Annotated in this window: 51 protein-coding genes (2 of these 51 only partly in view); 5 read left to right on the top strand and 46 right to left on the bottom strand. The window is 53.3% G+C overall.

Annotation, left to right across the window (positions count from 1 at the left end; all coding sequences use genetic code 11):
- The 4 genes from rfbA (JJQ76_RS14650) to JJQ76_RS14635 form a co-directional block, all read right to left on the bottom strand.
- Positions 1–858: the 5' portion of a glucose-1-phosphate thymidylyltransferase RfbA gene (gene rfbA / locus JJQ76_RS14650; RefSeq protein ID WP_210397623.1), read on the bottom strand. The gene continues 24 nt to the left of window position 1, outside the view; 858 of the gene's 882 nt are visible here — the first part of the coding sequence; its start codon is at positions 856–858; its stop codon lies beyond the left edge, outside the window.
- Positions 858–1,904, bottom strand: a complete 1,047-nt coding sequence (gene rfbB, locus JJQ76_RS14645) for a dTDP-glucose 4,6-dehydratase (RefSeq protein ID WP_210397622.1) — start codon at positions 1,902–1,904, stop codon at positions 858–860. The genes rfbA (JJQ76_RS14650) and rfbB (JJQ76_RS14645) overlap by 1 nt, the downstream gene beginning before the upstream one ends.
- 447 nt (positions 1,905–2,351) lie before the next feature.
- Entirely contained in the window at positions 2,352–3,776 is a 1,425-nt protein-coding gene (locus JJQ76_RS14640) for a mannose-1-phosphate guanylyltransferase/mannose-6-phosphate isomerase (RefSeq protein ID WP_246480870.1), read from the bottom strand.
- Positions 3,777–3,819: 43 nt separating this feature from the next.
- A complete protein-coding gene (locus tag JJQ76_RS14635) occupies positions 3,820–5,229 on the bottom strand; it encodes an undecaprenyl-phosphate glucose phosphotransferase (RefSeq protein WP_210397621.1) in 1,410 nt (469 codons plus the stop codon).
- Positions 5,230–5,627: 398 nt separating this feature from the next.
- Between JJQ76_RS14635 and JJQ76_RS14630 the strand changes: the two genes are divergently transcribed.
- Positions 5,628–6,878, top strand: coding sequence for an O-antigen ligase family protein (locus JJQ76_RS14630; RefSeq protein WP_210397620.1), 1,251 nt, complete (start codon positions 5,628–5,630; stop codon positions 6,876–6,878).
- A gap of 24 nt (positions 6,879–6,902) precedes the next feature.
- Here JJQ76_RS14630 and JJQ76_RS14625 read toward each other — a convergent pair whose 3' ends face one another.
- The 20 genes from JJQ76_RS14625 to JJQ76_RS14530 form a co-directional block, all read right to left on the bottom strand.
- Complete coding sequence (locus JJQ76_RS14625) at positions 6,903–7,601, bottom strand: WecB/TagA/CpsF family glycosyltransferase (protein WP_281412014.1); 699 nt, start codon at positions 7,599–7,601, stop codon at positions 6,903–6,905.
- A gap of 56 nt (positions 7,602–7,657) precedes the next feature.
- The gene (locus JJQ76_RS14620; protein ID WP_210397618.1) at positions 7,658–8,818 is read right to left on the bottom strand and encodes an aspartate-semialdehyde dehydrogenase; all 1,161 of its coding nucleotides are present in this window, start codon (positions 8,816–8,818) and stop codon (positions 7,658–7,660) included.
- A gap of 15 nt (positions 8,819–8,833) precedes the next feature.
- Complete coding sequence (locus tag JJQ76_RS14615) at positions 8,834–11,023, bottom strand: bi-domain-containing oxidoreductase (RefSeq protein ID WP_210397617.1); 2,190 nt, start codon at positions 11,021–11,023, stop codon at positions 8,834–8,836.
- A complete protein-coding gene (locus tag JJQ76_RS14610; RefSeq protein ID WP_210397616.1) occupies positions 11,020–12,015 on the bottom strand; it encodes a glycosyltransferase in 996 nt (331 codons plus the stop codon). The genes JJQ76_RS14615 and JJQ76_RS14610 overlap by 4 nt, the downstream gene beginning before the upstream one ends.
- On the bottom strand, positions 12,012–12,566 hold the full coding sequence (locus JJQ76_RS14605; protein ID WP_210397615.1) for an acyltransferase: 555 nt from the start codon (positions 12,564–12,566) through the stop codon (positions 12,012–12,014). The genes JJQ76_RS14610 and JJQ76_RS14605 overlap by 4 nt, the downstream gene beginning before the upstream one ends.
- The gene (locus tag JJQ76_RS14600; protein ID WP_210397614.1) at positions 12,529–13,689 is read right to left on the bottom strand and encodes a hypothetical protein; all 1,161 of its coding nucleotides are present in this window, start codon (positions 13,687–13,689) and stop codon (positions 12,529–12,531) included. The genes JJQ76_RS14605 and JJQ76_RS14600 overlap by 38 nt, the downstream gene beginning before the upstream one ends.
- 4 nt (positions 13,690–13,693) lie before the next feature.
- Entirely contained in the window at positions 13,694–14,506 is an 813-nt protein-coding gene (locus tag JJQ76_RS14595; RefSeq protein WP_210397613.1) for a glycosyltransferase family 2 protein, read from the bottom strand.
- Complete coding sequence (locus tag JJQ76_RS14590; RefSeq protein WP_210397612.1) at positions 14,503–15,333, bottom strand: glycosyltransferase family 2 protein; 831 nt, start codon at positions 15,331–15,333, stop codon at positions 14,503–14,505. The genes JJQ76_RS14595 and JJQ76_RS14590 overlap by 4 nt, the downstream gene beginning before the upstream one ends.
- Position 15,334: 1 nt before the next feature.
- A complete protein-coding gene (locus JJQ76_RS14585) occupies positions 15,335–16,159 on the bottom strand; it encodes a class I SAM-dependent methyltransferase (RefSeq protein ID WP_210397611.1) in 825 nt (274 codons plus the stop codon).
- A 7-nt stretch (positions 16,160–16,166) separates the two neighbouring features.
- A complete protein-coding gene (locus tag JJQ76_RS14580) occupies positions 16,167–17,162 on the bottom strand; it encodes a glycosyltransferase family 4 protein (RefSeq protein ID WP_210397610.1) in 996 nt (331 codons plus the stop codon).
- Positions 17,159–18,631 (bottom strand): MATE family efflux transporter, encoded by a 1,473-nt coding sequence (locus tag JJQ76_RS14575; protein WP_210397609.1) that lies wholly within the window; start codon positions 18,629–18,631, stop codon positions 17,159–17,161. The genes JJQ76_RS14580 and JJQ76_RS14575 overlap by 4 nt, the downstream gene beginning before the upstream one ends.
- Positions 18,632–18,724: 93 nt before the next feature.
- Positions 18,725–19,474, bottom strand: a complete 750-nt coding sequence (locus tag JJQ76_RS14570) for a dTDP-4-amino-4,6-dideoxyglucose formyltransferase (protein ID WP_210397608.1) — start codon at positions 19,472–19,474, stop codon at positions 18,725–18,727.
- Positions 19,475–19,476: 2 nt separating this feature from the next.
- On the bottom strand, positions 19,477–20,583 hold the full coding sequence (locus JJQ76_RS14565) for a DegT/DnrJ/EryC1/StrS family aminotransferase (RefSeq protein ID WP_210397607.1): 1,107 nt from the start codon (positions 20,581–20,583) through the stop codon (positions 19,477–19,479).
- A gap of 2 nt (positions 20,584–20,585) precedes the next feature.
- Positions 20,586–21,452, bottom strand: coding sequence for a glucose-1-phosphate thymidylyltransferase RfbA (rfbA, locus tag JJQ76_RS14560; protein WP_210397606.1), 867 nt, complete (start codon positions 21,450–21,452; stop codon positions 20,586–20,588).
- Positions 21,449–22,528, bottom strand: coding sequence for a dTDP-glucose 4,6-dehydratase (rfbB, locus tag JJQ76_RS14555; RefSeq protein WP_246480868.1), 1,080 nt, complete (start codon positions 22,526–22,528; stop codon positions 21,449–21,451). The genes rfbA (JJQ76_RS14560) and rfbB (JJQ76_RS14555) overlap by 4 nt, the downstream gene beginning before the upstream one ends.
- 247 nt (positions 22,529–22,775) lie before the next feature.
- Entirely contained in the window at positions 22,776–23,864 is a 1,089-nt protein-coding gene (locus tag JJQ76_RS14550; RefSeq protein ID WP_210397605.1) for an LPS O-antigen chain length determinant protein WzzB, read from the bottom strand.
- Between the two features lie 18 nt (positions 23,865–23,882).
- Positions 23,883–25,376, bottom strand: a complete 1,494-nt coding sequence (locus tag JJQ76_RS14545; protein ID WP_210397604.1) for a hypothetical protein — start codon at positions 25,374–25,376, stop codon at positions 23,883–23,885.
- A gap of 87 nt (positions 25,377–25,463) precedes the next feature.
- Positions 25,464–26,087, bottom strand: a complete 624-nt coding sequence (locus JJQ76_RS14540; protein ID WP_210397603.1) for an L-threonylcarbamoyladenylate synthase — start codon at positions 26,085–26,087, stop codon at positions 25,464–25,466.
- A gap of 367 nt (positions 26,088–26,454) precedes the next feature.
- The gene (galE, locus tag JJQ76_RS14535) at positions 26,455–27,471 is read right to left on the bottom strand and encodes a UDP-glucose 4-epimerase GalE (RefSeq protein WP_210397602.1); all 1,017 of its coding nucleotides are present in this window, start codon (positions 27,469–27,471) and stop codon (positions 26,455–26,457) included.
- Positions 27,472–27,496: 25 nt separating this feature from the next.
- Entirely contained in the window at positions 27,497–28,333 is an 837-nt protein-coding gene (locus JJQ76_RS14530; RefSeq protein ID WP_210397601.1) for a PHP domain-containing protein, read from the bottom strand.
- 77 nt (positions 28,334–28,410) lie between these two features.
- On the opposite strand from JJQ76_RS14530, the gene JJQ76_RS14525 reads away from it, so the two are divergent.
- Positions 28,411–28,968, top strand: coding sequence for a septation protein A (locus tag JJQ76_RS14525; protein WP_210397600.1), 558 nt, complete (start codon positions 28,411–28,413; stop codon positions 28,966–28,968).
- Between the two features lie 6 nt (positions 28,969–28,974).
- Positions 28,975–29,274: a YciI family protein gene (locus JJQ76_RS14520; RefSeq protein ID WP_210397599.1), complete on the top strand. Its 300-nt coding sequence runs from the start codon at positions 28,975–28,977 to the stop codon at positions 29,272–29,274.
- 67 nt (positions 29,275–29,341) lie between these two features.
- Here JJQ76_RS14520 and galU read toward each other — a convergent pair whose 3' ends face one another.
- From galU to purL, 4 genes are all read right to left on the bottom strand, one after another.
- Positions 29,342–30,169: a UTP--glucose-1-phosphate uridylyltransferase GalU gene (gene galU, locus JJQ76_RS14515; protein ID WP_210397598.1), complete on the bottom strand. Its 828-nt coding sequence runs from the start codon at positions 30,167–30,169 to the stop codon at positions 29,342–29,344.
- Between the two features lie 44 nt (positions 30,170–30,213).
- Positions 30,214–31,530: a UDP-glucose dehydrogenase family protein gene (locus tag JJQ76_RS14510; protein ID WP_210397597.1), complete on the bottom strand. Its 1,317-nt coding sequence runs from the start codon at positions 31,528–31,530 to the stop codon at positions 30,214–30,216.
- A 4-nt stretch (positions 31,531–31,534) separates the two neighbouring features.
- Complete coding sequence (gene pgi, locus JJQ76_RS14505) at positions 31,535–33,184, bottom strand: glucose-6-phosphate isomerase (protein ID WP_210397596.1); 1,650 nt, start codon at positions 33,182–33,184, stop codon at positions 31,535–31,537.
- A 196-nt stretch (positions 33,185–33,380) separates the two neighbouring features.
- Entirely contained in the window at positions 33,381–37,283 is a 3,903-nt protein-coding gene (purL, locus tag JJQ76_RS14500) for a phosphoribosylformylglycinamidine synthase (protein WP_210397595.1), read from the bottom strand.
- A 113-nt stretch (positions 37,284–37,396) separates the two neighbouring features.
- Between purL and mltF the strand changes: the two genes are divergently transcribed.
- Complete coding sequence (mltF, locus tag JJQ76_RS14495; RefSeq protein WP_210397594.1) at positions 37,397–38,845, top strand: membrane-bound lytic murein transglycosylase MltF; 1,449 nt, start codon at positions 37,397–37,399, stop codon at positions 38,843–38,845.
- A gap of 15 nt (positions 38,846–38,860) precedes the next feature.
- Here mltF and tadA read toward each other — a convergent pair whose 3' ends face one another.
- The 18 genes from tadA to trmJ form a co-directional block, all read right to left on the bottom strand.
- On the bottom strand, positions 38,861–39,358 hold the full coding sequence (tadA, locus tag JJQ76_RS14490; RefSeq protein ID WP_210397593.1) for a tRNA adenosine(34) deaminase TadA: 498 nt from the start codon (positions 39,356–39,358) through the stop codon (positions 38,861–38,863).
- An 8-nt stretch (positions 39,359–39,366) separates the two neighbouring features.
- Positions 39,367–40,269, bottom strand: coding sequence for an agmatinase (speB, locus tag JJQ76_RS14485; RefSeq protein ID WP_210397592.1), 903 nt, complete (start codon positions 40,267–40,269; stop codon positions 39,367–39,369).
- A 51-nt stretch (positions 40,270–40,320) separates the two neighbouring features.
- Positions 40,321–41,505, bottom strand: coding sequence for a carboxynorspermidine decarboxylase (gene nspC / locus JJQ76_RS14480; protein ID WP_343232543.1), 1,185 nt, complete (start codon positions 41,503–41,505; stop codon positions 40,321–40,323).
- Positions 41,506–41,580: 75 nt separating this feature from the next.
- Positions 41,581–42,780 carry a saccharopine dehydrogenase family protein gene (locus JJQ76_RS14475; RefSeq protein ID WP_210397590.1) on the bottom strand — a complete coding sequence of 400 codons (1,200 nt, stop codon included), beginning with the start codon at positions 42,778–42,780 and terminating at the stop codon, positions 41,581–41,583.
- Between the two features lie 76 nt (positions 42,781–42,856).
- Positions 42,857–44,773: a biosynthetic arginine decarboxylase gene (gene speA / locus JJQ76_RS14470; protein ID WP_210397589.1), complete on the bottom strand. Its 1,917-nt coding sequence runs from the start codon at positions 44,771–44,773 to the stop codon at positions 42,857–42,859.
- A 278-nt stretch (positions 44,774–45,051) separates the two neighbouring features.
- On the bottom strand, positions 45,052–45,570 hold the full coding sequence (locus JJQ76_RS14465) for a hypothetical protein (protein WP_210397588.1): 519 nt from the start codon (positions 45,568–45,570) through the stop codon (positions 45,052–45,054).
- 961 nt (positions 45,571–46,531) lie between these two features.
- Positions 46,532–48,109, bottom strand: coding sequence for a glutamine-hydrolyzing GMP synthase (gene guaA / locus JJQ76_RS14460; RefSeq protein WP_210397587.1), 1,578 nt, complete (start codon positions 48,107–48,109; stop codon positions 46,532–46,534).
- A gap of 111 nt (positions 48,110–48,220) precedes the next feature.
- On the bottom strand, positions 48,221–49,690 hold the full coding sequence (guaB, locus tag JJQ76_RS14455) for an IMP dehydrogenase (RefSeq protein WP_210397586.1): 1,470 nt from the start codon (positions 49,688–49,690) through the stop codon (positions 48,221–48,223).
- A 167-nt stretch (positions 49,691–49,857) separates the two neighbouring features.
- Positions 49,858–50,058 (bottom strand): Fe-S cluster assembly protein IscX, encoded by a 201-nt coding sequence (iscX, locus tag JJQ76_RS14450; RefSeq protein ID WP_210397585.1) that lies wholly within the window; start codon positions 50,056–50,058, stop codon positions 49,858–49,860.
- A 10-nt stretch (positions 50,059–50,068) separates the two neighbouring features.
- The gene (fdx, locus tag JJQ76_RS14445) at positions 50,069–50,407 is read right to left on the bottom strand and encodes an ISC system 2Fe-2S type ferredoxin (RefSeq protein ID WP_210397584.1); all 339 of its coding nucleotides are present in this window, start codon (positions 50,405–50,407) and stop codon (positions 50,069–50,071) included.
- A gap of 9 nt (positions 50,408–50,416) precedes the next feature.
- On the bottom strand, positions 50,417–52,282 hold the full coding sequence (gene hscA, locus JJQ76_RS14440) for a Fe-S protein assembly chaperone HscA (protein WP_210397583.1): 1,866 nt from the start codon (positions 52,280–52,282) through the stop codon (positions 50,417–50,419).
- Positions 52,283–52,287: 5 nt separating this feature from the next.
- Positions 52,288–52,827 carry a Fe-S protein assembly co-chaperone HscB gene (hscB, locus tag JJQ76_RS14435; protein WP_210397582.1) on the bottom strand — a complete coding sequence of 180 codons (540 nt, stop codon included), beginning with the start codon at positions 52,825–52,827 and terminating at the stop codon, positions 52,288–52,290.
- 5 nt (positions 52,828–52,832) lie between these two features.
- Positions 52,833–53,156, bottom strand: coding sequence for an iron-sulfur cluster assembly protein IscA (iscA, locus tag JJQ76_RS14430; RefSeq protein WP_210397581.1), 324 nt, complete (start codon positions 53,154–53,156; stop codon positions 52,833–52,835).
- 59 nt (positions 53,157–53,215) lie between these two features.
- On the bottom strand, positions 53,216–53,596 hold the full coding sequence (gene iscU, locus JJQ76_RS14425; protein ID WP_210397580.1) for a Fe-S cluster assembly scaffold IscU: 381 nt from the start codon (positions 53,594–53,596) through the stop codon (positions 53,216–53,218).
- Between the two features lie 21 nt (positions 53,597–53,617).
- A complete protein-coding gene (locus JJQ76_RS14420) occupies positions 53,618–54,832 on the bottom strand; it encodes an IscS subfamily cysteine desulfurase (RefSeq protein ID WP_210397579.1) in 1,215 nt (404 codons plus the stop codon).
- Between the two features lie 35 nt (positions 54,833–54,867).
- Positions 54,868–55,350, bottom strand: coding sequence for a Fe-S cluster assembly transcriptional regulator IscR (gene iscR, locus JJQ76_RS14415; RefSeq protein ID WP_210397578.1), 483 nt, complete (start codon positions 55,348–55,350; stop codon positions 54,868–54,870).
- A 169-nt stretch (positions 55,351–55,519) separates the two neighbouring features.
- Entirely contained in the window at positions 55,520–56,311 is a 792-nt protein-coding gene (cysE, locus tag JJQ76_RS14410; protein ID WP_210397577.1) for a serine O-acetyltransferase, read from the bottom strand.
- Positions 56,312–56,321: 10 nt separating this feature from the next.
- The gene (gene trmJ / locus JJQ76_RS14405; protein WP_210397576.1) at positions 56,322–57,068 is read right to left on the bottom strand and encodes a tRNA (cytosine(32)/uridine(32)-2'-O)-methyltransferase TrmJ; all 747 of its coding nucleotides are present in this window, start codon (positions 57,066–57,068) and stop codon (positions 56,322–56,324) included.
- A gap of 184 nt (positions 57,069–57,252) precedes the next feature.
- On the opposite strand from trmJ, the gene JJQ76_RS14400 reads away from it, so the two are divergent.
- Positions 57,253–57,671: the 5' portion of an inositol monophosphatase family protein gene (locus JJQ76_RS14400; RefSeq protein ID WP_210397575.1), read on the top strand. The gene runs 382 nt beyond the window's last position; the window shows 419 of its 801 coding nt (coding positions 1–419); the start codon lies at positions 57,253–57,255; the stop codon falls past the right edge of the window.

The following is a 57,671-nucleotide window of genomic DNA, read 5'->3' as shown; positions in this document are numbered from 1 at the left end:
CAGCAGGTATTGCCCATAACCAGTCTTGGATAGCGCTTGGGCCTGACTACGTAACTGCTCGCTACTGATCCAGCCTCGCTTGTAGGCGATACCTTCCAGACAGCCTATTTTGAGGCCCTGGCGGTTCTCAACCGTCGCCACAAACTGGCCGGCATCAATTAGCGAATCATGGGTGCCCGTATCCAGCCACGCAAATCCGCGCCCCAACATCTCCACCTGCAGGTCGCCGCGTTGCAGGTAGGCCATATTGACATCGGTGATCTCCAGCTCGCCGCGATCAGAAGGCTTAAGCGACTTGGCAATCTCAATCACATCGTTATCGTAAAAATAGAGACCGGTCACCGCATAGTTGGATTTCGGCTTGACCGGCTTCTCTTCGATGCTGATGGCGCGGCCGTCGCTGTCAAATTCGACCACCCCGAAGCGCTCCGGATCGCTGACATGATAACCAAACACCGTCGCACCGCGGGTGCGGCCGGTCGCAGCCATCAGCTTGTCAGTAAAATGCTGACCAAAAAAGATATTGTCGCCGAGAACCAGCGCCACCGGGCTGTCGCCAATAAAGTCCTCTCCAATAACAAAGGCCTGGGCCAGGCCATCGGGACTGGGCTGTTCGGCGTAGCTCAAGTTAACACCAAACTCGCTGCCATCACCCAGCAGGCGCTGAAAACTCGGCAGATCTTCCGGAGTTGAGATCACCAAAATATCGCGAATACCCGCCAGCATCAGCACCGACAAGGGGTAATAGATCATCGGTTTGTCATAGATGGGCAGTAGCTGCTTAGACACACCGCGGGTAATCGGGTGCAGCCGCGTACCGGAACCTCCGGCCAGAATAATCCCTTTGTAGCTATTCATTACGACTCCCCACCCATACGCTCCAATCGATAATCACCCGAAAGCACCCGCTGCCACCAGTTTCTATTGTCCAGATACCACTGCACCGTCTTGCGTAGGCCCGAATCGAAACTCTCTTGCGGCACCCAGCCCAGCTCATGCTCTATTTTACCCGCATCGATCGCATAACGCCGGTCATGCCCCGGCCGGTCGGGTACGAAGCTGATCAGCTCACGGTAAGGACCGCTCAAGCGCTCATCTGCCGGCGCCAACTCATCCAGCAGTTCACACAGGTTGGTCTTCTCGTTATGCCCACCTATATTGTAGGTTTCTCCAATCCGCCCCACGGTCACGACCCGATAAAGCGCCCGCACATGGTCTTCCACATACAACCAGTCCCTGACCTGCTGACCGTCGCCGTATACCGGCAGCGGCTTACCCGCCAGCGCGTTGAGAATCATGTGCGGTATAAGTTTCTCAGGGAAATGATACGGGCCGTAATTGTTGGAACAGTTGGTTATCACCACCGGCAACCCGTAGGTACGGTGCCACGCACGCACCAAGTGGTCGGAACTCGCCTTGCTGGCAGAGTACGGAGAGCTGGGAGCGTAAGGGGCAGACTCGACAAACAGCCCATCGGGACCAGATAGATCCCCATAGACCTCGTCGGTGGAAACATGGTGAAAGCGAAACTTATCCTGCTCATCAGGCTTCAACGTACGCCAGTAGCTAAGCGCTGCCTGCAACAAGGTGTAGGTGCCGATGATATTGGTGGTCATGAACGCAGCAGGACCGTCGATAGAGCGATCCACATGACTCTCTGCCGCCAGGTGCATCACCGCATCGGGCCGAAAATCGGTAAAAATTTGTGCTAACCCAGGCGCATCGCAGATATCAAGCTGTTGAAAACGGTAGCGCGGGTTGTCATCAACACCGGGCAGCGAATCGAGATTCCCTGCATAGGTCAACACATCGACATTGAATACAACATGCGGTGTTTCAGCCAACAAAAACCGGACCAGAGCCGAACCGATAAAGCCAGCCCCGCCGGTCACAAGAATACGCATAGACATTCTCCCCAGCCTTTGTCGGGGAACATTATCATAGAAGCTGCGCTATCACTGTGATTTCAAGCAATTCGTTGGCATCAATCGCTCGCTCCGCCCCATTGCCGCGTCAGCCACAAAAGGAAGAATTCACCGAGATTAGACGAGCTCCGTCGCCGCCGAACAACCACCCTCCCTCCAAGCCGAAGGGCCAAAAAAACAAGCCCCCGCACCATCCAGGTTTGGGGGCTCTCATAGAGGTCGCAACGTTCCAGTCACACCACGGCATCCGTGCCGCGCGCCGCTCCTTCGACACCTCGTGGATTCCAAGATTAGTCCAGCTAAGGACAAGAGCCATGCGAGTTTTTCCTATTTCGCTATCACGATGCGCGGGCATCGGTATACCACCGAAGTAGTAAAACTCTGGGCGACTCGCTAGCGGGCCAAATAGCGCGCTAGACCGCCCCGCTAGCGCCCATACACATCCTCCAAACGTTCAATGTCGTCCTCACCCAGATAGCTGCCGGTTTGCACTTCAATCAGATCAAGGGGAATCTTGCCGGGGTTTTCAAGCCGGTGAATCTCGCCGATGGAGATATAGGTGGAGTGATTCTCGCTGACCAGAAAGGTCTGCTCCCCTTTGGTCACCCGCGCAGTGCCACTGACCACGACCCAATGCTCGGCGCGGTGATGGTGTTTTTGCAGTGACAGCTGACCACCGGGATTCACGCGGATATGTTTAACCTGAAAGCGCTCCCCCGTATCAATGGAGCGGTAGCTGCCCCAGGGACGATAGACAGTGACCTGATCCTCCGCCTCCGGACGGGCGGACATCTTGAGCTGATTAACGATCTCCTTTACGTCCTGGACACGGCCTTTGCTGGCCACCAGCACCGCATCCGGCGTCTCGACCACCACCAAATCTTCCACACCGACGGCGCCCACCAGCCGCTCAGAACTGCTGATATAGGAGTTTTTCACCTCACTCAGCAGCACATCCCCTTTGACGACATTACCGCTCGCATCCTTGTCAGCGATATCCCAAAGCGCAGACCAGGCACCAACGTCACTCCACCCCGCATCCAGCGGGACTACACGCGCCTGATCGGTTTGCTCCATCACGGCGTAATCGATGGAATCATCCGGGCAACGGGCGAAAGCGAATTCGTCAAGGCGAATAAAGTCCAGATCGGGACGCTCGGTCGATAACGCAGCCTCACAAGCGCTCAGAATCTCTGGCTGATAACGCTTGAGCTCGCCAAGGTAACGGGATGCCCGAAACAGAAACATGCCGCTGTTCCAAAAATAGTCGCCGGAGTCGACATAACGCTGCGCGGTATCACGGTCCGGCTTCTCCACAAACGCAGATACAGGAAGACTAGGCTCACCGACCCGCTCAGGCTCGCCCGCGCAGATGTAGCCGTAGCCCGTTTCAGCGTGGGTAGGCACAATACCGAAAGTAACCAAAGCACCTTGCGTTGCAGCCTCTACCGCTACCCTTACAGCGTCATGAAACGTGCTCTGATCTTGAATCACGTGATCGGCCGCAAGCACCAGAAGCAACGGATCCTCACCATCCCGCATCGCGTGAAGGGCCGCCAGAGCCACCGCTGGTGCAGTATTACGCCCTACCGGCTCAAGCAAAATGCCGCTATGAGACTGATCGATGGCACGCAACTGTTCTGCCACCAAAAAACGGTGAGACTCGTTACAGATCACCAGCGGCGGGCAAAGGCCATCCAATCCGTCGAGGCGCTGCACTGTGTCCTGAATCATTGAGGTGCCGTTCACCAACGGCAAGAACTGCTTGGGGCAATGGGCGCGTGAGGCCGGCCACAAACGGGAGCCAGAGCCGCCCGACATAACCACCGGAACGATACATAGCTGAGACATAACCCTTCCTTAGAATCTTGGCGAAAACTGCACAGGAGCGCCCCTAGTAGGCATTCTTGTTCACAAAACCTTTGAATATAGTGAGGAAAATGATCTTCAAATCAAACCAGAGTGACCAGTTTTCGATGTAGTACAGATCGAACTCGACTCGTTTTTCCATCTTGTCGAGGGTATCGGTTTCCCCGCGCCAGCCGTTAATCTGCGCCCATCCGGTAATACCGGGCTTTACCAGATGGCGTTTCATGTAACCGCCGATAAGCCCCTTGTACTCCTCGTTATGGGCCACTGCATGAGGGCGCGGCCCCACGATAGACATCCGCCCCTGCAACACGTTAAAGAATTGCGGTAGCTCATCCAACGATGTGCGACGCAAAAACGCCCCCAGCGGAGTAATACGGGCATCGTTTTTCTGCGCCTGCTTCACTACCGCACCATTGTCTTGCACCGTCATCGAACGGAATTTGTAGACTTTAATCATCTCGCCATTAATCCCATACCGGCGCTGCTTAAAAATAACAGGTCCGGGCGACGTCGCCTTGATCGCCAGAGCTATCGCCGCCAGTACGGGGCTAATCAGCAGCAGAATGATCGCCGCCAGCACCCGATCTTCAATCGCTTTGAGCACACGATGGATACCATCCATAGGTGATGCGGACAAATCGATCACCGGCAATCCGGCAATCTCTGAAACCGAGTGGTTGATCAATTGAAAGCCAAAGATATCTGGAACAAAGCGCAGATCGACAGGAACATCATCCAACGATTGAAACAACGTTCGCATCCGTTTCTCTTCCTCGAGCGGAAGACAGATCCAAACCTGATCAATTTTCTCGCAACGCACGTACTCCGGGCAGGCTTGCAAGTCCCCCAAAATCGGAATGGGGCGCAAGAAGGTACTTAAAGAGGGTGATTCATCATCGGTAAAAAAGCCAGCCACCTGCAGTCCTATCCAGTTCTCGGTTAGCAGGGTCGTCGCTACACGCTGCCCCAGCTCATCGGCCCCAACAATGACAATGCGGCGGCTGTTGAGGCCGTTTTCCCGAATGAAGCCCAAGAAACCACGCATCAAAAAGCGGGAAAGCACCAGCCCAAGCAGCCCCGATACGTACCAATAGCCAAACCAAAGCCGCGAATACTCTTCTGATGTTTTAGTAAGCACAGCCAACAGCGCCAAAACGGCAAACAGAGAGGTCCAACCAATAAGCAGCGCCCGAGCTTCTTCCATCTTGGTAGCGCCACGCCAGGTCCGGTAAATGGAGAAAAACGGGTAGATCGTAAACGACGCAAACGAAGCGACCACCACGGCCACCATGTAGTTGTGATGAAACGAGCTGGCCCCAATCGACCACCCGATTGCCGCCCAGCAACTCAACACCAGCACGAGCCAATCCAGGCCGCGCAAAGTCCACATCAATGTATGCGAGTGTTCTTTGAGAAAACCGGAATACTTCATCAGCGCCCAGACGATCCTGTGTCACAACGAGAACGGCTATTATGTCCAAACGCTTGGCAAGGGTATAGTGCCCGATTACCACTAAGGCACTATCCAAGCAGAAACAGGTTCTTGTTGGCGAGAGCCCCCTGACAAGCCAGCGCAGGGTTCGGAGAGGCTTATGGGACCCAGACGCTGTGCACCTGACGCCTGGACTTCCCCTGCTGAGACTTCAGCTACCCTCGCACGCTGTATCAAGCCCTGAATTAACGAGCCGTTGGCGCTCGATATAGAGCTACAAAGTAGTGTCTCGATTCCAATACCACCCAGTTAGGCTAATTCGCAGCTCCCCGACTGGCGTAACCGCTTAATCGAAGATAAGATGCCCCCCCTTGAGCATCGCACGACACTTCAGCCCAATGATGACGATCAATCGCCGCCCCGACATAACCGAACGCAGTTTTAACGCCTTGCTAATGCTGCTACCGGCGATACTTCTCATTATCGATCGAGCCTATGGCTTTGTCGCACTCGCTCTTGTCCTCCTAAGCTCCCTCAATCTGACGCTTATGCGCAACCCTCCTTATCAACTCTCAGCACAGGACAAGCTCGTCGTCACTGGTTTGACCGCCTATCCGGCTGCGGTTGCCCTGGGAATGCTTGTTCACGGGAGTTGGCAATGGGATCACTTTGACAACCCCGCGCGATTACTACTTGTATTGCCGATATACTTCTTTGTGCGCCGCCACAAGATCTCTCAAACGTGCCTTTATCTCGGTTTGATAATCGGTGCCATTGGCGCTGGAACTTTCGGCTTTTTGCAGAAGTTTGTATTCGGCTGGGATTATGCCGCCGGCCATATCCAGAAAATACAGTTTGGCAACCTCTCACTCATGATGGGAATACTTTCGCTGACCTGCTGTATTGACAATCGCAGCCGAAAATACCGGACAATTTCCACCGCATTGGGTGTTATCGCCTTTATTTTTGGTCTCACTGGCTCCATCGCATCCGGTGCTCGCGGGGGCTGGATCGCGCTACCGATTGTTATTTGGCTTATCCTGAACAAAGCGCTACCGGAAAGACGCCTCCGATTTGGCCTCTACGCTCTGCTCCTCGTCTTCGCTGGCACGCTCTATGGCAACAATTCGTTCGTTCAGGAAAAGGTGAACAAAGCAGCACGGGATGTTGCCGTCTATTTCTCCGATGAGAAAGCAGTTGAGGGCTCCGCCGGTACCCGCTTAGAAATGTGGCGTGCAGCAGGGTACATGTTCACCGATGCGCCTTTTATCGGTGTCGGGCAGGGCAGCTACAGAGGGGAGCTTGTGGCTCTTGCTGATCGGGGGTTAATAGATCGTTTCGCGGCACGATATGGGCATGCCCACAACGATTTCTTTCATATAGCAGCGGAGCAGGGGCTACTTGGCCTCTCTGGATTCCTACTTTTTTTCAGCTGCTTTGGGTATCTGTTTTTTAAATATCAATCCAGAAACGGCAGATTATCAACCGCGGGGGTAGCACTCATTGTCGGTTTTACTATTTTTGGGCTAACCCAAGCGTTATTCAAGCACGCGATCAGCACGACTTTTGTTGCAATCTACGCCTCGATATTTAGCGGCATTATTCTATCCACATCAAACAACGATCGCGTTGCACAAAACAAAAACTAAGTCTGCACGCAGTTTACAGAAAGGCTACCGCTTAGTTTTACCTCTCACAATCTCTTTAACCAACAACCCCAAGAACAAAAAATTCGTTATAAGGTAGCGCTTCCACATCCTTCGGGGCTCTTGGTAAACGCGATAAAGCCACTCCAGTCCTGAGCGCTGCATCCAAGCAGGAGCCCGACGAACCTTTCCCGCGACCACATCAAAAGTCCCCCCAACGCCCATCACAAAGTCCACACCGATCTGGTTTTTCCACTGGTTAATGAAATTCTCTTTTTTAGGTGATGTTATCGCAACGAATAGCAATCGAGCCCCAGATTCTCGTATTTTATCCACCACAGCCTTTTCATCATCCCAAAAATAGCCGTGATGAAAACCGGCTATCTTAATATTGGGATACATCCTTTCAACCCTTCGCGTCGTCTCCTCAATGACCTCGGGCTTGGCCCCTAGCAAGAAAACAGGAAAGCCTCTCTCAGCACTCATTGCAACAAGCTTGTGAAACAGGTCGACGCCAGCCACCCGCTCAGGGACCTCATACCCCAATAAACGGGCTCCCCATACAACCCCCATACCATCTATATTGACGATATCGCATTCACGAACAGATTCATCCAAGCGGGAATCCTTCCGCATATTAACCAACTTGGCGACGTTAACAACTACGTGCTGGACAAACTCCCGTTCATCAATTTTATGAGCGATATACTCAACCGTCTCGCCCATTGTCCCCACATCCAAGGGGCAGCCCAAAAAACTTATCCGCTGAAGCATATTAAAAACTAGGCTCTATGGTTGTTAAAATATGACAAGGCATAATAAGACCACGCTTGAGTCCAGCGAGCGTAATTAATCTTGTTTGAATAATATTTTGACCTTTGATAAATAAAATGAGATTTATTTGAAATATACAATCTATCTATAGCTCGGTCTAAAACCTTAGTAGCAATTTTTTCGTCGCCCGGGGAATTGCCAACCCCAATCAGCGTCAATACAGCTTGGGAAACGCTGTGCATATCCAAAGGATAAACCTTGTTATCGTAATATTTAACCGTACCGTCAGGAAGAATAAAGGTATCACGGTAGTAGTTTAAGCCACTGCGAATACAATCATTAAACTCAGTAATGTCCGCGGTTTGACTGAGCATTGCTAACGCTTCCAGGTTGTAACCCGTATGAAAACCGTCGATAAACTGGTGATGAGAGCGAGTTCCATAGACCCATGAGCCATCGCCAAGCTGCTCTCGGGCACTTTGCCGGGCGACCTCAAGCGCAACCTCTAAGTAGCGGTAGTTGCCAACAGCCGTTCCAACATAGCCAACCCACGCCGCCCCCCATAAGCTCGCATTGTGAACAAACGCTGTTTCACCGGGAATGTATGCGAAGAAGGTGCGTTGATCCGTCTTTGTAAGCAAATGATTGTATATAAATGCAGCGGCATCGATAGCCGCTTCGGCATATCGATCCTTATGGGTAACCTCTGCTAGCGCTTGCAGTGCGCGCGCGACGTAAACCGTTGTAATGATATTTGGCTTTCCTGCCGGCACATAAAACGCCCTTGCCTGCCAGTCAAAGTGATATCCCCAACAAGAATGCTTCCATAACGACTTGTCACATTGCTGCCCAAGTAACCAATCACCCAGCGCCACAGCATCTTCCAAATAGACTGCGCTCCCGGTGCGTTCATAGTCATTCAACATGCCCAAAATGAACAACCCAACACCTTTAGGGTTTCTCATTTTGGGCACCAGCAGCAACGGTCTGAAGTTAAGTGGGGACCGCTTTCCTAACTGCAACCAGGCTAACCGGATCCAACTGCTTCGGTAAAAGGGCGTAGCCTTCAACAACGCGCTGTTAAGAGAATCAAACGGATCATAACCGGCAAAATCCTGCTGCTTAACTGCCGACAACAGGCGCTCTGATACATCAATATAATCTGCCAACGGTGCTAGCCCTTATTACTCGCAAAGCGCAACTTCATCGAGCAACAACACATCGTTGCTAACCGCCATGGGCTGGTTTATGCAAAGAGACTCAACAGCCATAATCGTCGCCATACTACTGGACATCAAGCACTCATAGTCAACACACGGACGCCCAATCTTAAGCGCATCAACCCACGCTGCGAGCATGGCCTTCTGCCCCTTATCCTGTGCGCCTAATTTCTTTGTTTGAGCAACGCCATCAGAGAACAGGGAGACCTCTCTGAAATCCGCTATCTGCGCAGATCGGCCGCCCCCAAAAACCTCAATGTATTCCTTCGGCATTTTCGGACAGCCATCCGCTGTATAGATAATATTGGCGATACTGCCGTCGCCAAAACTCAACGAAATGCAAACATTGTCATTCAGCAGCGCAGACTTCTCTGCTTTAGAGGTTCCCACTGCATAGACCGAGCGCACGTTCGCACCAACGATAGCGGAAGCCAGATCAACAAAGTGACACCCCTCGCCGATTATCCGCCCACCACCAACCAACGCATCCTGAATCCAATGGTTTTTCGGTATAGATCCGGCATTAACGCGAATGTTGACCACCAGCGGACTTTTAACCACAGAAAAGTGCTGGCGGACCATCTGCGTCGCGGGTGCAAACCGGCGATTAAAACCGACCATCAGCTGTGCGCCCGATTGATGGTAGGCGGCATCGATCTCTCGAAGTTCATCGATAGTCAGCGCTAACGGCTTTTCGACGTAAGCATGCTTACCTTGAGACAGCGCCTTGATAACCGCCGCTGCATGAGCGTCATGGCGGGTGGTTATCATCACAACATCAGTGTTGTCACCAAGTAGTGCGTCAAACGTCTCGGCGCAGAATCCAAAGTTGAATTGTTTGGCAACACCCTGCGCTGTCCGGCCACTCGCGGTCACCAAGCCGCGAAACTGCACATCTGCCATTTCTCTCAGAGATGGAAGCAGGCTAGCGGTAGCGTAATTGCCCGCCCCGTAGAATGAAAAGCCAAGCTTATCTTTTTCAATAGGCGCACTACTGACAGTGATGGGCTGGGCGACCTCTGACTCGTTAACAGCCCGGGAGTAACTCAGAAGGATACCCAGATAGGGCTCGCTTTTGGCACCCTCAATAAGCTTATAAGCTTCCGCCGCCTGATCTACATCGAAACGGTGACTGATCAGGCTGGCGACGTCGACCTTTCCCTGCTCGACCAGCGAGAGAAAAGTAGCCATGTTGCGCTGCTCGGTAAAACGCACATACCCCAGCGGATAATCATTGCCGTTCTCTTCATAAAACGGATCATAGCGGCCCGGACCATACGAACGGGAGATAACTACGTTAATCTCCTTTTTGAAGTACTGCTCCCGAGGAATATCCATTCGCACCGCGCCAACGACCACCACCCGGCCTTTCTCCCGAGTAACCTCACCGCATAGCTCGATCGGTTGGTTACTGTTGGTGCCGGCACAGACCAATACACCATCCACCCCATGGCCCGCGGTTAAGGAATTGCAAAGCCCTGGCAGCTCATCAGCACCGCAAGCCCCCATCGCCCCATACTTTTCCGCACGCTGAACCAACGTCGGGTCAAGATCCGTAGCGATCACGTTACAGCCATTAGCCCGGAGCAGCTGTACGGCGATCTGTCCCAACAGCCCCAGTCCCAACACCAAGAAGGTCTCACCCAACTGCGGTTGCGCTAACCTCACTCCCTGTAGTGCGATAGAGCCGACGGTAGCAAACGATGCCTCTTCATCACTAACCCCCTCTGGGATCTTGACAACAAGATTTTTGGGCACAGCGACAAACTCAGCATGATTGGCATAATCCGCACCGCCACAGGCCACGCGATCGCCCGCCATAATTCCCTCAACCATGCCACCGACCGCCACAACAGCCCCAGCGCAGCTGTAGCCAAGTGGAGATGGAGAATCCAAACGAGAATTTACCGTTTGAAGGGTCTTTTTTAGCCCCTCATTCCTAACTTTGTTGAAAACCTGTTTGACCAGGTCGGGGCGTGCTTTTGCTTTCTGGAGCAAACTCTTCTTGCCCATATCAATCTTGGTTTTTTCTGTGCCGGCGCTGATAACCGACTGCCGGTTACGAACCAGCACAAACTTGTCAGACAAACTGGGAACAGGCACATCGTTAACATCTATTTGCCCAGTACGAAGTGTTTGCGTAACTTGTTTCATTGTTTCCCCAATAGGACCTTGTAGAGCTCTATCAACTCAGTATGAAAATGGGTATCTACTTTATCCTTAAGCAGATCTTCCTTCTTCGCCGCAAGCGCACACTCAAACTTCTGCTTTAAGTCTTCATAACATCCGTTCTTGAACAACAGCGCACCGCGTGGCCGTTCACAAACATCAGACGCGATGGCAGGCACACCACAATCCATCGCCTCCTGTATGGAAACGCCATACGCATCATCCCTGTTTAAGCGCAAAAAAAGATCGGCTCTATGAAAATGATCGACAAGATTCTCGCCGATCCGTAAAACGCAATTATTAGCCGATTTTTTGGTAAGCATCGTTTCAATAAGCGCAATATTCTTTGACTGCGCGACGAAACATTCAAATTCTATTTCCGGGTAAGAAACAGCAAGATCAACAAGAAGATCTATACCATATTTTACAATCGAATCTTGGTCCTGAACTTTCCAAATATTAAAAAGAACGGTGGTAGAGGTATGATTATTGCGCCGCTGAAAATTGGTTTTAGGAGGCACATAAGCGGGCAGGTACCGGACATTCTTAACGCCGCATTGATCGAGCATACTCCCTACCGATCTCGAAACTACAATGACACTCTTACATCGAGTCATCTTAAGAAGTTTGACAGCAGCCTTTCTGACCCATACGGGACAATTAAGTAGCTTTTCATTATGAATAGATATAAGAAAGCAGTCACCATGTACCAAAGAAAAAAAGAACAAGTATAAAAAATGTAACCATGAAAACTGATGAAAATGAACAAGCCCACTCTTACTTGTAAAAAGAAATTTAACCCACCAAATATAGCTACCCTTAGTGGAACTAACATTGGCTAAAAGATCTTCATGCTCATACTGGTTGAAAACGGAAAAATCTATTTGAGAGTCTCTCAAATAAGGTAAGATTCTAAAAATATGGTTAGAAATACCACCATAGGGAGGAGGATAAGGACCAACAATAGAAATTTTCACCGATTCTTCCACTGTAAAATAAAGTCCGATACCTCTCGAACGCTATACTTTGAACCCACATTATTAAGTAAAGTTTTAAGTTCTTCTTCTGTTTTAAACCTTGGCCTTACTTTACCATCTGCATATACACAGTAAGGAGGAACGGTATCCCTAATAACCTCTCCGGCACCGATAACAGCCCCTTCAGACACCACCGCGCCGTCAAGGATGATAGCTCGAGCACCAACCCACACGCCATTTTCTATGACAATAGAGGACTTCTTTTCTACGGGAGAAGTTTTATGCCGTATATGCCCCAATGTATACTTATAGTCGTGACCGCCGCCCAAAATCATAACCTCGGGGCCAAACATAACATCATCTCCGATAAGAACAGGACAGTGCTGGTTTGTAGAAAAATAGCAAAACCTTCCACAAAAAAAATAGGAGCCAACATCAAAATACTGGTACCTGACAACCTTAGTTCCATACCCTATATCACTGAACTTACCAAAATTGAATCGAAAAGCATGTCTAGCTAAAAGCAGCACTTTCTTTAAAGTTTTTCTCATACAATAAAACCGTCAAAACGAAAAGTATCTCAAATGAACTTACTGCATAAATAACATGTCCACCAAAGGACATCAAGACTATCAAAATACTGAAGAAGAATATCTTATACTGGAAATGACGCAGCTCTACAGCGAACTTGCTCATTACAAATAAATACAGCAACGAAAAGGGAACTCCACAAAATAGTACCAAATCAAAAAAATCGAGCTCTGTTGTTAAATCATAGGAGACAACACCACCAACAAGGAGAGCCTGATACAGCCCGACATCGGTCGATGATAGAACTTCCATGAGCTGTATATCCCGTCCGCTTACAAGTGCACTAAACAAAGAGTTTGTCCTCTCTTGCTGATGAACCGTGTAGTCAATCATATTTGACAAGGTAAGATAAATCTCATCTGCAAACACAAACATGGACAAAGGAATTAAAAGTATCAAACAAGAAAGAAAAAATTTATTGTAAAAACTTTTCCAGACAAAAAGCAAACCAGACAAAACAAATACACCAGCAGCTGCTTTTGTACCACTAACTACAAGCCCAACCAAACACAGAAAAAACAGCACACTCTTTTGAATCGGTTGCTTAAGGCTAACGGCATACATAACAAGAAAAAGAAAGGTAATGGCTACCTCGTTCTGTGTTGCGATTACACCTTTATATCCGAATCTATAACTTGCGTCATAGGTTCTTGCGGATTCAACAACAAAAACAAGAGCGATGATTGACAACAATGGCAAAGCCCACACATATGCATTCAAAAAACGCATACCATGAATTTTATCGTTTATCCCCAGAAACCTATGAATATATGCGGAAACACCAAGAAAGCAAATTGGATATATAATCTTTGATATGAAATACAAATTACCGAGAAGTTTATGAACATCCTCTGCATCGCTGATAATAAAATTAACTAATGAAGCTGAAAGAGCAAGCAAAAACAGCATGACAACCCAAACAGCATCTTTAAAACATAGGCACAAAAAAATCAAAAGACAAAAAATCGCGGCTCGAGCATACAACGCATAATTTGTAATCGTTATTTCAAGCGCATACACCCCATTTAACAGCTGCGCAATAACAACCAAAAACAACAATAGATAAATCAAATAATGACGCATCAACTTATGCTCTAAGCTTTCTTATTGCGTCCAATCTTCGCTCGCCTACCATCCACCTGATCACCACATAGGGAATATATTGATATCTCCTACACTCACGAACTTTATTAATAGCTCCATTTAAATCATCATTACTCAAACAAACCTTCAACAAATTAAAAAAATAGGTACGATCATCCTTAATTCCAAGCCTGTTTAGAGTAACGGATCCTCTATTTATCCTTACCTGAGTAAGATACTCCTGCTGCATTCCCATACGTAAGCCGGCCGTCTTAATTCTTTTCCAAAGATCCCAGTCCTGACCTGTTATAAACGTTTCACTATACCCCCCCAATGATAAGACAGATTCACGGCGGAATATTGTACACACATGGGTTATCATATTTTTGCTATCAAGCATCTCTAATACATACTGTTGCCCCCAGTTCTTTTGCTTAGAAAAGCGATTGTTATGTTCATCTATAAATTCGGGCAAACACCATGACATATCATAATTATGCTGCCTAACGAAATCGACTTGGCGCTGAACTCTATCTTTCGTCATCAAATCATCGTCATCAATACGAATGATGTATTCACCCTTGGCCTGCTGCATAAGGAAGTTAAGATTTCTAGTTAGCCCCTGAGGCTGGCTGTTTTCGAAAACTCTAATCCAGGGTGAATCGACGCCATAAAGATATGCGGCCGTGTCGTCATCAGAACAATCATTAACTATTAATAGCTCAACATCGCAGGACAACTGCGGGATAATGGACGCAACAGTTTGTTTTAAGAAAAAGCATCTATTTCTTGTAGAAAGAATAACTGAAGCGATCATTCTGATACCTTTTTACTAACAGAAGCAGGATGATCACCAGTGAATACGTTTATACTCAAATCCGGATAAACCTCAGGATTTTTCCTATCTCCCAGCTCATATCCCATCGCCAGTCTTTCAACGTTTCTTCTAAACTTATAGTGGAAATAGTATCCGACATCTTCTGTGTCAAAGACATCCACTAAAAACTTAAGCTTTCCATTTACTGGTACCTTATAATGGCGGGTGGGATAAAAACTCCCGTTTTCCACTATCCTATGCGGCATGTTATTCCATGTTCTTTTTTCATGCCCTTGAATATAATGATTAAAATCTTCAAAAAAGGTCAGTTCTTTGGCGGTTATCAAGTGGCAAGAGGGACTTAGTTTCCAATTTTCTCTATTTGAAATCAATTCAATCATTCGATCATTATAAAACTGATCGGCGTCTATGGTCATAAACCAGTCACCTGGCTGGTTATGTTTAGCCATAGATAACATCTTGTTAAAAGTATAGGCTTGATTAAGACGATAGTTAGATTTAGTGACTGCATCAATTAATGTTCTTGCAACATGAGACAAAGAAAAAAAATTAATTAAAATGCTATCGATAAAATATTTTAAACGACCTATGCGAAAGGCCCGAATAATCCTGACATTTGAATTTTCTTCCGCAAACTTCCTTAAAACTTCAGATGTACCATCTTCACTGCCGTTATATTTATTTTCATCGAAACAGCCATCGCAAATAATAATTTCATCCGCATTTAACTTATGCATTTGGTCGAGAGAGGCCTCTATCCACTCCAATTCGTTCCAAAATGTTGCAAGCAGTGTTATTTTACGCATACTAAGTTAATTTCCAATGCAGGTTTTTAATCATAGATATTAAGTTGATTTTATTGGCTAGCCTGAATAAAAGTGACTCTTTGACGAGTATCGACCTATTAATATCATTTATATAATTGTCCAACATAGTTTCATCTATGTTATTATTTATCACACAAGACAACGTACCTGCATAGCTTCTCATTATCGTGTTATATCTTTTATATGGTGCGTACCCGTCAAAAAACTTATTAGTTTCTTGCCAGCAGACATCATCCAAATAACTAAATGCATCAACATATTCATAATCGTCTGATACCAAAAGGTGTCGGCCGAAGTAACGCTCTAATCTTGGTCTAGAATCATATGCATCTCGATGTGTATCGTGAAACAACACTGCTTTAACATTTTCTTTTTTCAACATTAGTAAACCAAGCTTTTGAGCCCAAACGCCCTTCGGGCCATCAATGATGATTAATGTATCTTTACCATCGAGAAGTTTTGGCATTAGTTCAAAGCCATCACCATAATGTAGCGTGCAAACATCTTTATAAGGCGCTAATCGCTTTTCTGCCACCGCAACGTCGGGTGATTTATCATCGTACTCAATACTATGAAACTCCAAGCCATCCTGTTGGCAAATTCTTGCTATGATCTCCGTTGATTGCCCACGAGCTCTTCCGCTCTCTATTACTTTTTCAACGCCAAGCTCTTTAATCAACGTATATGCCATCAACAACTCGCTATGAAAGATACCTTTTGGCTCAAACGTGGACGATAATGATTTAATCACTTCATAGCTATCGACGTAACTGCTAGCTTTATTATTCAACTCAGATTGCTTCATAGTAAACTCACTCGCCACCTAAAACATTTTCAAACATTTCATCCCAGAACATAGCTCTTCGGGAATAACCCCAGTTCTGATGTATATCACGAGAAATATTAACACTAAGCTTGTTTAATAGTTCTCGATCGTCATTTAGCTCGATTATTTTTTCAGCGATATTCTCAATTTCTCTTTCTACAAAGATGCCATTTTCGTAATCTCTTATTATTTCACTAGCAAATCCAACATTAGTAGAAATTGTAGGTATACCACAACCTCCGGCATCGATAATAAATCCTGGTCCAGCATCACCTATAGACGCGTTTGCCATCACATCAACATTACTGTAAAAATCTGGCAGCGTACTGAGCGGACCACTGAATCTAGTCACCAGTTTAATATTAGGTCTTTTCTTTCTGGCCAACTCAACAGCAGGCTTAACGAAATCATAGAAACCCTTAAAATTTCTATTTGGATTTCCTGTCCAGCAAACGATAAACTGGTCGTCATCTCTCTTCTTCTTGTTAAATATAAATTTTTCTGTATTAGTTGCTCCCGTCGCATAAAAAACGGGAAGATCGAAGCGGGAATAAAATCTTTCTATGTTTCTGTTTCCGGATATGATACCACTAGCTGGTTTTATATATAAATCGACAAATTCGCGTTCACTGCCGTTAAAATCTATAGTCTTACCAGGAGGGAACGACTCGGTAAATATACCTTTTAGTACATACTTATACTTAATATCTAAGTCTATTATTTGAGGCAAATGCCACCACATATAAACGACCAAATCATACTCAATGTTCTTTTTGAACCTTTCGAAGTAGATTCTCTTGAAAGCCCGAAATGGCTGCTTCAACTTATAATCTAATGTTTGACGTTCATTTTTTATATGGTACTGAGCCATAACCTTATAAAAGTCATATTTATCAGAAAGCTCAGACATGATGTAGTTAGCCATCTGATCGTAGGCCCAATTTGGCTTATCTATAACCATCAATATTTTGGGCTTTCTCATACAATACCCTTAATCTTACTAGGAAACATTTTCTTTATACTCTCCCTTTCATCAATATTAAAAAATTTAGATTTGATCACAAGGATAGCAATAACAGGAGAAACTAAAATAAAAACAACTGCATACAGCTTTACGCTTAAATTAAAAACAATTAGAGAAAAAATCGATATAGCAACTATGTACGATACTATCTCTTTACTAAAAAGGTGAAAGTTGATCCGATCAGAATATATCTTTCCTACTGTCAACCAGAATACAAAAACAGTTAAGATTGTGCTTGAAAGATTAGCTATGCCAATAGATATATTTCCCATTTCATGCAAAAATATAATAATTACAACATTTGAAACGGAAAGCATATTTATTTTTAGAACAAGATCAGATCGTTTTATAATATTGGCAAGTAACAAATTGAGATCCAAATACGACAACGCCAAAATATTTAAGAAAAGAAACGCGCCCAAATAAATAGAATTTTTGGCGTATTCAACCCCAAAAAGTGCCTCAATGACGGGATGAAACATCAAGAATGAATAAATCAAAGCTGGAATCAAGAACAATAAATTCAATTTACCCATAAAATTCAATCCATCAAAAACAACAGACTTGTCATCGTCCCGTGCATAAGATTTCACATATTCCGGCATTAGGAATCCGCTAAATATTTTACTTGGGCTAAAAGAACGTACTATATTAGGTATTATTAACGCCACAGAATAATAGGCTACTTCTGTAAACTCAAACAGGTAACTTACTAGAACAATAGTCGCCGCATTATCACGAAGGAAATTTGTCCAACTAAAACCATAGTTATTAGTTGCGTAACTAAAATGTTCTTTCAAACTAAAACTTTCTACTGACAATCCGGGAAGTATTCTTCTTAAAATAAGAAGCAAACCGAACGACAGGACAAGCACCTCAACTCCTGAAAATGCAACTATATAAATTAGGAATTCCTTTATATCGACGAAGTTGACTTTTATTGCAAAATAAACAATTGCGAACTGTATAAAATACAGCAATATCCTAAAATAAGTTAATCTCAATCTTTTCGATAACGCTACATATAGGCTTTCACAGAAGTATGACTTTATATAATAAAGCAAGCACAACACACTAAGCATTATGATACTTATTCTTTTGTCAAAACCAATGATTTCATTTTTGTGCAGCGTATAGACAACCGCCATAACTACAACAATAAGAACACATTGAATAATTGCAAATAATCCAACTTGGAAAAATATTTTTCCAAACTCTTTTCGCAGCAGGTATTCTGGTATATATCTTATATTAGCAAAATTAAAACCTAATAAAACAAGTATTAAAAACATAGAACCTAAACTAACTACATATTTATAAACTCCATAATCACTTGGATCAAAATAATTTACAACCATATAAGTAATAAAAAAACCAACGGAAACTTGGAGAATTCGTTCAATATAGATAACTGATATTTCTTTCACCGTCTTTGTTTCCAGATATAAACATGAATGAAAACTGATTCTAGACTATATTAAACGTAGCTATATTCATATAAAAATCAACCATAATCTATATTACTTGCAGTCGGGCTCTATTATTAACCGCACATAGTGCTTATTCCCTTCTTCATCAAAAAAATATGCATTTTTAAAATCCCCATGAGTCAGCGCTCTTAAAATGTCTATATGATCTTCTAAAGTACCTGTTTTATTTAGATCTAGATTGCAAAGATCTTCAAAGTCTTCTTTCGAGTTATAGTTTCCTTCCATCTCCATTTCGCTACTAGTAAAAACACCATAAACTAGATTTTTAAGATTTCGCTCTATCAACTTTTTTTCCGCACTAAGTACCCTTGTATATAAGTCGAGCGAGGTGTCTGATTTTTTCAAAGCGACAACCTTCTGATCTATAATCGCTCCATGATCTACCTCCGCGTCCATCATATGTAGCGTCGCGCCTATTGGCTTTTTATTTATTATTGAGAACACTTGGGGATACCATCCGCGGTTAAATGGATTTAGCCCTGGGTGAAAGTTAACACAGCGGACAGATTTCACTAGAGCTTCGGGGAATATTTGCTTACAATGGATCGATATTATCAGACTGTATTCTTCTTTAGCTATGCCAAAGAACTTTCGATCTTTTACATCAAGCGGTGTCGCCCCCAAAACCTCCATCGGTCTTGGATTTTTATTTATAATCGAAAATCTATACTGAAACACTGCGATTTCGTTATATTTTTTTTGATGAACGTATTCCTGAAAAAACCTAGTTAACTCAGGATTATCAGATACAACTAGAATTTTTTTTCTTTCATCAAGCAAAACTATTCTCCGAGAATAACCAATATTTGATTTATCTGTTCATCTGACAAACTTGGATATATGGGCAAGCACAGCACCTTACTTGACATATCCGATGCAATGGGCAAATTTCCTTTATGCGCTGAAGACAATTCCCTATACATCGAAAACTCCGAAATTAACGGATAAAAGTACCGACGCGAATAGATACCCAAGCTTTTCAGCGCCTCATACAGTGCATCACGCGATAGGGGATAGTCTCGCTCAACCAAAACCGGAAAGTAGGAAAAATTGTGCCTAGAAGTGGTAGGTAATTCGGGGATAAAGAGTCCTTTGCAACCGCCCAACCCTTGGCGATAAAGACGATCGATCTCTAGCCGACGCATGATCGCCTCGTCCACATGCTCGAGTTGCAGCAGCCCCATGGCCGCCTGAACTTCATTCATTTTTCCATTGATGCCCGGCGCAATCACCGTAGTTTCATCAGCTATACCGAAATTTTTCAGATAATCAATCCGCTTTTTAGTCTTCGCGTCCGGGCAAATGATTGCCCCCCCCTCAAACGTATTGAACACCTTGGTGGCATGAAAGCTTACAATAGACAGATCGCCATAGCGTAAAACACTTCCCCCCTGATCTTGCACGCCAAACGCATGTGCAGCGTCGTAAATCACCTTTAATCCGTAGGTATCGGCAATTTCCTGGATATGCTCGACATCGCAGGGATAGCCATAACAGTGGACTGGAAGAATGGCCGTCGTCTGGGGGGTGATCGCAGCCTCGATTTTTCCCGGGTCTAGATTAAAACTGCCGGGCTTAAGGTCGACGAAAACTGGTTTTATACCGTTCCATAGCAGGGAGTGCGCAGTTGCGACAAATGAATATGGAGTGGTTATCACCTCACCATTCACTCTTAAGGCTTGCAATGCGGTGACGAGTGCTAGGGTGCCGTTTGCAAATAGGGCGAGATGCTCAACACCTAGGTATTCACATAGTGCCTTTTCCAATTGTTGGTGAAAAGGGCCGCCGTTTGTCAGGATTTTATTCTCCCAAATTTTTTCAAGATAAGGAATAAACTCCTCAAGTGGGGGAAGGTCAGGTTGGGTTACATAGATTGGCGTATCGCTCATATTTAATCTCGAAGCAACGACAAAAGATATTGGCCATAACTATTTTTGCTCATAATCCGGCCTCTTTCTTCCAGAGCATTACCATTCAACCAGCCATTTTTAAACGCGATCTCTTCCAGACAGGCAATTTTATATCCTTGCCGATTTTCTATGGTCTGAACAAACATACCCGCATCCAGCAAGCTTTCGTGGGTTCCTGTATCGAGCCACGCAAATCCCCGACCTAAGATCTCGACCTGCAGGTCCCCCCGCTCTAGATAAGCCTGATTGATGGAAGTAATTTCTAACTCGCCCCTGCCGGATGGAGTAACCTGCTTAGCAATTTCTATAACATCGTTGTCATAAAAATAGAGTCCGGTAACCGCGTAATTTGATTTTGGCTTAGCAGGCTTTTCCTCTAGCGATAACACCCGCATATCTTGGTCAAATCCAACTACACCAAAGCGCTCGGGATCTTTCACCTGATATCCGAATACCGTCGCTCCCTTTTCACGTGCAGCAGCTTGGCGCAACTTGGGGGAAAAACCTTGACCATAAAAGATATTATCACCCAGTACCAAGCACACTGGGCCTTCACCGATAAACTCTTCACCGATTATGAAAGCTTGAGCTAACCCATCCGGGCTGGGCTGAACAGCGTAAATTAGTTCGATACCAAACTGACTTCCATCTCCGAGAAGTTTCTCAAAATTGCTACGATCCTCAGGAGTAGTGATAATCAATACCTCCCGTATCCCCGCAAGCATCAGCACCGATAGGGGATAATAGATCATCGGCTTGTCGTAGATGGGCAACAGTTGCTTCGAGATCCCTTTGGTTATCGGGTGCAGGCGCGTTCCTGAGCCTCCGGCCAACACAATGCCTTTCATAATTTGCCCTTCGAAGCGACTGTGCCTAAACGTTCGCGCTGGTGGGATCCGTCTTGCACCCGCGCACACCAAGACTGGTTATCCAAGTACCACTGCACGGTTTTGCGGAGACCTGATTCGAATGTTTCTCGAGGCGTCCATCCGAGTTCAGCCTCAATCTTACTTGCATCGATCGCATAGCGCATATCGTGACCTGGTCGGTCCTCAACAAAAATAATCAAGTCTTGGTAATTGGCCACACCAGCGGGTTTATTGGGTGCAAGCTCTTCCAGCAAAGCACAAAGCGCATAAACTACATCAATATTCTTCTTCTCGTTATGACCACCGATGTTGTAGGTTTCCCCAGCCCCCCCATGTGTCACAACCCGATATAGCGCCCGAGCGTGATCATCAACATAAAGCCAATCCCGCACTTGGTTACCCATGCCGTAAACCGGTAAGGGTTTTCCTTCCAAAGCGTTAAGAATCATCAGCGGAATCAGTTTCTCAGGAAAGTGATAAGGACCGTAATTATTAGAACAATTGGTCAAAACTATCGGCAGTCCGTAGGTACGGTGCCAAGCACGAACCAGATGGTCCGAACTGGCTTTGCTCGCGGAGTAAGGTGAGCTAGGGGCGTACGGCGTCTGTTCAGTAAATAGGTCTTCAGCCCCTTCCAGATCGCCATAGACCTCATCAGTAGATATGTGGTGAAAGAGGAACCCTGTTTTTTTGGCCCTATCCAGATTTTGCCAATAACCTCGAGCCGCTTCTAGTAAGGTATAGGTACCAACAATATTGGTTTCAATAAATGCTGCCGGCCCATCTATCGATCGGTCAACATGCGACTCTGCAGCGAGATGCATGACCGCATCCGGTTGGTACTGATGAAAAACCCGCTGCAGTTCGCTACTGTTACAGATATCAACCTGTTCAAAGCAGTAGCGGCTGCTCTCACAGACGGGTGCCAGAGAGTCAAGGTTGCCCGCGTAGGTCAACTTATCAACATTGACGACAAAGTCATCGGTATTATCGATAATGTGGCGGATAACAGCCGAACCGATAAACCCAGCCCCGCCGGTAACTAGTAACTTCATTATGCCCAGATTCCACGAGTAGCAATCGAGCACTTGTCGTCCAGAGCCGTCTCGTCAATCTGCTTGAACTCTATATGGTTCAACTGAAATATGATGCTATCAGCTTGATGAGTCGCATAATCGACATTCACTCTAGTACCAAACACCGCTAAAATTCTCATATAATTTCCATAACGCAGAGTTCCAGGCCCTTTCAGGCTTCTCCCAGAACGGGCTTTTCCATCAGGCAGGAGTCATTGCCAACAGCTCAGCATCGCTGGCGTAACGGCACCACCAAGACAATAAAAACACCAAACACCAATCCCAGTATGCCCCCTACCGCAACCAGCAACTTCTTTTTCGGTTTGACCGGGCTGTCCGGTACCGAAGCGGCCATATCTATCCGCGCTGCCTGTACGCTATCCGATGGAACACTAACCGCATTTAGTTGGTTCAGGCTCTCTTGCAGGCTCCTGAGTTCAGGAATAAACGCATCGTCCGACTTTCGACTCTCCAGAACACTGATCTCTGCTGCCAGCGCCTCAGTACCCCGGGTAAACAGCTGGTCAGACGAACTCTGAACGTTGATAGTCATGATCCCGTTGTCGCCTCTAACAGCGGAGCCATACCCGATTAGACCAATAGCCTGGGCGATGCGATAGGCTTCTTCCAATCGCGCAATACGATCCAGCCGTTTCGCCTCAGCCAGAGCTCTTTTAGACGCTATTTCCTCAGCTATTTGCGATTTACTCTGCCTTAGCCGCGAGCCCAGATCTGACGTCAGCGAGCTGGCTGTAGCCAAAAAAACATCACCAACGTAACGGTTCAGCCAGTCCGCCACCTGTACAGCAGACTCTCCCTCTAGCGTCACTTTCGCGCCAGAAAGCGCTTCACCCGGTGGAAGCGAAAAAGAAAAGGCTTGGTAAAAAGCGTCAAAATACTTTCCAGAATCAACCTCGCCAGCGCCGTTATAACTACCAGCGATACCCGAGCTCTCAAAAAAGTGCATGAGTTGCTGACGAGATTTCAGTGCCCTTAAGAAACGATCATAAGCTTGTTCTGGCGAGATCGTGTTTTCAAATAGAAAATCCGAACCGCTATTTAAGGCGCCCAAATCGCTTCTTTGCTTGAAAAGGCGGACGTTAAGTGCGCTAAGATCAGACGGCGAAGGGGGTAGAAGATAAACCTCAGCCCTGTACATGGGCTTGGCCATCAAAGCATACGAGAGTGCCGCCATCACACATAGCAGGGTGGCACCCGCTACCCACCATTTGCGGTACCACACCTTTCGAAATAGCGCCACCAAATCAATTTCATCATCCCGCCGAGCATCAACCGTCGACTGATCAACCTCCATAACTACCTCATCACGCCGTCACTCAGACGATATTAAACTCTTGCTCTTCGGCCAAGGCAGTACTAGCGCCAGAAACAGCCCCACCAGAAGCCCGAACACTAGTGCTGCTATGACTTGAGCCAGCACGCGCGTTAATTTCGCGCTAGTTGCGCTAAGCTCAGATACTGGCCCCAGTCCTTGCCACAGCGTGTTAGTCGCGCCAAGTACCTGCTGTGATACGAGCTGCGAGATAGATTGGACATCCCCCTGAATAAAGTTTGCCGCATCGGTCTGCTGCGCCAGCAGCGTAAGAATTCCATCCTTATCAAGCAGGTTGTACTGGGCGCTGGAGGTATTGCTTAACCGAGCCAGACGCAGGTTAACGTTTTGTATTTGTTCGGACACTTCAATCCGTTTGTTAATGATCGCAGCCCTCTGCTCAGAGTCCGATACAGTTTTACCCAGCTCCAGCAATGAGTTAAACATCTGATCTGAGAGTTGTGGAGAATACAATGCTGAGGCGTTGGCCCCGCGTGTCAGGGCCTCGTTGCTAGGAGCGGCGGGCAGAACCAGCTCCTGGCTACCACTGAGCAGCGCCAGACTCTCATCATAAACAGCAACCATTGCCTGCAAGCGCTCGCGTTCCAGTTCCAGGTTGAGGCGTTTCGCCGCCAGTAGGCTTTCACTGATCCGATCGGACGAAGCTTCCCCACCGTTAATGGCATAAGGGATCATGGAAACCAAGTCATTGAATTCGGTGCGCACCGAATTCAGATTCAAGCGTATCTCCGACAATCGCTGGCCACTTTCCGCACTAATGGCGGAAAGGTTAGCGATACCATACGTGCCTAACTCCATGATCGAGCGCTCGAGCAGATCCAGATAACCCTCAAACCGGAATACCTCTTTGATCAAGCTGGCCTGAGGGTCAAAAACGAAAGCATTACTCACGGCCTGATGCTCAACTTCCAAGACCCCCATCTCGCTGACCGCCCTATCTGACCAAGCACGAGGAATTTCACGCAGGTACGCCTTAACCCCTTCCGGCTCACCTCTAAAACGTTTCATGTTCACCTGCAAAACGGCATACTGCCGCGCCAGCCCTTGGACGCGCTCCAGCCCAGCTTCCAACGCCTCAACCTGAGAGTCAGCCAGATTTTCATTCCTAAGCTGCGCGGCAATCTGATTCACACTTGAGGCAGTCAGGCCATTGCCGAGGCGAATATCGGTTGCACCGATGATCTCTTCTGACACGCCAGCTTCTCGCGCCGCTTTAAGTAGCACTTCGTTGGCCAGCAGCCCTTCAACGACAAAGCGCTCCCCGTTGGGGTAAGTGCCTTGCTGAGCTCCAGCAAAGGTAAACATGATCGGAAACTGATAACCTTCAGGAAAATCGACCGATTTTTTTAGCAGATGAAAGCACATAACCAGCGCAGCCATCATCAATGACAACCCGGTGATCATCCAACGCCGCCACCACACCTTGCCAAATAGCGCCAGCAGATCAACCTCGTCTTCTTTACTGTCAATCACACCAGTACCTTTCAACCTTGAATATAAAGATCCAGAGCCACTCATTGCCAGCCCTCGGGGCCGAACAACGAATCGATAAAGCCTGTTTCAACCGTAAAACGGGGCTGCATTACCCGCCCCTTCACGCACAATCACCGGCACTTCATCCACCATATTGATCACCGTAGTGGCTGCCATGCCGCAATAACCGCCATCGATCACCAGATCAACCTGGTTCTGCAGGGTATCGCGAATATCGTAGGGATCGGTCATCGGCTCGGTCTCGCCCGGCAGGATCAACGAGGTGCTCATAATCGGCTCGCCGAGCTCCGCCATCAGCGCAAGGGCAATCGCATTGTCGGGAATACGAATGCCAATCTCACGCCGCTTGGGGTGCATCAGTCGCCGTGGCACTTCCGGGGTACCGCGCAGGATAAAGGTATAGGCACCGGGGGTGTTCTGTTTCAGTAGCCGGTAGGCAGTGTTATCCACCTTGGCGTAGGTGGCGAGTTCAGAAAGATCCCGACACACCAGGGTGAAGTTGTGCTTATCATCGAGGCGGCGGATCTGTTTGATCCGTTCCAGCGCGGACTTATCACCGATATGGCAGCCCAGCGCGTAGGCACAGTCGGTGGGATAGGCGATAACTCCACCTTTATTGATGATCTCCACCGCCTGACGGATTAACCGCAGTTGCGGAGTCTCGGGGTGGATCTGGAAAAACTGGCTCAATCTGGCTTCCTTACTTGGCTACAGCATGCGAGCATCCTACTCGCCAAAACGTGGATACTAACATAGCTCGGGGTCCGATATCAGCGCGACTTTCAGCTCATGGGCGCGCCCGGCGTGGCGCTAATCATAACCCGAAAAGTTGCATTGCGATGATACCCTGCCAGCCGGTCGGACGTAACACTGACCAGCTGCGAAAAAACCGGCAGACAACTATTCACCCGGTGGCCAAATCGCCATCCATGCCTTTTTGGCCATCGCCCCGTCAAACGCAGGCAACTTCGCGGAGAAGCCTGTTTTACGCGAGCTCACATTGACCTCGCGGTTAATGTTGACGCGCCCTGCTTCAGTCTATTTACTCGCAGGGTTACTAGGCGGGCTTGAAGCCGTTAGGGTTGTTTCGCTGCCAGCGCCAGGTATCGGCCATCATGTCGGCCAGGGATTTTCGCGCCTGCCAGCACAGCTTTTCACCGGCGTAACCGGGATCCGCATAACAGGCAGCGATATCACCCGCCCGGCGCGCCACAATCTGGTACGGAACCGGGCGACCTGATGCCTTCTCAAAAGCCTGCACCATCTCCAGTACGCTGTAGCCTTGCCCTGTCCCGAGATTGCAGGTCACCAGCCCCCCGTCACGCTGCAGCACTTCAAGCGCTTTCAGGTGCCCCTGGGCCAGATCAACCACATGAATATAATCCCGCACCCCGGTGCCATCCGGCGTTGGATAGTCGCCGCCGAATACGGACAGCTTTTCCAGCCGCCCAATGGCTACCTGGGCGATGTAAGGCAGCAGATTATTGGGTATGCCGTTGGGGTCTTCGCCGATCAGCCCGGATTGATGCGCACCCACCGGATTGAAGTAGCGCAGCCGCGCGATACGCCAGTCGGGATCAGCAGCATGCAGGTCCGCCAACTGCTCTTCAATCATCAGCTTGGAGCGGCCGTAGGGGTTGGTCGCAGCGGTCGGAAAGTCCTCCCTGATGGGCACGCTGGCGGGATCACCATAGACCGTCGCCGAGGAGCTGAACACCAGAGTTTTGCAACCCGCAGCCGCCATCGCTTCACACAGGGTCAGGGTTCCGGCGACGTTATTCTGGTAATAATGCAGCGGCTGCTGGCAGGACTCTCCCACCGCTTTGAGCCCGGCAAAATGTACTACGGCGTCAATCGCATGTTCGGCAAAGAGCTGGTCCAGCAACGAGCGATCACGGATGTCGCCCTGTACCAACGGCACCGACTTGCCGGTTATCGTCTCTACCCGGCGTAGTGATTCACGGGAGCTGTTGCAGAGATTATCCAGCACCACCAGCTCGTATCCCGCCTGCAACAGCTCAACACAGGTATGGCTGCCGATGTAGCCGGCGCCGCCGGTCACCAAAATACTCATTCTCGATCCTTTTGCTTAGGCAGGGCTATATCCAACGCTCCCAGACCCCCGTCACTGGCTCCGGTAACGGCGGGAATTTGCCCAGATCCGTCCAATGATACTCGGGGCGATGGTAATCGCTGCCCACTGAGGCCAGCAACTGTTGCTTATTGGCCATGCGTCCCAGCTCACGAATCCGCTCCGGGTTTTCGCCGCCGTAGCTGACCTCGATGGCCTCACCACCGGCGGTGACAAATTCGCTCACCAGCCGGCGCAGCTTGGTCCAGCTCAGATCGTACTTGCCCGGATGCGCCAGCACCGCGATACCACCGCCATCTTTAATCCAGCGAATCACCGTGGCCATTTCCGGCCAGTGCGCACGAATATCGCCGACCTTTCCAGCCCCGAGATAGCGTTTGAACGCCTCGCCTTCCGATTCCACCACCCCCAGTTCAACCAACGCCCGGGCGAAGTGGGGACGACCGACCAAAGCCGGGCCGGCATGCTTGCGCGCCAGCGGCATCACCCCAGCCGCGCCCCTCTTCTCCAACCGCACGGCGATCTCTTCAGCCCGGATCTCACGCGCAGTGCGCTGATGGGCTTCAGCGTCCTTGATCGCCGGGTGGTCGATATCGATGTCGAGCCCCACCACATGAACCCCGCGCCCCTCCCAAACAGAGGAAAGTTCAATGCCGGACACCAGCTGGATACCAGCCTCCTGCGCCGCTGCGCGCGCTTCCGCAACGCCGGCACAGGTATCGTGGTCGGTCAGCGCGAGACAACGCACTCCCCTGGCAGCCGCAGCCTGAACCAGCTCGGTGGGCGACAAGCCGCCATCAGACGCGGTGCTATGGGTGTGCAGATCGACCGGCGGGCGACTCATGGCGAACTCCAGGACAACAATTGGGTCCCTTAGTGTAACCCGATATACTATGCCGATACCCACTCACTGGAGCCCCCATGAAGCTTCTGTTCGATTTCCTTCCCATCGCGATCTTTTTCGCGGTCTACAAGTACAGCAACGACATCATTCTGGCGACGGCGGTGCTGATTCCGGTGACCCTGATTCAGATGGGCTATACCTGGCTGCGCACCCACAAGATCGAGAAGATGCAGCTGGTCACACTGGTGCTGGTGATCGTACTCGGCGGCGCCACGGTACTGTTTCAGGATAAAACCTTCATTCAGTGGAAGCCCACGGTAGTGAATTGGCTGTTCGCCGCGGCCTTCCTGGGCAGCCAGTTTATCGGCAGCAAGTCGCTGGTCCAACGGATGATGGAAGCCAGCGTTACCCTGCCAGCACCGGTATGGACCCGCCTGAATCTGGCCTGGGTCGTGTTTTTCGTGGTTATGGGCGGACTGAATCTGTTTGTCGCCTACACCATGAGCGAAGAGGTGTGGGTCAACTTCAAACTGTTCGGCATGCTCGGCCTGACACTGGTCTTTATCATCCTGCAGGGCGTGTACCTCAGCCGCCATATTCAGGAAGAACCCCAACAACAAAACAGTAACGAGTAACCAACCATGTACTACGCGATTATCAGCGAAGATATCGAAAACAGCCTGGAACAGCGCTTGGCGGCGCGCCCCGATCACCTGGCGCGGCTGAACACTCTAAAGGATGAAGGCCGTCTGCTGGTTGCCGGACCTCACCCGGCCATCGACAGCGAAGACCCGGGGCCGGCGGGCTTTACCGGCAGTCTGGTCATTGCTGAGTTCGACTCCCTTGAGGCGGCGCAGGCATGGGCGGACGCCGACCCCTACATCGCCGCCGGCGTTTATGCCAAGGTGGTGGTCAAGCCATACAAGAAGGTGCTGCCATAAATAGCAACACAGCAGACTAAAAAGCCCGCGTCACGCGGGCTTTTTAGTCTCGGCGGGTATCAGGCGATCAGCGGTCGTAGAGATTCTGGTAGCAGAAGTTGGTCGCTTTGACGTAACCATCCATACTGCCGCAATCGAAGCGCTGCCCCTGGAACCGATAACCGATCACCCGCCCCTCGGCGGCCTGCTTCATCAACGCATCGGTAATCTGGATCTCGCCGCCCTTGCCGGGCTCGGTAGCATCAATCAGGTCAAAAATATCCGCGGTCAGGATATAGCGGCCGATGATGGCCAGATTGCTGGGGGCATCCTCAACCGCCGGCTTTTCCACCATGTTGCTGACGCGAAACACTCCCGGCTCCTCCTCGTCGCCGGCGATCACACCGTACTTACACACCTGATCCCGAGGCACCTCTTCAATGGCCACCACGCTGCAACCGAAACGCTCATGCAGCGCGACCATCTGTGCCAGTACCGACGGCCCGTCCAGGTTGACACAGAGATCGTCTGGCAAGATAACCCCAAAGGGTTTGTCACCCACGACCGCACGGGAACAACCGATGGCATGCCCCAATCCCTTGGCCTGCAACTGCCGGATCGAGTTGATGGCGCACTCTGCCATCAGGCGGTTGACGCCTTCCAGCAACGGCTCTTTGCCGCTACCGGCAATAGCGTTCTCCAGCTCTACATTACGATCAAAATGGTTCTCGATCGCCTGTTTATGACGACCGTTAATAAAGCAAACCTTGGACATCCCCGCAGCCACCGCCTCTTCCACCCCATATTGCACCAGCGGCTTGTCCACCACCGGCAACATCTCCTTGGGAACCGCTTTGGTAGCCGGAAGAAAACGGGTACCGAGGCCCGCCACAGGGAATACACAGGTTTCGATCATGTTCATCGGTCCTTACAAGGATGTTGCTGCGCTAAAGCACGCGGTTAACTGTCAAAATCACTGGATCGCCCGACACCGCGATAGGTGAAGCCGATCTCGCGCATAAACCCGGGGTCATAGATATTACGCCCGTCGAAGATCAGCGGGTTACGCATAAGCTCGGCCAAACGCTCAAAGTCGGGACTCCAGAACTCCTTCCACTCAGTCACGATCAATAGCGCGTCAGCACCCTCTGCCGCCTGGTAGGCGCTGTCACATAGGCGCATATCCTGCCGCTCACCAAAGTGGCGGCGCAGCGATTCCAGCGCTGCCGGATCATAGATGCGCACCGCGACGCCCTGTGCCCAAAGCGCCTCCAGCAACAGCAAGCAGGGCGCATTATCAATACGATCGGTACCGGGTTTGAACGCTGCCCCCCAGATCGCCACCGTTTTGCCAGCGAGGTCGCTGTCGAAGTGACGCCACAGCTTGCGGAACAAAACCTCTTTCTGCTGCTCATTGCTCTCCAGCACCGTCTGCAGCAGGTAGGAATCCTCCACCTCGGTTTCTACGGTTTCCGCCAAGCGCATCACGTCCTGGGAAAAACTCAGCCCGCCGAATCCGCAACCGGGGTAGATATAGTCAAACCCGATACGTGGATCCGACCCCACCCCCTTACGCACCTGCTCGATATCCACCTGCAACTGGTCAGCCAGATTAGCCATCTCGTTCATGAAGCTCAGTTTGGTCGCCAACATGCCATTAATGGCATACTTGCTGAATTCCGCCTCTTTAGTCGACATCACCATCAATTGGCCCTGATTGCGGCAGAAGGGCCGCAGCAGCTCGGCAACCAAACGCAACCCCCACTCGTCATCGGAACCCAGCAAAATACGCTGCGGACGGGTAAAGTTATGGATCGCGGCGCCTTCCTGAAGAAAACTGGGCAGGGCTAAAAAATAGACATCATCAACCAGTCCCTGACGCTCTCGCTCCAGCAACATCAGCTCACGCAAACGGCGGGCAGCACCTACCGGAAACGTACTCTGGTTGACCACCGTCAGACTCTCACTCCGGGTCAGCGCCAGGGCCGCGAGCAACTGTTCAGCCAGGGCTATGCGATCTGCGGCCAGCGCCACGAAGTGCACGTCACCATGATTGAAGCCCGCCGCCCATTGGTCCTCAAAGCGAAGCCGACCTTCTGCCAACTGCGCCGCCAGGCGCTCACTCAACCCCGGCTCGTTAACACCCAGCTGCAACCGTTTGAGCGCCGTCAGCTCTTCCCCTTCACAGGCAACCAGCACCACATCATTGCCCACGTCCGCCAGCGCCCACGCCGTGACCAGTCCCGTCAATCCGGCGCCGTATACCGAAACCCGCATGCCGTTATCCCCTCACCCGCGCGATATAAGCCAACAATCCCTGGCTGGAGCTGTCGTCGAAGGGCTGCTGGCAGTCCTTGATGGCAGCAAAGGTATCCTGAGCCAGCACTTTGCCAAGCTCTACGCCCCATTGGTCAAAGGGGTTGATATGCCAGATCACCGCTTGCACAAACACCTTGTGTTCGTAGAGCGCTACCAATTGCCCCAGCACGTAGGGCGTCAGCTCCGGATAGAGGAGCGTGGTGGAGCCCTGATTACCGTTATAGTGCTGATCATTGCGCGCCCCGCGCCGCGGATCCCCCTCAGCCAGCGCCTGATCGCCCAACATCAATACGCGCGACTGTCCGAGGCAGTTAGCCAGCGTCAACACCTGCTGATCTTGAAGCTGCTCCTGAGTGCCGTCGGAGCGCGAAATCCGGTAACGCAGCACCGGTGCCAAGAAGTCACAGCTCACCGGTTGGGTACCCTGATGCAGCAGCTGGTAAAACGCATGCTGGGCATTGGGGCCGACATCGCCCCAGATGATCGGACAGGTATCGTAGTCGATCGGATTACCATCTCGATCAACCGACTTGCCGTTACTCTCCATTTCCAACTGGGTCAGGTAGCCGGGAAAGTGCCTCATGCGACCATCGTAGGGCAGTACCGCATGTCCTTTCACGCCGAGAAAGTTGCTGGACCAAACCCCCAGCAGCGCCATCAGCACCGGCATATTAGCCGCCGGTGGCGCGGTTCTGAAATGGGCGTCCATCGCTGCCGCGCCGCGCAGCAGCTGGCGAAACCCGTCCATACCCAGCAGCAGCGCAATCGGCAAACCGATCACCGACCAGAGCGAGTAGCGCCCCCCCACCCAGTCCCAGAACAGCAGCTGGTTCTGCGGGGGGATGCCGCGCTCTGACATCTTCTCCGGATTGGCCGAACAGCCGATAAAGTGCTGGCGCAGCAGTACCGCCTCATTATCGATCTTTTGCGCCAGCCAGCGCTTGGCCGCCTCGGCGTTAGCCAGCGTATCGATGGTGGTGAATGACTTGGAAGACAGGATAAATACTGTGGTTTCCTGGTTCAGATGCCCCAACCGCTCCGCCAGCTGACTGCCATCGATAGAGGAGACAAAATGGAGATTCAGCCCCGCCGCATCGGCATGGCGGAACTCCTCCAGCGCATGGCAGATCATCAGCGGACCTAGGTCAGACCCGCCCACACCGAGATTGACGATGTCAGTAATCGGCTTGCCGCTGTAACCGCGCCATTGGCCGGCGTGGATCTTGGCCACAATGCCGGCCATTTTGCCGAGACTGGCCTGTACCTGTGGATAGACTGCCTGACCATTGACCTCGACTCCTTGGTCGGAGGCGGCACGAAGGGCGGTGTGCAGAGCCGGACGCCCCTCAGAGCTATTGACGGGAGCACCACTGAACAGCGCATCGGTCCAACGCCCGAGCTCGCGCTCCTCAATCAACCGGACCAGAAGCTTGAGCGTTTCGCCGGTAATCCGGTGCTTGGAATAGTCCATCAGCAAGCCGTCGGCTTCGACGGAAAATTGGGCAAAACGCGACTCATTGCCGGCAAACAGTTGCTGCAAGGAGAGCGGTGCAATCTGCTCTTTGTAATGAGTGGCCAGCGCCTGCCAAGCGGTGCTCTCAATCAACGACATGCATCATCCTTAGTGCCCCAATCAGGCGCCCTATCCTAGCACAAGGCGGTGGCTGCCCGGCACACCGGGCGACACATTTATCGCCACCTGACAGGACCATAATCCACCCATGTTTGTTGCGGCCGAGTAACCCGCCGCCCCTCCGGCAAGCAGGGTACAAAAAAGGGGCCGAAGCCCCTTATTCATTGTGATCGAGTTAGCCAACCCAGACCCGTGCATTGCGGAACATCCGCAGCCAGGCGCCATCCTCCTGCCAGCTATCCGGTGCCCAAGAGTTGGTCACCGTGCGGAACACCCGCTCCGGGTGTGGCATCATGATGGTTACCCGACCGCTGGCGTTGGTCACCCCGGTAATCCCGGCCGGTGAGCCATTGGGATTGGCCGGATAACGCTCCGTGACCTTGCCATAATTGTCGACATAGCGCAGTGCCACGCTGCCAGACTGCTTGAGGCTGTTCTGATGAGCACCATCACGGAACTCAGCGCGACCTTCGCCGTGAGCCACCGCAATCGGCAAACGCGAGCCGGCCATGCCGCGCAAGAAGATAGAGTTGCTTTCCTGCACTTCGACCATCGCCACCCGCGCTTCAAACTGCTCTGACATATTGCGCACAAAGTGCGGCCACAGCTCGCTGCCGGGAATCAGCTCGTGCAGATTGGAGAGCATCTGACAACCGTTACACACCCCCAGGGCGAAACTGTCGCTGCGCTGGAAGAAGGCTGCAAACTGATCGCGCGCCTGGCTGTTGAACAGAATTGACTTGGCCCAGCCCTCACCGGCCCCCAGCACGTCACCGTAGGAGAAGCCACCACAGGCGACCAACCCCTTGAACTCCTCCAGCGAACGACGACCACTGAGAATGTCGCTCATATGCACATCCACCGCCTCGAAGCCGGCGCGATCAAAAGCAGCTGCCATCTCAATCTGGCCGTTAACGCCCTGCTCGCGCAGCACCGCCATCCGTGGCCGCACGCCACTGTTGATGTAAGGAGCGGCGACATTATTGCTGAGATCAAAGGTCAGATCGGCATGCAGACCCGGGTCGTCCGCATCCAGCAGCGCATCGAACTCTTGTTGTGCACAGTCGGCGTTGTCACGCAGCGCCTGAATCCGGTAGCTGGTCTCGCTCCACCAGCGCTGCAGCTGGCTGCGGGTCTCGCTGTACAGCTCTTCGTCGTCAAAACTGATATTGATCCGGTCATCGCTGTTCAGGGTGCCGATCACCTTGGCACACTCACCGAGGCCCGCGGCGTTCAGTTCCGTCAGCACATATTCGGTCTGCTCACGCTTGACCTGAATGACCGCGCCCAGCTCTTCATTGAACAACGCCGCCAGCAGCTCGCTCTGATCGCTGGCCAGCAGGTCAAGATCAACCTCAACACCGGTGCGGCCCGCGAAGGCCATCTCCGCCAGGGTGGCGAACAAACCACCGTCAGCACGGTCGTGGTACGCCAGGATCAAACCCTGCTGGTTGAGCTCCTGAATCGCGGCGAAGAACACCTTCAGCTGCACCGCATCATCCACGTCGGGAACCGCTTGCCCCACCTGATTGTATACCTGCGCCAATGCCGATAGACCCAGGCGATTCTCGCCATTACCCAGATCCAGCAAAATCAGATCGGTTTCACCCTGATCGGTCCGCAGCTGAGGGGTAAGGGTTTTACGCGCATCCAGCACGGGTGCAAAGCCGGAGATCACCAGCGACATGGGTGCGGTGACGCTCTTGTCCTCACCATCCTGCTGCCACACCGTGCGCATGGACATGGAGTCCTTACCCACCGGAATGGTGATACCCAGCTCCGGGCAGAGTTCCATGCCCACTGCCTTGACGGTGTCGTACAGTTTTTCATCTTCGCCGGGATGACCGGCAGCGCACATCCAGTTGGCCGACAGTTTGATGTCCTTGATATCGCCGATGCGCGCCGAGGCCAAGTTGGTGATGGTTTCACCGACTGCCATCCGGCCGGATGCGGGCGAATCCACCAGCGCCAGCGGGGTCCGCTCACCCATCGCCATCGCTTCACCGGCGTAGGTATCATAAGCCGCGGTGGTCACGGCACAGTTGGCCACCGGTACCTGCCAGGGACCGACCATCTGGTCACGCGCCACCTGACCAGTGATGGAGCGGTCACCAATGGTGATCAGGAAGCTCTTGCTAGCTACGGCCGGCAGTTTCAACACCCGCTCGGCCGCTTCGGCCAGATCGATGCCGTCGGTATCGAACGCTGGCACCTGATAACTGATCCGCTCCACGGAGCGGTGCATCTTCGGCGGTTTGCCGAACAGCACGCTCATCGGCAGATCGACGGGCTTGTTGTCGAAATGGGTATCACCCAGGGTCAGGTGATGTTCTGCAGTAGCGGTGCCGACGATGGCATAGGGGCAGCGCTCACGCTCGCAAATCGCTTCAAACTGGGCCATATCGGCCGGTTTGACCGCCAGCACGTAACGCTCCTGCGCTTCGTTACACCAGATCTCCAGCGGCGACATGCCCGGCTCGTCGTTATTGACCTTGCGCAGCTCGAAGTCGCCGCCACGACCGCCATCCTTGACCAGCTCAGGAAAGGCGTTAGAGAGCCCTCCGGCGCCAACGTCGTGGATAAATTCGATCGGATTGTCGTCACCCAGCTGCCAGCACTGGTCGATCACCTCCTGGCAGCGACGTTCCAGCTCCGGGTTGTCACGCTGCACCGAGGCAAAATCCAGATCTGCCGAGCTGCTGCCAGAAGACATGGAAGAAGCCGCCCCGCCACCCAGACCGATCAACATCGCCGGACCACCCAGGCAGATCAGCTTGGAGCCCACCTCGATCTCGCCCTTTTCGACATGATCGGCACGCACGTTACCCATACCACCGGCAATCATGATCGGCTTGTGGTAACCGCGTACCTCTTCGCCATTGGCACCGTTGACGCGTTGTTCAAAGGTGCGGAAGTAACCGGTCAGGTTGGGGCGACCGAATTCGTTATTGAACGCGGCACCGCCGATGGGGCCCTCGATCATGATGTCGAGCGCGGTGACGATGCGTTCCGGCTTGCCGTAATCAGACTCCCACGGCTGCACAAAGCCCGGAATTTTAAGGTCGGAGACGCTGAAACCGGTCAGACCGGCTTTGGGCTTGCCACCGCGGCCGGTAGCGCCTTCATCACGAATCTCGCCGCCGGAGCCGGTCGCCGCACCGGAATGGGGAGCGATCGCTGTCGGGTGATTATGGGTTTCCACCTTCATCAGGATCTGAATCAGTTCCTCGTTGTAGCCGTACCGCTTGCTATCCGGCTCCGGGAAAAAGCGCCCCGCCTTGCTACCGGTCACCACAGCAGCGTTGTCCTTGTAAGCGGACAGCACGTTGTCACCGCCCAGCTCATTGGTGTTCTTGATCATCTGGAACAGTGATTTGTCCTGCGCCTGGCCGTCGATATCCCAGGAGGCGTTAAAGATCTTGTGACGGCAGTGCTCGGAGTTGGCCTGCGCAAACATCATCAGTTCAACGTCGGTGGGGTTACGCTCAAGCCCCGTGAAGGCGTCCACCAGATAGTCGATCTCGTCGTCCGCCAGCGCCAGTCCCAGGCTCTGGTTGGCCTCGGCCAGTGCATCACGGCCACCGCCCAGCAGATCGACCCGTGCCAAGGGCTTGGGTTCGGCATGAGCGAACAGCGCATCTGCCGCCGCAACCGAATCGAGCACCGCCTCAACCATGCGATCGTGCAACAGCGCGGCGACTTGCTGGCGTTCGTCGGCGTTCAAGGCCCGCTCCGCCTTGACGTAATAGGCAATACCGCGCTCCAGCCTCACCACCGTTGCCAAACCACAGTTGTGAGCGATGTCAGTGGCTTTACTGGACCAAGGCGATATAGTACCGGGACGAGGCACAACCAACAGCAGCTCGCCATCGGTTCCTTCGACGTCAACTTTGGGGCCGTAGCGAAGCAACCGGTCCAGCACCGCCAAGGCGGTGTCATCGAGATCACTCTCGATCTCTGCAAAGTGCATGAATTCAGCATATACTGCTGCAATTACAGGCACTTCCGCCTGCAGAGTGGATAGGATTTTTTCACGCCGGAAGGCAGAAAGGGCGGGAGCGCCACGCAGGGTCAGCATGTCGAGTTCGAGCCTCTCGAAAACAGATCAGGGATTTGAAAGAAACGGGAAAAATGTGGTCCGAATGATACTGGAATCGGCCCCTGCTTACCACGTTTAGCGACCAACTATTGATGCTGACTCACCCGACATTCTCCATTCGCAACCTGCTGGCCATGACGCTGCTCGCGCTGTTTCTGTTTGCCCCCTTTCTGGCCTACATCAGCCATCAAACAGTATTGGAGGCAATCCAAAGCCGCGGCGAACTGCGGGTGGCCACCCGCCAGAGCCCCACCACCTACTTCCTGGAAGAGGGCGAACCCGGCGGCTTCGAGTACGAACTTGCCAAGCTGTACGCTGACCACCTCGGGGTTAAGCTGAAAATCATCAGTTACAACCGTTTGCAGGAGATCTACGACAGCCTTCGCCTCAACAATACCCATCTCGCCGCTGCCGGACTGACAATCACCCCCGAGCGCCAAACCCGGTTCGAGTTCGGCCCCAGTTACATGGAGAGCAAAACGCAGCTGATCTATCGTTCCGGCAACAAGCGCCCCAAGGGGTTCGACGACCTCGGCGAGGGCCGGCTCGAAGTCATGGCCAACTCCAGCCACGCCGAACTGCTCGCCACCCTGACCCCGGAGGGCGTTGACTGGCACGTTGCCGATGGTGATCTGGAGGTACTCGATCTGATATCACGGGTCGATGAGGGGGAGCTGGATTACACCCTGGTGGATGCGACCGAGTTCACCATTAACCGGGCCTTCTTTCCGCGGGTTCGTCCTGCCTTTACCATCACCGAGCCGCAGCCCATTGCCTGGATGCTGAAACAGCAACGCGATACCAGCCTGCAGCACAGCCTGAGCAACTTCTTTGCCGACGAAGAGATCCAGCACGCCATCGAAGGTCTGAAAGAGCGGTATTTCAGTCGCAGCCAACGCCTCAATCTGGTCGACAACCTGACCTTTCGCCGGCATATGGAAACCCGCCTGCCACCGCTACGCGACTGGTTCCAGCAGGCCGCCGAAGAGACCGGTATCAGTTGGCAACTGCTGGCCGCGATCGGCTATCAGGAATCGCACTGGAATCCACGCGCGGTCTCCCCCACGGGGGTGCGCGGTGTGATGATGCTGACCCAAACCACCGCGCGCAGCCTCGGCTTAACCAAGCGCACTGACCCCGAGCAAAGCATCCGCGGCGGCGCGCGCTACTTTGCCGGCATTCACAAACGGCTGCCGGAACGGCTGCAGGAGCCGGACCGCACCTACTTTGCCCTTGCCGCGTACAATGTCGGGCGCGGTCATCTGGAAGACGCCCGTATCCTGACCGAACGTGCCGGCAAGAATCCGGACAGTTGGGAGGACGTCAAAGCCCACCTCCCCCTGCTGACTCAGGCCAAGTGGTACAAAACGGTCAAGCACGGCTTTGCACGGGGGCACGAACCGGTGGTCTACGTGCGCAACATCCGTCGCTATCGTCACCAGTTGATGCTCGAAAGCCGACTCGAAGCGGTGCAGCAGCAACAGAGCGCTTCCGGAGCGGCTGCCTCCCGCCTGCCGGAGGCCTTGCCCAACACTCTCTAGGGGCAGCTGCGGCGCTTATTCCGGCGCTTTAAGCGCCGCCTTTGCCGCCCGTTTCTCTTCCCGGCGGCGGGCAAAGAACGCGCTGATCTTGGCGCTGCAAGCCTCCCCCAGCACCCCACCCAGAGTTTCGATACGGTAGTTAAACCAGGGGCTGGCCAACAGCTCGCCGTTACTTTCCATCACCCCCGCCTTGGGCTCGGTAGCGCCGTACACCAGCCGCCGGATGCGACTGTGCACCAACGCCCCGGCGCACATGGTACAGGGTTCGATGGTGACGTAGAGGGTGGCGTCTATCAGGCGATAGTTGCCGATCCGTCGGGCAGCATCGCGCAGCGCCAGAATCTCGGCATGGGCGGTGGGATCACAGCCGCTGATAGGCTGGTTCCAGCCCTCACCGATCAGCTCACCATCGCGCACCACCACCGCCCCCACCGGCACTTCACCCAGCGCTTCAGCGCGTTCAGCGCGTGCCAACGCTTGCGCCATCCAATAGTCGTCGTTGTACTCACTCATCGGCCAACTCAACGGTTACGCTGCACAATCCCCATCAACTTGTAGACCAGCAGCGAAGCGGCGAAATCGTAGGCATGAAAGCCGGGGATGGGCGCATGTTCCATCAGATCGAAGCCGATGATCTTGCGCTGCCTGGCCACCGACTCGAACAGACCGAGGGTTTGATACCAGCCCAAGCCGCCGGGAACCGGCGTCCCGGTGGACGGAAACACTGACGGGTCGAGACCGTCGATATCGACGGTAAAAAACACCTTACTGGGAAAATCCTCCGGCAACTGAATCGCGCTGATGCCATTAGGCACCAGCGTGACCGCATCCTGATAATGGATTTGGCCTTCGCGGGCAGCGCGGCACTCAACCTCTTCATGACAGAACGCACGGATACCCAGTTGATAAAGGGGAATGTCGTGATCGACGATTCGCTTCATCACACTGGCATGGCTGTAGGGATTGCCTTCATAAGCGTCGCGCAGGTCGGCGTGGGCGTCGATCTGCACCACCCCGAAATCGGTTTCACCGGCAGCCAGCAGCCCCTTGATGACCCCGTAGGTCACGGTGTGCTCGCCCCCCAGCGCCACCGGCATCGCCCCCTGCTCCACCGCGTAGCGAGTGGCCTCGGCGATTCTCTCAACGATGGTCGCGGCGTCGCCGTTCATGTCCACCGGCGGCTGGGTATAGATCCCCTCGTCACTTGGGGTAGAGATACCGTCCCAGGTTTCCAGCTGCCAGGAGGCCTCCAGTATGGCCCTGGGGCCATCCCCGGTGCCGCCGCCATAGGAGACACTCTCTTCGTAGGGTACCGGTATCACATGATAGGCCGCGGCATTGGGAGCCGGCTGTTGGATTTCAGAACCCAGAAATACCGGATACCCCGGTGCTACCAGTTGATCAAATTCGGCCTGCTCGCTCATAGGGTATAAACCTCGGACAACAAATTCAGGGATAGGGGTCAAGCCAACAGCTTATGATAAGCGGTTACGGAAATCGGCATAGTCAAAGGTACGGATTACCTGGCACTCGTCACTGCGCGAATCCCAGATGGCGATCGCCGGCAACCGGATACCGTTGAAGGTGGTGGTTTTGACCATGGTGTAATGGGACATATCGTCAAACATCAACCGCTGCCCCACCTGCAACGGCGCATCGAAGCTGTAGTCACCGATCACGTCGCCAGCCAGACAGGTCATACCGCCTAAGCGATAGGTATGGTTTTTTTCGCCCGCCTCGCCGGCACCGAAAACGTCGGCGCGATAGGGCATCTCCAGGGTGTCCGGCATATGGCAGGTGGCGGAGGTATCCAGAATCGCCTGATCACGGTCGGTGTAGGCGATATCCAGCACCTCGGTCACCAGCACGCCACTGCGAATCGCCACCGCTTCGCCCGGCTCGAGGTACACCTGCACCTCATACTTGGCGGCAAACGCCTTGATCCGCGCTATCAGGCCGTCGATATCGTAACCGGGCGCACTGATCCAGTGACCGCCGCCGAAGTTAACCCACTTCAGCTGCGGCAGCAGATGACCAAATCTGGCCTCCACCGCATCCAGCGTCCGCGCCAGGGGCTCAAACTGATGCTCACACAGGGTGTGAAAATGCAGTCCGCTGATACCCTCCAGATCCTGGCCGTCAAATTGCGTCAGCGGAATCCCCAGGCGCGAGCCCGGTGCACAGGGATCGTAGATCGGCACGTCTCCTTCGGAGTGCTCCGGGTTGATCCGCAATCCGAACTCCAGTTCCGGCCGCGCCGCTGTTGCCGCCCGGATCAGGGGTTGAAAACGCTGCCACTGACCAAAGGAGTTGAACACCACGTGGTGGGCGATCTTCAGAATCTGTTCGAGATCCGTTTCAGAATAGGCCGCCGAGAACACGTGCACCTCTCCCCTGCCATCCGCGCCGAGGTAATGCTCCTGCCCCAGTAGCGCTTCGTGCAGACCACTAGCGCAGATGCCGGACAGGTATTGGGCCGTCAGTGGACCCAGCTCCCAGCAGGAGAACGCCTTCAGTGCTGCCAGCACTTTGGCGCCGCTCTCTGTTTGTACCCGCTGCAACGCCTGCAGGTTGGCTTCAACCGCGGCACGATCGATCACGTAACAGGGGGAGGGTACCCGGGTGGGGTCAAAGTGATCAAAGGAGGTGCATTTTTCCACGAGCATCAACCTATAGCATGAGAAACGACAAGGCCCGACAAGGTCGGGCCTGGTGGTTAAAACCGCACAGCGCGATCAGTGGGCCAGATCGTAGTCCGGTTCTTCAATCACCTTCCATGGCAGCCCATAGCGGTTCAGGTCATCCATGAACGGATCGGGATCCATCTGTTCCATGTTCCAAACCCCGGGCTTCATCCACTTGCCTTCCAGCATCATCTTGGCACCGATCATGGCGGGCACCCCGGTGGTGTAAGAGATCGCCTGCGACTTGACCTCGGCGTAACACGCCTGGTGGTCACAGGTGTTGTACAGGTAAATCTTGCGCGGCTTGCCATCTTTCAGGCCGGTAACGATACAACCGATACAGGTCTTGCCCTTGGTGCGCGGTCCCAGGCTGGCCGGATCCGGCAGCAACTGCTTGAGGAACTGGATCGGCACGATCTGCTGGCCCTGAAACTCCACCGGTTCGATACCGGTCATGCCGACATTGCCCAGCACTTCGAGGTGCTTGAGGTAGCTGTCACCAAAACTCATCCAGAACTGCGCCCGCTTGAGGGTCGGATAGTGTTTGCTCAGCGACTCCAGCTCCTCGTGATACATGCGGTAGATGTTGTAGGTGCCTACCTCTTCCGGGCAGGTAAAGGACTGCTTCAGCGACATCGCCGGGGTGGTGACGAATTCACCGTTCTCGTAATGACGGCATTCGGCGGTTACTTCACGGATGTTGATCTCGGGATTGAAGTTAGTGGCAAAGGGGTAACCGTGATCACCGCCGTTGACATCGACAATATCCAGAGTGTGGATCTCGTCAAAATAGTGCTTGGCGATGTAAGCGGTAAAGACGTTGGTGGCACCGGGATCAAAACCGGAGCCCAGCAGCGCCATCAAGCCCGCTTGTTCGAACCTCTCCTGATAGGCCCACTGCCACTTGTACTCGAACTTGGCGGTATCCAGCGGCTCGTAGTTGGCGGTATCGAGATAATGAACACCGGCTTCAAGACAGGCGTCCATGATGGTCAGGTCTTGATACGGCAACGCCACGTTGATCACCAGTTGGGGCTTGACGCGATTGATCAGCGCCACCAGCTCGGGCACATTATCGGCGTCGACCTGGGCAGTTTCTATGGGGCGATCAAGCTGCGCGGCGATGGCGTCACATTTCGACTTGGTGCGACTCGCCAACACAATTTCCGAGAACACTTCCGGCAGTTGCGCACACTTGTGAACCACCACACCGCTGACGCCACCTGCTCCGATAATCAACACTTTTGCCATTTTCTTCTCCGTTTGCCCGACACCGGGACTTCATAGTTCACCCAAATAACGACCCATGCGAGTTGCTGGTGTCGGGTTAATTCTCGTAATACGTGTAACCGTGCAGGCTTTCGTAAAAGCTTTTGACCACATCGCGCCGCTCCGCCGCGGTGATCTTGCCTTCACGAACCGCCCGTTCAGCGGTGGTCCGGAAAGCCTCGTAAAGCGCCTGCGGTTGGTATTCAACATAGCTCAACACGTCAGCGATGCTGTCACCTTCGAGCTCTTTGATGACATCAAAGGTGCCATCTTCGTTGATCCGCACGCTGGCTACCGCGGTATCGCCCAACAGGTTGTGCAGGTCTCCCAGCGTTTCCTGATACGCGCCCACCAGGAACACCCCCATGACGTAATCCTCGTCGGCTTTCAACGGATGCAGCGGCAAGGTACGACGGGTCTCGTGAACATCAATAAAGCGATCGATCTTGCCATCGCAATCGCAGGTGATGTCCGCCAGAATCGCATCGCGGGTCGGCTCCTCATCGTGACGATGAATCGGCACTACCGGGAACACCTGATCGATCGCCCAGATATCCGGCAGCGACTGGAATACACTGAAGTTGCCGTAGTAGATATCGGCCAGATACTCACGCAGCCCTTCCAGCTCCGGCGGAATGCGGTCTGCCAGATCCAGCTGCGCACGAATGCGCTGTAACACCTCCAGGAACAGGTTTTCAGCCAGCGAACGATCACGCAGGGTGATCTGGCCGCGTTTGAACAGCTCGCCGATCTCGTCACGGTAATAGAGGGCGTCGTTGTAACACTCCTGCAGATTCTTGGGCGATATGGTGTTAAGCACTTCGCGCAGATTAAGAATCAGATCATCGGTGTTCTCCGGCAACGCCTCGGGCAGCGGCGCCGGCTCGAATGTAGTCACATCGAGGATGTCGAACAGCAACACCGAGGAGTAGGCCACGGTGGCGCGCCCCGACTCGGTCACGATATTCGGGTGGGCAATTTCGTGCGCATCCAGGGTCGCCATCACCACCTCGACGATGTCGGCACAGTACTCGTCCAGCGAGTAGTTGCGCGAATGCTCCTGGTTGATGCTGGCGCCGGTGTAATCCACCGCCAAGCCGCCGCCGAGGTCAAGATAGCCCATGGCGGCGCCCTCCTCGACCAGGTTGACGTAGTAGCGGCACGCCTCCATCACTCCGTTACGGATCTCGCGAATGTTGGGGATCTGCGAACCCAGGTGATAGTGCAGCAGCTGCAGGCAATCGAGCATCTGATGCTCTTTGAGCATATCCAGCACCTGCACCAATTGATTGGTGGTCAGCCCGAAGATACTGCGGTCACCGCTGGTAGCGTTCCACAAGCCGCTCACCTTTGAGGACAGTTTTACCCGCACCCCGATCATCGGTTTGATCCCCAGCGCCTTGCTGCGCTCGATAACGATCGGCAGTTCGGTCAGGGTCTCGATCACGAACACACAGTTGTAGCCAAGCCGCTGCGCACGCAGGCCGAGATCAATAAACTCCTCATCCTTGTAGCCGTTGCAGATGATCAGCCGCCCATCTGCTTTGAGGGTGGACAGGGCAATGATCAGCTCCGCTTTACTGCCAGCCTCCAGGCCATGCTTGTAGCGGGCACCAAACTCGGCCACCTCTTCGATAACCTGGGCTTGCTGGTTGACCTTGATCGGAAACACGCCACGATAAGCGCCCTGATAGCCCGCGGCCGAGATGGCCCGCACGAACGCTTCGTTCAAGCGCACAATCTGGGCGTCGAGCAGGTTTTCGATTCGCAGAATCGCCGGCAACGGCAACCCGCGCTGACGAATACCGGAAACGATATCCATCAACGACACGGTTACCTGCGACGACGGGAACTTCGCCGTTACGGTGATCTCCCCGCGCTCATTCAGGTCGAAGTATTCCGACCCCCAATCACGAATGCGGTACAACTCGGCCGAATCATCCGGCGTCCAGTTTTTCTGTGTTTCGATATTCAAGGAGAGGCGCCTCCGGAAGGAAAGCTATTACTGTCGTCACAGGCCGGTTGTAACCGACCCTGTCGTATCGAGACCCGCTGGTCTCGGGAAAGAGCCCCGGACAGCACTGGAAGTGCCGCCAAAAAAGAGGGCGCTAATTTCTCATATTTATTGGTTCAACGATAGCTTTTTTCAGCGCTTTTTCGGTCGCTTTTAACCACAGCCAACGCACTGTTTTTAGCCGCTAAAGCGGTAGGGATAGTACAGAGTCACCCCGGTGGCAACCAACCCCAAAAAAATCAGGGCTTGAGACGCTGTCGTTCAAGGGAATCCAGCGTCCGAATCCAGGGTTTTTCGCGCAGTTTGTAGGTCAGCATCAACTCCGCCGCTGCTTGCTGCGCCCTTTTGACGCTGGGATACTCGCCGACCGCCAGCACGTACCAGTGCTGGCCACCACGCACGATCTCCACCTGCCGGCTGGCCGGCACCTGGCTCAATCCGCTGGCATCGATACAGGCCTGTGAGCGGCAAGCAAATAACTGCAATGTATATGAAGGAGCGGCAGCCATCGGTTCAGCAGTTCGACCAGCCGCGTGACCATCGATGGCCGCCTGCAGGGTAGCCTGTGTTTCGGCATCAAACTCGACCTGGGTGATATAGGTCTCGCTGCGGAACACCTCGACCTGCCCCTGACGCCAGCCGGCACAGAGCCAGAACTCGCCATCCCGCTTGCAGGAGACAATGGTCGATACCTCAGCAGCCGCCACCGGAATGGCGACAATAGATCCGAGTAACGCCAACAAGATTCGAAAGTTCATACCCCATCCCTGCGTAAGTGTCCGCGCCCAGATTAGTTAATCACATCAGGGTATGCAACCGGGGATGACATCCAGCGGAGCATTGGTGCAGATTGGAGCGAATTTCCGTATTCGGCGCGGAGCGGTCATTAGTTCGGGGCCGGCTGTTTTAGATTTAAGGCTCATTATCGGCGCGGTATGAGAGCCTCTGTTCCGCCCACCCGGGCGGCGTCATTCTTTGTCAAACGCGACAAAGAACGAAGCAAGAAAACGCTAACAGTGCTTTATGCTACCCTGGTTCCGCCGCCCTTGCGGGTCCACTGCGCGCGGCAGCGGTGATTCGGGCGGATCGGACGGCACATTCATTCGCCACATCCATGTGGCTCACCCTACGGGCAGCCTACGGCTGTGCAAATCGGCTATCCTGCCGATTTGTCCATGTGCCGCAATCCGGCTCGGCATCCTTGCCTCGCCCCCTTCGGGGCCTATTTCGAATCCCCGCCACCGTGCTCGTCGGCTCCAAAAGGGGCTAAGTCGCAGCCGAACCTCTTACTTTCCCTGATGACTGGAAAATCTGACTACCTGCACGGGCCGACCAGCTTGCACCCCCTCCCCCTTTTACGCAGCCGGAGCAGGGTGCGAAGAATCCGATTAAGGCCCGCAGGGGCGAGCGCTGGATGCGCGAAGCGGCGGCAGTATGGCCAGGGACGGCCATTCTGACGATCCCCGGATTGTTCACGCCCTGCGCAGGGAATCGGCGTAGCCGACAAGTAAGTGGGGCGGTTTTCTTTTGATTCGTTTTCTTTGAGCGTTCAAAGAAAATGAATGCGCCCGGGTGGGCGCAACAAGAACTACCGGTGGGCAGAGTAAGGAGATTTAAACGCCTGTAACGGCCTTCACGTCATGACCGCTCCGCGCCGTTACCCGCCGCTCGACTCAACCACAACCCCTATAAAAAACCCGCCTTGCGGCGGGTCAAAAGTCACTCCCACTCGATGGTGGCAGGGGGCTTGGAAGAGACGTCGTAAGCAACACGCGAGATACCGGAAATCTCGTTGATGATCCGGCTGGAGACGGTTTCGAGCAGCTCATAGGGCAGGTGCGCCCAACGGGCGGTCATGAAGTCGATAGTTTCCACCGCACGCAGCGACACTACGTATTCGTAACGGCGGCCATCGCCGACCACGCCCACCGACTTGACCGGCAGGAACACCACAAATGCCTGACTGGTTTTGTGGTACCAACCGGAACGGTGCAGCTCTTCGATAAAGATAGCGTCCGCTTCGCGCAGAATATCGGCGTACTCTTTTTTCACTTCGCCGAGAATACGCACCCCAAGACCCGGCCCCGGGAAGGGGTGGCGGTAAACCATATCGTAGGGCAGACCCAGCTCCAGACCGATCTTGCGCACTTCGTCCTTGAACAGCTCGCGCAACGGCTCGACCAGTTTAAGCGCCATATCTTCCGGCAGGCCACCCACGTTATGGTGCGACTTGATCACATGCGCCTTACCGGTCTTGGCGGCGGCTGACTCGATCACATCGGGATAGATGGTGCCCTGCGCCAGCCACTTGACGTTGTCGATCTTGGATGCTTCCTGATCGAACACCTCGATAAAGGTGTTACCGATAATTTTACGCTTGGCTTCGGGATCAGCTTCGCCGGCCAACTTACCCAAAAACAGCTCTTCGGCGTTGGCGCGGATCACCTTGACCCCCATGTTCTTGGCGAACATGTCCATCACCTGATCGCCTTCATGTTTACGCAGCAGGCCATTGTCGACAAACACACAGGTCAGCTGATCGCCGATCGCCTTGTGCAACAATGCTGCCACTACCGACGAATCGACACCGCCGGAGAGCCCCAGCAGCACATGATCGGTACCCACCTGCTCCCGCACCTGGGCGATGGCATCTTTAACAATATTGCTCGGGGTCCACAGCGCATCACACTCACAGATATCGCGGACAAAACGGGACAGAATGCGCTGCCCCTGTTTGGTATGAGTTACTTCCGGGTGGAACTGCACTCCATAGAAACGGCGCTTTTCATCCACCATTCCCGCAATGGGGGCACTTTCCGTAGCTGCCATCAGGTGGAACCCTTCCGGCATTTTGACCACTTTGTCCCCGTGACTCATCCACACGTCGAGCAGCAGTACGCCGTTGTTGGCCACGTGATCCTCGATCCCGCCCAGCAGCGAGCTCTCGCCTTCGGTACGCACCTGGGCGTAACCGAACTCGCGCAGATCAGAGGACTCAACCTTGCCACCCAACTGCTCGGCCATGGTCTGCATGCCATAACAGATACCCAGCACCGGCACGCCCAGCTCAAATACCGCCTGCGGCGCACGCGGACTGCCGGCTTCGGTGACCGATTCCGGCCCGCCGGCCAGGATAATCCCTTTGGGGTTGTAGGCGCGGATCTCGTCGTCGCTCATGTCCCAGGCGCGAATTTCCGAGAAAACACCGCACTCGCGCACGCGGCGCGCGATCAACTGGGTGTACTGAGAGCCAAAATCCAGAATCAGGATACGCTGTGCATGGATATCTTGTGTCACGGTTCCACTCCGCTGTGGGGTTCCGGCGGTCTCCCGCCAGACCCGTTTTTGCAATCGTCAGTAACGAAAAAGGGGCTGCCTTCGACAGCCCCAGCATTTAGATCAGTTCAATCAGCCGACCGGGTAGTTCGGCGATTCCTTGGTAATGGTCACGTCGTGGACGTGACTCTCTTTCATCCCGGCACCGGTGATACGTACAAACTTCGGCTTGGTACGCATCGTGTCAATATCGGTGCTACCGGTGTAACCCATGCTGGAGCGCAAGCCACCCATCAACTGGTGAACCACTGCGGCCATCGGGCCTTTGCACGCAACCCGGCCTTCAATCCCTTCAGGAACCAGTTTCTCCGCACCGGCATCGGCGTCCTGGAAATAGCGATCGGAAGAGCCCTGCGCCTGCGCCATGGCGCCGATAGAACCCATGCCGCGGTAGGCTTTAAACGCCCGCCCCTGGAACAGTTCGACCTCACCCGGTGCTTCGTCGGTACCGGCCAGCATACTGCCCACCATAATGGCGCTGGCACCAGCCGCTACGGCTTTGGCCAAGTCGCCGGAAAAACGGATGCCACCATCGGCAATCAGCGGCACGTCTCGATCTTTGAGCGCATCGGCCACGTTAGCCACCGCGCTGATCTGCGGCACACCGATACCGGAAACAATACGCGTGGTACAGATGGAGCCGGGGCCGATACCCACCTTTACCCCGTCGGCGCCGGCATCGGCCAGCGCAATCGCGGCCTCGGCGGTAGCGATGTTACCACCGATCACCTGCACCTCCGGGTAGGTTTCCTTCACCCAGCGCACCCGATCGATAACCCCCTTGGAGTGACCGTGGGCGGTATCGACAATAATCACATCAACCCCCGCTTTGACCAGCGCGGTAACACGGTCCGGCGTTTCCGCACCGGTACCAACCGCCGCACCGACGATCAGGCGACCTTCGCTGTCTTTGGCTGCGCTGGGGTAGGCCTTGGCCTTGTTCATATCCTTAACGGTCATCATGCCCTTAAGGTGGAACGCCTCATCAACAACCAGAATCTTTTCGATACGGTGCTTGCGCAACAGGTTGCGAACCTTGTCCGGATCGACGCCTTCCTGCACCGTAACCAGGCGCTCCTTGGGGGTCATGATGGTCGCTACAGTGGCATCAAGGTGCTGCTCAAAGCGCATATCACGACTGGTGACAATCCCAACCAGTTCGCCGTTATCAATCACTGGAAAGCCTGAAAAGCCGTGCTTGTCGGCCAACTTGTGCAGTTCACCGACGGTCAGATCCGAACTACAGGTGACCGGATCCTTGACCACGCCACTTTCGTAACGCTTGACCTTGAGCACTTCTGCCGCCTGCTGCTCGATGGTCATATTCTTGTGGATGATACCGATGCCACCTTCCTGGGCCATAGCGATCGCCAAGCGCGATTCGGTAACGGTATCCATCGCCGCGGAAACCAGAGGAATATTGAGTTGAATACCGCGCGTCAGCCGCGTCTTCAGGCTAACGTCCTTGGGCAACACCTCGGAGTAACCGGGCATCAACAGAACATCATCGAAGGTCAGAGCTTCTTCAACTACGCGCAACATGGTTCAACCTGCAGTCCGAACAATAAAAAGGGGCCAATTATATAGACCCGAACCCACCCTCACAACCACAACATCTAGTGTTTTGCCATCCCTACCAAAGTCGCCGTCTGGTGCCAGGAGCAAAACGTAAAAACGCTGCCGAAGCAGCGTTTTCCATCGGACCGTTATCAGTCCATTTCCTCGATCCAAGCCATCTGAACCGCTTCCAGGATCTTCTCACCGCAGTGATCGGGATCATCATCGAATTCGTCCAGCTCCATGATCCAGCTATAAAGATCAGTAAAGCGAACCGTTTTAGGGTCTACATCGGGATGCTTTTCCGACAGTTCGATCGCGATATCCAGCGTATCAACCCATTTAAGTCCCATCTCTGCCTCCTCAGCGTGCTTCGGAAACCTGATTCAAGGTGTATTTGGGCAGCTCGATCACCAGATCTTCGTCGCCCACCAGCGCCTGACAACTCAAGCGAGACTCCGGCTCCAACCCCCAAGCCTTATCCAGCATATCCTCTTCCAGCTCGTCGGCTTCACCCAACGACTCGAAGCCTTCGCGCACAATGACGTGGCACGTGGTGCAGGCACAGGATTTCTCGCAAGCGTGCTCGATCTCGATCCCTTCGGCCAGCGCCGCATCACAAATCGAAACACCGGGATCCACCTCGATCACTTTGCCTTCGGGGCAGATCTCGTCATGGGGCAAAAAAATCAGTTGTGGCATGTTCGTTCCTCAGATCTCATCCACCGTGTGGCCGGACAACGCCCGCCGAATTCCGTCATCCATCCGCCGCGCCGCAAATTCATCGCTGGCAGCACTCAACACTTCGATCCCCTTGGCAATCGCTTCATGGTCGTCACTCTGACGCACCTGACGCAGCTGGGCAATGCCGGCACGCAAGGCGTAGAGGTCATCCGCCGACAACAACCGCTCGCCGTCGACTTCCAGCGCGCTCTCCAGCGCCTCCACCAGCCGATCCGCCTCAACCTGTTGCTCGCGCAGCGTTCTGGCATCATGATCCGCCTTGGCACTGTCATAACCGGCCTGAATCATGCCGGCGATCTGCTGATCAGACAAACCGTAGGAGGGTTTTACTTCAATACTGCTCTCCACCCCGCTACCCAATTCTCGCGCGGCGACGCTCAGCAAACCGTCAGCATCGACCTGAAAGGTGACCCGCACTTTGGCCGCACCGGCCGCCATAGCGGGGATACCGCGCAACTCAAAACGCGCCAGCGAGCGACAATCATCAACCAGCTCGCGCTCGCCCTGCAGCACGTGAATCACCATCGCCGTCTGGCCGTCGCGGTAGGTGGTGAACTCCTGTGCCCGCGCTACCGGAATCGGGGTATTGCGATCGATTACCTTTTCAACCAGCCCGCCCATGGTTTCCAGCCCCAGCGACAGCGGAATCACATCCAGCAGCAGCATGTCGGAATCAGGTTTATTGCCGGCCAACACGTCGGCCTGAATCGCCGCACCGATGGCAACTACCCGATCAGGGTCAATATCGATGTGCGGATCGCGACCGAAAAACTGCCCGACTTCACTGCGTACCAGCGGTACCCGGGTCGAGCCGCCAACCATCACCACTTCCTGTATCTCGTCAGCGTCGACCTCGGCGTCCTTCAGGGCACGACGGCAAGCGCGCAAGGTCTGTTTGACCAGCGGTGCCACCAACTGGTCGAACTCTTCACGGGTCAGCTCACCCTGCCAACTCAGCCCCTCCAGCTGCAGCCCCACATCGACCCGGTCGCGCTCGGTCAGCTGCTCTTTCAGTGCCCGCGCTTCGGCCAGCAGCGCCCGCTGGGCATTTCGCCCCAGGCTGGGCTGCCCCAGCTTGTCCAGCAGCCAGTGGGCCAGCGCGTGATCAAAGTCGTCACCCCCCAGCGCGCTATCGCCGCCGGTGGCCATCACCTCGAACACCCCTTTGTTCAGGCGCAAAATGGAGATATCGAAGGTGCCGCCACCGAGGTCGTAAATGGCGAACACCCCTTCGGCCGCATCGTCAAGGCCATAAGCCACCGCCGCTGCAGTCGGTTCATTAAGCAGACGCAACACGTTGAGGCCCGCCAATTGGGCTGCGTCCTTGGTTGCCTGACGCTGGGCGTCGTCAAAATAAGCCGGAACCGTTATCACCGCGCCAACCAGTTCACCACCCAGCGCATCCCGACCCCGATTGGCCAACACCCGCAGAATCTCGGCAGACACCTGCACCGGGCTTTGCTGCCCGGCCACCGTCTGCAAAAATGGCATGCCATCCTCGCTGCCGACAAACTCATAGGGCAGTTGGCTATCCAGGGTTTTCAGGTCCTTGACCCCCCGCCCCATCAGGCGTTTGACCGAAGCGATGGTATTGGTGGGATCCTCCGCCGCGGCCAGACGCGCTTTTTCGCCCACCACGATGGCGCCGTTCTGGCAATAACGCACCACCGATGGCAGCAAATGCCGCCCGTCGCGATCGGGCAGGGTTTGCGCCTCGCCGCTACGCACCGATGCCACCAGCGAGTTGGTAGTACCCAGATCGATACCGATAGCCAGTTTGTGCTGGTGTGGTTTGGCACTCTGGCCAGGTTCTGCAATCTGCAATAAAGCCATGTCGGTCAGTAGTCCGCCAGTCGTTCTTCCAATTGTTCGATTTCGCGCTGCATCTTATCGATAAACTGCAGCTCCCGCACCCGGTCCACAGCCGCCAGCAAAGCGGCCTCATCGGCGGCCTCAAGATGATGCACAAACTCTGCCTCCAACTGCTTGCGCACCTCCGCCACATGCTTTTGCAGCTGCTCCAAAGCACTGTCGGGATCCGCGCTGGCGGCCACCTCTTCCAGCTCTTCCCGCAGCAGCATCTGCTGCATCAGAAACTCGGGAGCCATCGGACGACGGTCATCATCGCGAACCGGGTGGCCACGCAACTGCAGCAGGTAAAGTGCGCGCTTTAGCGGCGATTTCAGCGTTGCCTGCGCGTCATTAAGATGGGCCGTGTACTGCACCGCCAAACGCTGCTCCCGGTCACCGGCGTGCGCATGCCGATCCGGATGGAGCTCTCGCTGAAGCGCACGGTAGCGCTCCGACAGTTGCGCTTTATCGATATGAAAAGATTCGGGAAGCCCGAAAAGGGTGAAGTAGTTCTGCTCGATCTGCATCGTTATCAGACAGAGAAGCTCTCACCACAACCACACTCGCTACGGGCATTGGGGTTATTAAACTTAAACCCTTCGTTGAGCCCTTCCTTAACAAAGTCGAGCTCGGTGCCGTCGAGATAAACCAGACTTTTCGGATCCACAATCACCTTGATACCCTGAGTTTCGAAAACCTGGTCTTCAGGGTCATATTCGTCAGCGAATTCGAGTACATACCCCATACCGGAACACCCGGTGGTACGCACTGCAACGCGAATGCCCGCACCCTTACCACGATTTTCAAGAAACTTGGCGACGTGATTGACCGCAGCCTCGGTCATGGTTATGGCCATAGTAAAACCTTACTCTGGTGGCGGGTGCCTCGCACCCGCGCTACTTAGTCTTTAAACGCTTACTGCTGCTTCTTGCGATAGTCGTCAATCGCCGCCTTGATGGCGTCTTCAGCCAATACTGAGCAGTGGATTTTTACTGGCGGCAGCGCCAACTGCTGCGAAATATCGGTATTCTTCAGCTCGGACGCCTGATCCAGCGTCATGCCCTTGACCCATTCTGTCACCAGAGAGCTGGACGCGATTGCCGAGCCGCAACCATAGGTCTTGAACTTGGCGTCCTCAATCACACCTTCGTCGCTAACCTTGATCTGCAGCCGCATGACGTCACCGCAGGCCGGGGCACCCACCATGCCGGTCCCGACATGGGGGTCCGCATCGTCCATCTTGCCCACATTGCGCGGGTTTTCATAATGGTCCAGTACTTCTTCGCTGTATGCCATGACTCGTTCCTCCGCGGATTCCTAGTGGTGAACCCACTCGACTTTGTTCAGGTCAACACCATCTTTGTACATGTCCCACAGGGGCGACAATTCGCGCAGTTTGCCCACAGCGTTCTGCACTTTATCGATGGCGTAATCAATCTCTTCTTCAGTGGTAAAGCGACCGATGCTGAAACGCAGCGAACTATGCGCCAGTTCGTCGTTCATACCCAGCGCACGCAACACATAGGAGGGCTCCAGACTGGCTGAGGTACAGGCGGAACCGGACGATACCGCCAAGTCCTTCAGCGCCATCAACAGCGACTCGCCTTCCACGAAATTGAAGCTGATGTTGATATTGCCAGCCACCCGCTGCTCCATGTCGCCGTTACAGTAGACCTCTTCCATATCCTTGACGCCGTCCCACAGGCGCTGGCGCAAGGTAAGCAGGCGCTCATTCTCTTGTGCCATTTCAGCCTTGGCGAGGGCAAAGGCTTCACCCATGCCGACAATCTGATGGGTCGCCAGAGTACCGGAGCGCATACCACGCTCATGGCCGCCACCATGCATCTGGGCTTCCAGGCGCACCCGCGGCTTGCGGCGGACGTACAGCGCACCGATCCCTTTGGGACCATAAATCTTGTGGGCCGAGAACGACATCAGGTCCACTTTCATGCGTTCAAGGTCGATCTCCACCTTGCCCGCACTCTGGGCCGCGTCAACGTGAAAAAGCACACCATTGGCGCGGGTAATCTCACCAATCGCTTCAATGTCGCTAATCACGCCGATCTCGTTGTTCACATGCATCAGTGACACCAGAATGGTGTCATCACGCAGCGCTTCGCGCACGGCGTCGGGCGTGATGATACCGTTACTCAACGGTTCCAGATAGGTCACTTCGTAACCCTCACGCTCAAGCTGCCGGCAGGTATCAAGCACCGCCTTGTGCTCAATCTTGGAGGTGACAATGTGTTTGCCCTTCTTGCTGTAGAAGTGGGCAACACCTTTGATCGCCAGATTGTCAGATTCGGTTGCACCGGAGGTCCAGACAATCTCACGCGGATCACTGTTGATCAGGTCCGCCACCTGGCGGCGCGCATTTTCTACCGCCTCTTCCGCCTTCCAGCCAAACAGGTGGGAGCGGGACGCCGGGTTGCCGAAATTTCCCTCCAGCGTCAGACAGGCCGCCATCTTTTCCGCCACACGCGGGTCTAAGGGGGTGGTCGCTGAATAATCGAGATAGATAGGCAACTTCATCAAGGTTCTCCGTCGAACAACGTCTTGGTCGGTACTTAGCCGACCGCTTCAATTCGTTCCAGATTGATACTCTGAATCGCCTGGGCACGATCCTGGCGCAGGGAAACTTCCTGAACATCTTTGCGTGCCACCAAGTCAGCCAAGCTGATCTGGCTTAAAAAAGTATGAATCTGCTGACTCAGGTCGCACCAGAGGTGGTGAGTGAGACAGGCTTCACCGTCGTGACAATCACCCTTACTGTTGCAACCGGTCGCGTCGACCGATTCATTAACCGCATCGATCACTTCAACCACGAAAATATCGCCCTTGTCGCGGCTCAGTTGGTAACCACCACCGGGACCACGCACGCTTTTAACCAGTTCGTTGCGGCGCAGCTTGGCGAACAACTGCTCCAGATAAGACAGCGAAATCTGCTGTCGTGATGAGATATCAGCGAGGCTGATCGGTCCCCGTCCTTCATGTAACGCCAGATCCAGCATCGCGGTCACGGCGTAACGGCCTTTTGTCGTCAAACGCATCAGTCTTTCCCCCAGAGTGATTGCTGGAGCGATTATGCATTAGCCGACAAAAACAGTCAACTACTTAACTTACTATTATGGTCGGATATTTATCTGCGGCAGAACGCCGGGAGGGGACTGCATCATAAACAGAACCCCCGGCCCACACAAGCCCTACCTTTATTATGGGTTATTGCGCGGGCTTGCTGTCGTCACTCTGCTCTTTCACCGCCTCAAAATCCTCTGGTTTCAGCGCCGGCAAGCGCTCATCGCAGTAGTCGGATCCCAGATCCGCCATCGCCTTGCACATCCCATCAATTTTATGGTCAACGGCGGTCATGTGATCCAGTAGCGACTTGATTGCATGGGCCACCGGGTCTGGCAGCTCACTGGTAACACCGTAGGCATCAAAGCCGATCTTATCAGCCATTGCCTGACGCTGGGCCTCGACACTCTCGTCATCCGACGCTCGCTGGCGCACGATACGACCGGGAATTCCGACCACGGTCGCCCCTGCCGGTACCGCCTTGGTAACCACCGCGTTGGAACCGATCCGCGCATCTTTGCCTACCACAAAGGGCCCCAGAATCTTGGCCCCTGCACCAACTACCACGCCATCTTCCAGAGTCGGGTGACGCTTGCCCTTGTTCCAGGTCGTACCACCGAGGGTGACACCGTGATAGAGCGTCACGTCATTGCCGATTTCGGCGGTCTCGCCAATAACCACTCCCATGCCATGATCGATAAAGAAGCGACGACCAATGCGTGCGCCGGGATGGATCTCTACACCCGTCAGCCAGCGCGCGATAGTCGACAACGTGCGTGCCAGCCACTTAAGCCCCCAACCCCACAGGGCATGGGACATACGGTGAAAAAGCAATGCATGCAGCCCGGGGTAGTTGGTCAGCACTTCAAAGGTATTCCGCGCTGCGGGGTCGCGGTCGAATACTGAACGAATATCTTCTTTCAGTTGTTGAAACATAAAGAACGCCTTAACCGCCAATCTTTTTTTGCATTGCGGTAAGAATACCACGCAACACGTTAACTTCGACCTTGTCGGGATGACTGCGCAGGTACAGCCGGCGCAGGCGAGGCATCAGCTGGCGCGGGTTGTCAGGGTCGAGAAAGTCGATATCTACCAGGGTTGTTTCCAGATGTTCGAACAGCCGCTCCAACTCATCCGCCGTGGCCAGTTCGATATCCCACTCGGTCCCCCAACGCGGCCGTTCACCGGCAACCTCACCCTGTTGGTCAGCGAGCACCGCCATCCGCAACTCATAGCAAAGCACCTGTACCGCCGCCGCCAGGTTCAACGAACTGAAATCCGGATTGGAAGGGATATGGACGTGACGGTGGCAGCGCTGCAACTCTTCATTGGTCAGGCCGCGGTCCTCGCGACCGAAAACCAGCGCCACCTTGAGCCGTGACAGATCGGGCACCACCTGCGCCGCCAGCTCACGCGGATCCACCACCGGCCAGGGGATATGGCGACCGCGAGCGCTGGCACCGACCACCAGATGGCACCCCTCTACCGCCTGTTCCAGCGTCTCAACCACCTGCGCGGCGGCCAGAACATCGGTCGCCCCCGAGGCACGAGCTTCCGCCTTTTCGCTGGGAAACTCCTTTGGCGCTACCAGCACCAGATTTTCAAACGCCATGTTTTTCATCGCGCGTGCCACCCCGCCGATATTGCCGGGATGGCTGGTATGTACCAGAACAATGCGAACCGTTGGAAACATCTGTCACCACGCGTTGGATTTTAAAAACGGCGCATTCTATCAGAATCACCCGGCAGCGGCGAAAACAGAGTGTTAACCCGGCCCCCGGCCAGGCCGATTCGGCGCCGATTTAATAGCCGCAAGCGCACATCCTTTGATATACTGCGCGTTTGTTTTTCCCTCCCTTTCGGATACCAGAACGACCATGCAACCCACGCTTAACATTGCCCTTCGCGCCGCACGCATCGCCGGCGAGCAGGTCGCCCGCGCTATCGAGCGCCTCGACATCATTCGCTCCGAGCAGGAGAGCGTCAGCGACTTCATGCGCGACACCGCTGCCGGCGCCGAAAAGTCGGTCGCCTATCACCTGCAAAAAGCCAACCCGCACCACCGCGTCATCGGCTTTCACTCCGGCCCTGTCGGCGAGCCGGCCGAGGACTCCGACTACCAGTGGCTGGTTAACCCGATCGACGGACTCACCAACTTCTCCCGCAGCCTGCCGAGCTTCGCCCTGACGCTGGTCTGCAAGGTCAAAGGCCGCGCCGAGCACGTTGTGATCCTGAACCCGATCACCGGCGAAGAGTACACCGCCAGCCGCGGGCGTGGCGCTCAACTTAACGGCAA

It is taken from the genome of Motiliproteus sediminis (assembly GCF_017912535.1).
Taxonomy (GTDB): Bacteria; Pseudomonadota; Gammaproteobacteria; order Pseudomonadales; family Balneatricaceae; genus Motiliproteus; species Motiliproteus sediminis.
Note: the sequence above shows the minus strand (reverse complement) of the source record. Positions and strands in the feature narration are given on the sequence as shown.

Coding starts and splice junctions, on each gene's coding strand:
- rfbB (WP_210397622.1), bottom strand. CDS start 1,904: ATGCGTATTCTTGTGACCGGCGGGGCTGGCTTTATCGGTTCGGCTCTG.
- JJQ76_RS14640 (WP_246480870.1), bottom strand. CDS start 3,776: ATGTCTCAGCTATGTATCGTTCCGGTGGTTATGTCGGGCGGCTCTGGC.
- JJQ76_RS14635 (WP_210397621.1), bottom strand. CDS start 5,229: ATGAAGTATTCCGGTTTTCTCAAAGAACACTCGCATACATTGATGTGG.
- JJQ76_RS14630 (WP_210397620.1), top strand. CDS start 5,628: ATGATGACGATCAATCGCCGCCCCGACATAACCGAACGCAGTTTTAAC.
- JJQ76_RS14625 (WP_281412014.1), bottom strand. CDS start 7,601: ATGGGCGAGACGGTTGAGTATATCGCTCATAAAATTGATGAACGGGAG.
- JJQ76_RS14615 (WP_210397617.1), bottom strand. CDS start 11,023: ATGAAACAAGTTACGCAAACACTTCGTACTGGGCAAATAGATGTTAAC.
- JJQ76_RS14605 (WP_210397615.1), bottom strand. CDS start 12,566: ATGAGAAAAACTTTAAAGAAAGTGCTGCTTTTAGCTAGACATGCTTTT.
- JJQ76_RS14600 (WP_210397614.1), bottom strand. CDS start 13,689: ATGCGTCATTATTTGATTTATCTATTGTTGTTTTTGGTTGTTATTGCG.
- JJQ76_RS14595 (WP_210397613.1), bottom strand. CDS start 14,506: ATGATCGCTTCAGTTATTCTTTCTACAAGAAATAGATGCTTTTTCTTA.
- JJQ76_RS14590 (WP_210397612.1), bottom strand. CDS start 15,333: ATGCGTAAAATAACACTGCTTGCAACATTTTGGAACGAATTGGAGTGG.
- JJQ76_RS14585 (WP_210397611.1), bottom strand. CDS start 16,159: ATGAAGCAATCTGAGTTGAATAATAAAGCTAGCAGTTACGTCGATAGC.
- JJQ76_RS14580 (WP_210397610.1), bottom strand. CDS start 17,162: ATGAGAAAGCCCAAAATATTGATGGTTATAGATAAGCCAAATTGGGCC.
- JJQ76_RS14565 (WP_210397607.1), bottom strand. CDS start 20,583: ATGAGCGATACGCCAATCTATGTAACCCAACCTGACCTTCCCCCACTT.
- rfbA (WP_210397606.1), bottom strand. CDS start 21,452: ATGAAAGGCATTGTGTTGGCCGGAGGCTCAGGAACGCGCCTGCACCCG.
- rfbB (WP_246480868.1), bottom strand. CDS start 22,528: ATGAAGTTACTAGTTACCGGCGGGGCTGGGTTTATCGGTTCGGCTGTT.
- JJQ76_RS14550 (WP_210397605.1), bottom strand. CDS start 23,864: ATGGAGGTTGATCAGTCGACGGTTGATGCTCGGCGGGATGATGAAATT.
- galE (WP_210397602.1), bottom strand. CDS start 27,471: ATGAGTATTTTGGTGACCGGCGGCGCCGGCTACATCGGCAGCCATACC.
- JJQ76_RS14530 (WP_210397601.1), bottom strand. CDS start 28,333: ATGAGTCGCCCGCCGGTCGATCTGCACACCCATAGCACCGCGTCTGAT.
- JJQ76_RS14525 (WP_210397600.1), top strand. CDS start 28,411: ATGAAGCTTCTGTTCGATTTCCTTCCCATCGCGATCTTTTTCGCGGTC.
- JJQ76_RS14520 (WP_210397599.1), top strand. CDS start 28,975: ATGTACTACGCGATTATCAGCGAAGATATCGAAAACAGCCTGGAACAG.
- galU (WP_210397598.1), bottom strand. CDS start 30,169: ATGATCGAAACCTGTGTATTCCCTGTGGCGGGCCTCGGTACCCGTTTT.
- JJQ76_RS14510 (WP_210397597.1), bottom strand. CDS start 31,530: ATGCGGGTTTCGGTATACGGCGCCGGATTGACGGGACTGGTCACGGCG.
- pgi (WP_210397596.1), bottom strand. CDS start 33,184: ATGTCGTTGATTGAGAGCACCGCTTGGCAGGCGCTGGCCACTCATTAC.
- purL (WP_210397595.1), bottom strand. CDS start 37,283: ATGCTGACCCTGCGTGGCGCTCCCGCCCTTTCTGCCTTCCGGCGTGAA.
- mltF (WP_210397594.1), top strand. CDS start 37,397: ATGCTGACTCACCCGACATTCTCCATTCGCAACCTGCTGGCCATGACG.
- tadA (WP_210397593.1), bottom strand. CDS start 39,358: ATGAGTGAGTACAACGACGACTATTGGATGGCGCAAGCGTTGGCACGC.
- speB (WP_210397592.1), bottom strand. CDS start 40,269: ATGAGCGAGCAGGCCGAATTTGATCAACTGGTAGCACCGGGGTATCCG.
- JJQ76_RS14475 (WP_210397590.1), bottom strand. CDS start 42,780: ATGGCAAAAGTGTTGATTATCGGAGCAGGTGGCGTCAGCGGTGTGGTG.
- JJQ76_RS14465 (WP_210397588.1), bottom strand. CDS start 45,570: ATGAACTTTCGAATCTTGTTGGCGTTACTCGGATCTATTGTCGCCATT.
- guaB (WP_210397586.1), bottom strand. CDS start 49,690: ATGTTGCGCGTAGTTGAAGAAGCTCTGACCTTCGATGATGTTCTGTTG.
- iscX (WP_210397585.1), bottom strand. CDS start 50,058: ATGGGACTTAAATGGGTTGATACGCTGGATATCGCGATCGAACTGTCG.
- fdx (WP_210397584.1), bottom strand. CDS start 50,407: ATGCCACAACTGATTTTTTTGCCCCATGACGAGATCTGCCCCGAAGGC.
- hscA (WP_210397583.1), bottom strand. CDS start 52,282: ATGGCTTTATTGCAGATTGCAGAACCTGGCCAGAGTGCCAAACCACAC.
- hscB (WP_210397582.1), bottom strand. CDS start 52,827: ATGCAGATCGAGCAGAACTACTTCACCCTTTTCGGGCTTCCCGAATCT.
- iscA (WP_210397581.1), bottom strand. CDS start 53,156: ATGGCCATAACCATGACCGAGGCTGCGGTCAATCACGTCGCCAAGTTT.
- iscU (WP_210397580.1), bottom strand. CDS start 53,596: ATGGCATACAGCGAAGAAGTACTGGACCATTATGAAAACCCGCGCAAT.
- JJQ76_RS14420 (WP_210397579.1), bottom strand. CDS start 54,832: ATGAAGTTGCCTATCTATCTCGATTATTCAGCGACCACCCCCTTAGAC.
- iscR (WP_210397578.1), bottom strand. CDS start 55,350: ATGCGTTTGACGACAAAAGGCCGTTACGCCGTGACCGCGATGCTGGAT.
- cysE (WP_210397577.1), bottom strand. CDS start 56,311: ATGTTTCAACAACTGAAAGAAGATATTCGTTCAGTATTCGACCGCGAC.
- trmJ (WP_210397576.1), bottom strand. CDS start 57,068: ATGTTTCCAACGGTTCGCATTGTTCTGGTACATACCAGCCATCCCGGC.